The 57,671-nt window shown below is 39.2% G+C and carries 63 protein-coding genes and 1 tRNA gene (1 of these 64 running past the window's edge); 50 read left to right on the top strand and 14 right to left on the bottom strand.

All coding sequences use genetic code 11. The annotated features are described in order from the left end of the window. Positions 1-322 carry the end of an STAS domain-containing protein gene (locus LGO15_RS14000; RefSeq protein WP_167832567.1) on the top strand. The gene continues 506 nt to the left of window position 1, outside the view, so only the last 322 of its 828 coding nucleotides appear in the window; the start codon falls outside the window, past its left edge; the stop codon is at positions 320-322. Positions 323-350: 28 nt separating this feature from the next. Here LGO15_RS14000 and LGO15_RS13995 read toward each other — a convergent pair whose 3' ends face one another. After that, positions 351-2,093, bottom strand: a complete 1,743-nt coding sequence (locus LGO15_RS13995) for an AAA family ATPase (protein ID WP_226085094.1) — start codon at positions 2,091-2,093, stop codon at positions 351-353. A 322-nt stretch (positions 2,094-2,415) separates the two neighbouring features. Here LGO15_RS13995 and LGO15_RS13990 point away from each other — a divergent pair, with 322 nt between their 5' ends. The 6 genes from LGO15_RS13990 to LGO15_RS13965 all read left to right on the top strand — a co-directional run bounded on the left by LGO15_RS13990 (position 2,416) and on the right by LGO15_RS13965 (position 8,578). Next, entirely contained in the window at positions 2,416-3,660 is a 1,245-nt protein-coding gene (locus LGO15_RS13990) for an MFS transporter (RefSeq protein ID WP_226085093.1), read from the top strand. Positions 3,661-3,827: 167 nt separating this feature from the next. Further along, on the top strand, positions 3,828-4,331 hold the full coding sequence (locus LGO15_RS13985) for a CBO0543 family protein (protein ID WP_167832570.1): 504 nt from the start codon (positions 3,828-3,830) through the stop codon (positions 4,329-4,331). Between the two features lie 109 nt (positions 4,332-4,440). Next, a complete protein-coding gene (locus LGO15_RS13980; RefSeq protein WP_226085092.1) occupies positions 4,441-6,111 on the top strand; it encodes a DUF6044 family protein in 1,671 nt (556 codons plus the stop codon). Positions 6,112-6,128: 17 nt separating this feature from the next. Then, a complete protein-coding gene (locus tag LGO15_RS13975) occupies positions 6,129-7,163 on the top strand; it encodes a glycosyltransferase family 2 protein (protein WP_226085091.1) in 1,035 nt (344 codons plus the stop codon). Then, positions 7,120-7,611, top strand: coding sequence for a GtrA family protein (locus LGO15_RS13970; RefSeq protein ID WP_226085090.1), 492 nt, complete (start codon positions 7,120-7,122; stop codon positions 7,609-7,611). The genes LGO15_RS13975 and LGO15_RS13970 overlap by 44 nt, the downstream gene beginning before the upstream one ends. Positions 7,612-7,750: 139 nt before the next feature. Continuing rightward, positions 7,751-8,578: an undecaprenyl-diphosphate phosphatase gene (locus tag LGO15_RS13965; protein ID WP_167832574.1), complete on the top strand. Its 828-nt coding sequence runs from the start codon at positions 7,751-7,753 to the stop codon at positions 8,576-8,578. A 66-nt stretch (positions 8,579-8,644) separates the two neighbouring features. On the opposite strand, the gene LGO15_RS13960 is transcribed toward LGO15_RS13965, so the two are convergent. Continuing rightward, positions 8,645-8,800 carry a YpzG family protein gene (locus LGO15_RS13960; protein WP_102263026.1) on the bottom strand — a complete coding sequence of 52 codons (156 nt, stop codon included), beginning with the start codon at positions 8,798-8,800 and terminating at the stop codon, positions 8,645-8,647. 212 nt (positions 8,801-9,012) lie between these two features. Between LGO15_RS13960 and LGO15_RS13955 the strand changes: the two genes are divergently transcribed. The 3 genes from LGO15_RS13955 (at position 9,013) to LGO15_RS13945 (ending at position 11,524) form a co-directional block, all read left to right on the top strand. Further along, positions 9,013-9,954 (top strand): ABC transporter ATP-binding protein, encoded by a 942-nt coding sequence (locus tag LGO15_RS13955; RefSeq protein ID WP_226085089.1) that lies wholly within the window; start codon positions 9,013-9,015, stop codon positions 9,952-9,954. Beyond that, positions 9,951-10,895: an ABC transporter permease gene (locus LGO15_RS13950; protein ID WP_226085088.1), complete on the top strand. Its 945-nt coding sequence runs from the start codon at positions 9,951-9,953 to the stop codon at positions 10,893-10,895. Before LGO15_RS13955 ends, LGO15_RS13950 begins: the two co-directional genes overlap by 4 nt. 68 nt (positions 10,896-10,963) lie before the next feature. Beyond that, positions 10,964-11,524: a GNAT family N-acetyltransferase gene (locus LGO15_RS13945; protein ID WP_167832577.1), complete on the top strand. Its 561-nt coding sequence runs from the start codon at positions 10,964-10,966 to the stop codon at positions 11,522-11,524. A 1,102-nt stretch (positions 11,525-12,626) separates the two neighbouring features. Here LGO15_RS13945 and LGO15_RS13940 read toward each other — a convergent pair. After that, positions 12,627-14,744 (bottom strand): transglycosylase domain-containing protein, encoded by a 2,118-nt coding sequence (locus LGO15_RS13940; RefSeq protein ID WP_226085087.1) that lies wholly within the window; start codon positions 14,742-14,744, stop codon positions 12,627-12,629. Positions 14,745-15,001: 257 nt separating this feature from the next. On the opposite strand from LGO15_RS13940, the gene LGO15_RS13935 reads away from it, so the two are divergent. Beyond that, positions 15,002-15,724, top strand: a complete 723-nt coding sequence (locus tag LGO15_RS13935) for a DUF421 domain-containing protein (protein ID WP_226085086.1) — start codon at positions 15,002-15,004, stop codon at positions 15,722-15,724. A 76-nt stretch (positions 15,725-15,800) separates the two neighbouring features. On the opposite strand, the gene LGO15_RS13930 is transcribed toward LGO15_RS13935, so the two are convergent. Beyond that, positions 15,801-16,196, bottom strand: coding sequence for a hypothetical protein (locus LGO15_RS13930; protein ID WP_226085085.1), 396 nt, complete (start codon positions 16,194-16,196; stop codon positions 15,801-15,803). 308 nt (positions 16,197-16,504) lie between these two features. Here LGO15_RS13930 and LGO15_RS13925 point away from each other — a divergent pair, with 308 nt between their 5' ends. The 3 genes from LGO15_RS13925 (at position 16,505) to LGO15_RS13915 (ending at position 18,871) form a co-directional block, all read left to right on the top strand. Continuing rightward, a complete protein-coding gene (locus LGO15_RS13925) occupies positions 16,505-17,443 on the top strand; it encodes a magnesium transporter CorA family protein (RefSeq protein ID WP_226085084.1) in 939 nt (312 codons plus the stop codon). Between the two features lie 275 nt (positions 17,444-17,718). Beyond that, complete coding sequence (gene spoIIP, locus LGO15_RS13920) at positions 17,719-18,690, top strand: stage II sporulation protein P (protein WP_167832582.1); 972 nt, start codon at positions 17,719-17,721, stop codon at positions 18,688-18,690. Then, positions 18,683-18,871, top strand: a complete 189-nt coding sequence (locus LGO15_RS13915) for a hypothetical protein (protein WP_226085083.1) — start codon at positions 18,683-18,685, stop codon at positions 18,869-18,871. The genes spoIIP and LGO15_RS13915 overlap by 8 nt, the downstream gene beginning before the upstream one ends. Before the next feature lie 43 nt (positions 18,872-18,914). On the opposite strand, the gene corA is transcribed toward LGO15_RS13915, so the two are convergent. After that, the gene (gene corA / locus LGO15_RS13910; protein WP_167832584.1) at positions 18,915-19,865 is read right to left on the bottom strand and encodes a magnesium/cobalt transporter CorA; all 951 of its coding nucleotides are present in this window, start codon (positions 19,863-19,865) and stop codon (positions 18,915-18,917) included. Between the two features lie 340 nt (positions 19,866-20,205). Here corA and LGO15_RS13905 point away from each other — a divergent pair, with 340 nt between their 5' ends. From LGO15_RS13905 to LGO15_RS13870, 8 genes are all read left to right on the top strand, one after another. Next, positions 20,206-20,589 (top strand): VOC family protein, encoded by a 384-nt coding sequence (locus LGO15_RS13905; RefSeq protein WP_226085082.1) that lies wholly within the window; start codon positions 20,206-20,208, stop codon positions 20,587-20,589. Positions 20,590-20,668: 79 nt separating this feature from the next. Beyond that, positions 20,669-21,400 (top strand): ZIP family metal transporter, encoded by a 732-nt coding sequence (locus LGO15_RS13900; protein ID WP_226085081.1) that lies wholly within the window; start codon positions 20,669-20,671, stop codon positions 21,398-21,400. Positions 21,401-21,534: 134 nt separating this feature from the next. After that, on the top strand, positions 21,535-21,768 hold the full coding sequence (locus tag LGO15_RS13895; RefSeq protein WP_226085080.1) for a group-specific protein: 234 nt from the start codon (positions 21,535-21,537) through the stop codon (positions 21,766-21,768). A gap of 479 nt (positions 21,769-22,247) precedes the next feature. Next, complete coding sequence (locus LGO15_RS13890) at positions 22,248-23,498, top strand: MFS transporter (RefSeq protein ID WP_226085079.1); 1,251 nt, start codon at positions 22,248-22,250, stop codon at positions 23,496-23,498. Positions 23,499-23,666: 168 nt separating this feature from the next. Continuing rightward, on the top strand, positions 23,667-24,242 hold the full coding sequence (locus tag LGO15_RS13885; protein WP_226085078.1) for a glycerol-3-phosphate acyltransferase: 576 nt from the start codon (positions 23,667-23,669) through the stop codon (positions 24,240-24,242). Positions 24,243-24,380: 138 nt separating this feature from the next. Continuing rightward, positions 24,381-24,566, top strand: coding sequence for a hypothetical protein (locus LGO15_RS13880; RefSeq protein WP_167832590.1), 186 nt, complete (start codon positions 24,381-24,383; stop codon positions 24,564-24,566). 115 nt (positions 24,567-24,681) lie between these two features. Further along, positions 24,682-25,680 (top strand): NAD(P)H-dependent flavin oxidoreductase, encoded by a 999-nt coding sequence (locus LGO15_RS13875; protein ID WP_167832591.1) that lies wholly within the window; start codon positions 24,682-24,684, stop codon positions 25,678-25,680. Positions 25,681-25,870: 190 nt separating this feature from the next. Then, entirely contained in the window at positions 25,871-26,431 is a 561-nt protein-coding gene (locus LGO15_RS13870) for an MEDS domain-containing protein (RefSeq protein WP_226085077.1), read from the top strand. 43 nt (positions 26,432-26,474) lie between these two features. On the opposite strand, the gene LGO15_RS13865 is transcribed toward LGO15_RS13870, so the two are convergent. Beyond that, positions 26,475-27,449 (bottom strand): LacI family DNA-binding transcriptional regulator, encoded by a 975-nt coding sequence (locus LGO15_RS13865; protein WP_226085076.1) that lies wholly within the window; start codon positions 27,447-27,449, stop codon positions 26,475-26,477. Between the two features lie 88 nt (positions 27,450-27,537). On the opposite strand from LGO15_RS13865, the gene LGO15_RS24190 reads away from it, so the two are divergent. The 7 genes from LGO15_RS24190 (at position 27,538) to LGO15_RS13835 (ending at position 31,781) form a co-directional block, all read left to right on the top strand. Beyond that, positions 27,538-27,663: a hypothetical protein gene (locus LGO15_RS24190; RefSeq protein ID WP_264163701.1), complete on the top strand. Its 126-nt coding sequence runs from the start codon at positions 27,538-27,540 to the stop codon at positions 27,661-27,663. 185 nt (positions 27,664-27,848) lie between these two features. Then, on the top strand, positions 27,849-28,292 hold the full coding sequence (locus LGO15_RS13860) for an aminotransferase yhxA (protein WP_209437964.1): 444 nt from the start codon (positions 27,849-27,851) through the stop codon (positions 28,290-28,292). Between the two features lie 12 nt (positions 28,293-28,304). After that, positions 28,305-28,706: a DUF350 domain-containing protein gene (locus tag LGO15_RS13855; RefSeq protein ID WP_167832594.1), complete on the top strand. Its 402-nt coding sequence runs from the start codon at positions 28,305-28,307 to the stop codon at positions 28,704-28,706. A 14-nt stretch (positions 28,707-28,720) separates the two neighbouring features. After that, positions 28,721-29,185, top strand: a complete 465-nt coding sequence (locus LGO15_RS13850; RefSeq protein WP_226085075.1) for an RNA helicase — start codon at positions 28,721-28,723, stop codon at positions 29,183-29,185. Positions 29,186-29,195: 10 nt separating this feature from the next. Next, positions 29,196-30,425 (top strand): glutathionylspermidine synthase family protein, encoded by a 1,230-nt coding sequence (locus LGO15_RS13845; protein ID WP_226085074.1) that lies wholly within the window; start codon positions 29,196-29,198, stop codon positions 30,423-30,425. 17 nt (positions 30,426-30,442) lie between these two features. Further along, positions 30,443-31,474, top strand: coding sequence for an ion channel (locus LGO15_RS13840; RefSeq protein ID WP_226085073.1), 1,032 nt, complete (start codon positions 30,443-30,445; stop codon positions 31,472-31,474). A gap of 106 nt (positions 31,475-31,580) precedes the next feature. Further along, on the top strand, positions 31,581-31,781 hold the full coding sequence (locus LGO15_RS13835) for a cold-shock protein (RefSeq protein WP_101641882.1): 201 nt from the start codon (positions 31,581-31,583) through the stop codon (positions 31,779-31,781). A 137-nt stretch (positions 31,782-31,918) separates the two neighbouring features. Here LGO15_RS13835 and LGO15_RS13830 read toward each other — a convergent pair whose 3' ends face one another. Then, positions 31,919-32,440 (bottom strand): MerR family transcriptional regulator, encoded by a 522-nt coding sequence (locus LGO15_RS13830; protein WP_167832598.1) that lies wholly within the window; start codon positions 32,438-32,440, stop codon positions 31,919-31,921. 252 nt (positions 32,441-32,692) lie between these two features. On the opposite strand from LGO15_RS13830, the gene LGO15_RS13825 reads away from it, so the two are divergent. The 5 genes from LGO15_RS13825 (at position 32,693) to LGO15_RS13805 (ending at position 36,435) form a co-directional block, all read left to right on the top strand. Next, positions 32,693-33,277, top strand: coding sequence for a YdcF family protein (locus LGO15_RS13825; protein ID WP_226085072.1), 585 nt, complete (start codon positions 32,693-32,695; stop codon positions 33,275-33,277). Positions 33,278-33,308: 31 nt separating this feature from the next. Then, complete coding sequence (locus tag LGO15_RS13820) at positions 33,309-34,013, top strand: hypothetical protein (protein WP_167832599.1); 705 nt, start codon at positions 33,309-33,311, stop codon at positions 34,011-34,013. Positions 34,014-34,017: 4 nt separating this feature from the next. After that, the gene (locus tag LGO15_RS13815) at positions 34,018-34,755 is read left to right on the top strand and encodes a hypothetical protein (protein WP_226085071.1); all 738 of its coding nucleotides are present in this window, start codon (positions 34,018-34,020) and stop codon (positions 34,753-34,755) included. Between the two features lie 204 nt (positions 34,756-34,959). Further along, a complete protein-coding gene (locus LGO15_RS13810) occupies positions 34,960-35,880 on the top strand; it encodes a DUF1002 domain-containing protein (RefSeq protein WP_226085070.1) in 921 nt (306 codons plus the stop codon). 57 nt (positions 35,881-35,937) lie between these two features. After that, positions 35,938-36,435 (top strand): GNAT family N-acetyltransferase, encoded by a 498-nt coding sequence (locus tag LGO15_RS13805; RefSeq protein WP_226085069.1) that lies wholly within the window; start codon positions 35,938-35,940, stop codon positions 36,433-36,435. An 87-nt stretch (positions 36,436-36,522) separates the two neighbouring features. Here the strand turns inward: LGO15_RS13805 and LGO15_RS13800 are convergent, their stop codons facing one another. Continuing rightward, a complete protein-coding gene (locus LGO15_RS13800; protein ID WP_226085068.1) occupies positions 36,523-37,083 on the bottom strand; it encodes a GNAT family N-acetyltransferase in 561 nt (186 codons plus the stop codon). Between the two features lie 390 nt (positions 37,084-37,473). Here LGO15_RS13800 and LGO15_RS13795 point away from each other — a divergent pair, with 390 nt between their 5' ends. Together LGO15_RS13795 and LGO15_RS13790 are read left to right on the top strand one after the other, a co-directional pair. After that, positions 37,474-37,944: a GNAT family N-acetyltransferase gene (locus tag LGO15_RS13795; RefSeq protein ID WP_167832603.1), complete on the top strand. Its 471-nt coding sequence runs from the start codon at positions 37,474-37,476 to the stop codon at positions 37,942-37,944. A 156-nt stretch (positions 37,945-38,100) separates the two neighbouring features. Further along, positions 38,101-38,610, top strand: a complete 510-nt coding sequence (locus LGO15_RS13790) for a hypothetical protein (RefSeq protein ID WP_167832604.1) — start codon at positions 38,101-38,103, stop codon at positions 38,608-38,610. Between the two features lie 65 nt (positions 38,611-38,675). Here the strand turns inward: LGO15_RS13790 and LGO15_RS13785 are convergent, their stop codons facing one another. Both LGO15_RS13785 and LGO15_RS13780 read right to left on the bottom strand, forming a co-directional pair. Continuing rightward, positions 38,676-40,760 (bottom strand): peptidoglycan D,D-transpeptidase FtsI family protein, encoded by a 2,085-nt coding sequence (locus LGO15_RS13785; RefSeq protein ID WP_226085067.1) that lies wholly within the window; start codon positions 40,758-40,760, stop codon positions 38,676-38,678. 127 nt (positions 40,761-40,887) lie between these two features. Beyond that, a complete protein-coding gene (locus LGO15_RS13780; protein ID WP_226085066.1) occupies positions 40,888-41,796 on the bottom strand; it encodes a VanW family protein in 909 nt (302 codons plus the stop codon). A gap of 152 nt (positions 41,797-41,948) precedes the next feature. Here LGO15_RS13780 and LGO15_RS13775 point away from each other — a divergent pair, with 152 nt between their 5' ends. The 11 genes from LGO15_RS13775 (at position 41,949) to LGO15_RS13725 (ending at position 52,500) form a co-directional block, all read left to right on the top strand. Beyond that, positions 41,949-42,431, top strand: coding sequence for a GNAT family N-acetyltransferase (locus LGO15_RS13775; RefSeq protein WP_226085065.1), 483 nt, complete (start codon positions 41,949-41,951; stop codon positions 42,429-42,431). A 263-nt stretch (positions 42,432-42,694) separates the two neighbouring features. After that, positions 42,695-43,102, top strand: a complete 408-nt coding sequence (locus tag LGO15_RS13770; RefSeq protein WP_226085064.1) for a GntR family transcriptional regulator — start codon at positions 42,695-42,697, stop codon at positions 43,100-43,102. Continuing rightward, positions 43,077-43,976, top strand: coding sequence for an ABC transporter ATP-binding protein (locus LGO15_RS13765; RefSeq protein WP_167832608.1), 900 nt, complete (start codon positions 43,077-43,079; stop codon positions 43,974-43,976). Before LGO15_RS13770 ends, LGO15_RS13765 begins: the two co-directional genes overlap by 26 nt. Then, positions 43,951-45,918, top strand: coding sequence for a DUF6449 domain-containing protein (locus LGO15_RS13760; protein WP_226085063.1), 1,968 nt, complete (start codon positions 43,951-43,953; stop codon positions 45,916-45,918). Before LGO15_RS13765 ends, LGO15_RS13760 begins: the two co-directional genes overlap by 26 nt. A 48-nt stretch (positions 45,919-45,966) precedes the next feature. After that, positions 45,967-46,488 carry an RNA polymerase sigma factor gene (locus tag LGO15_RS13755; RefSeq protein ID WP_167832610.1) on the top strand — a complete coding sequence of 174 codons (522 nt, stop codon included), beginning with the start codon at positions 45,967-45,969 and terminating at the stop codon, positions 46,486-46,488. Between the two features lie 100 nt (positions 46,489-46,588). Then, a complete protein-coding gene (locus tag LGO15_RS13750) occupies positions 46,589-47,287 on the top strand; it encodes an ABC transporter ATP-binding protein (RefSeq protein WP_226085062.1) in 699 nt (232 codons plus the stop codon). Then, the gene (locus tag LGO15_RS13745) at positions 47,277-48,623 is read left to right on the top strand and encodes an ABC transporter permease (protein WP_226085061.1); all 1,347 of its coding nucleotides are present in this window, start codon (positions 47,277-47,279) and stop codon (positions 48,621-48,623) included. The genes LGO15_RS13750 and LGO15_RS13745 overlap by 11 nt, the downstream gene beginning before the upstream one ends. 183 nt (positions 48,624-48,806) lie before the next feature. Continuing rightward, on the top strand, positions 48,807-49,718 hold the full coding sequence (locus tag LGO15_RS13740) for an ABC transporter ATP-binding protein (RefSeq protein WP_226085060.1): 912 nt from the start codon (positions 48,807-48,809) through the stop codon (positions 49,716-49,718). Then, positions 49,711-50,541, top strand: a complete 831-nt coding sequence (locus tag LGO15_RS13735) for an ABC transporter permease subunit (RefSeq protein ID WP_226085059.1) — start codon at positions 49,711-49,713, stop codon at positions 50,539-50,541. Before LGO15_RS13740 ends, LGO15_RS13735 begins: the two co-directional genes overlap by 8 nt. A gap of 136 nt (positions 50,542-50,677) precedes the next feature. Continuing rightward, the gene (locus LGO15_RS13730) at positions 50,678-51,025 is read left to right on the top strand and encodes a hypothetical protein (RefSeq protein WP_226085058.1); all 348 of its coding nucleotides are present in this window, start codon (positions 50,678-50,680) and stop codon (positions 51,023-51,025) included. 113 nt (positions 51,026-51,138) lie between these two features. Next, complete coding sequence (locus LGO15_RS13725) at positions 51,139-52,500, top strand: amino acid permease (RefSeq protein ID WP_226085057.1); 1,362 nt, start codon at positions 51,139-51,141, stop codon at positions 52,498-52,500. A gap of 141 nt (positions 52,501-52,641) precedes the next feature. Here the strand turns inward: LGO15_RS13725 and LGO15_RS13720 are convergent, their stop codons facing one another. Next, positions 52,642-53,286, bottom strand: a complete 645-nt coding sequence (locus LGO15_RS13720; RefSeq protein ID WP_226085056.1) for a phosphatase PAP2 family protein — start codon at positions 53,284-53,286, stop codon at positions 52,642-52,644. Positions 53,287-53,610: 324 nt separating this feature from the next. On the opposite strand from LGO15_RS13720, the gene LGO15_RS13715 reads away from it, so the two are divergent. Continuing rightward, on the top strand, positions 53,611-54,111 hold the full coding sequence (locus LGO15_RS13715; RefSeq protein ID WP_226085055.1) for an ABC transporter permease family protein: 501 nt from the start codon (positions 53,611-53,613) through the stop codon (positions 54,109-54,111). 348 nt (positions 54,112-54,459) lie between these two features. Here LGO15_RS13715 and LGO15_RS13710 read toward each other — a convergent pair. Continuing rightward, positions 54,460-54,533, bottom strand: a tRNA-Arg gene (locus LGO15_RS13710). Between the two features lie 132 nt (positions 54,534-54,665). After that, a complete protein-coding gene (locus LGO15_RS13705) occupies positions 54,666-55,478 on the bottom strand; it encodes a YitT family protein (protein WP_167832619.1) in 813 nt (270 codons plus the stop codon). Between the two features lie 179 nt (positions 55,479-55,657). On the opposite strand from LGO15_RS13705, the gene LGO15_RS13700 reads away from it, so the two are divergent. After that, complete coding sequence (locus LGO15_RS13700; protein WP_226085054.1) at positions 55,658-55,915, top strand: DUF1292 domain-containing protein; 258 nt, start codon at positions 55,658-55,660, stop codon at positions 55,913-55,915. Between the two features lie 90 nt (positions 55,916-56,005). Continuing rightward, positions 56,006-56,539, top strand: coding sequence for a GNAT family N-acetyltransferase (locus LGO15_RS13695; RefSeq protein WP_226085053.1), 534 nt, complete (start codon positions 56,006-56,008; stop codon positions 56,537-56,539). Between the two features lie 100 nt (positions 56,540-56,639). Here LGO15_RS13695 and LGO15_RS13690 read toward each other — a convergent pair whose 3' ends face one another. After that, positions 56,640-57,524, bottom strand: coding sequence for a YitT family protein (locus LGO15_RS13690; RefSeq protein ID WP_167832673.1), 885 nt, complete (start codon positions 57,522-57,524; stop codon positions 56,640-56,642). Between the last annotated feature and the right edge of the window lie 147 nt (positions 57,525-57,671).

Genomic DNA, 57,671 nt, shown 5'->3' with positions numbered 1-57,671 from the left:
ATTAAGCAACCATCAAGGTCTGCTGCCCCTTATTGGGGATATTGATACTTCAAGAGCAAAAATGATTCTTGAAAATACACTTAAGCAATGCGCTAAGAGGGATATTCATCACCTATTTGTTGATTTATCAGGGGTGGCGATGATTGACACTATGGTTGCCCATCAAATATTCCAGTTATTGAACGCATTAGAAATAATAGGCGTAAAGACCACGCTTTCTGGCATCAGACCAGAAATTGCCCAGACAGCTGTTCAACTTGGGCTCTCTTTCAAAGATAAAGAGATAAGAACAAACCTGGCCCAGGCTCTAGTCCAAAAATAAAAAGGCTTTCCGCAGAAAGCCTTTTTTGTTATGCCATTAAATACTGATCTTCACGAAAACGAGTCTTATCCTGGACAATTTCATCAACTTCTGAACCTTCAAGTGTTTCTTTCTTTAGCAATTCTTCTACTAGCATATCAAATTGTTGTCTGTGAGCATTAATGATCATTTCGGATTTTTCTAAAGCGTCATCGAAAAGCTCCTGCATCTTTGTTTCTTTCAAGCCTTTACTGAATGTTAGTGAGAAACCTTCCTGCAGCAAACCCGTGTCAACCATTTGCTCTATAATCTGTTTAGCTTGCTGGACATCACCGCTTACTCCGATACTATGTTCACCGAGAATCATCCTTTCGGCTACACCACCAGCAAGAATCATCGCTATACGGTCAATTAAATCGCTATGAGTCGACAATTGAAGTTCTTTTGGAATCGGAGCCACATATCCAAGTGCCTGCCCTCTGGGGATGATCGTTGCTTTTCGGACAGAACCAGGTTTAGTGACTGCTGACACAAGTGCATGTCCTGCCTCGTGGATGGCAACCCTGCGCTTTGTATCTGCATCCTGAAGAGTACGGGAAGTACTTCCAAGGATGGTCCGATCAAGAGAGTAATCAATATCACTCTTTGAAATGAAATCCTGTCCACTCCTTAATGCACGTCTGCTTGCTGTTTCAAACAACGAGTGCAGTTCGGCACCTGAGAATCCAGAAGTGCTTTCAGCCAGGTCATCAAGTGATGCTGCAACGTCATCTGCCAGGTTTTTTCCTTTGATATGAATGTTGATGATCTCTCTTCTGCCTTTTGTATCCGGAAGTGGGACATTAAATGAGAAATCGATACGACCGGGACGTAGGAATGCATCATCCAGCATGTCTTTCCTGTTCGTAGCTGCAATGAAAAGAATTCCATCATTAGCGTGGCCTCCGTCAAGCTGGACAAGCAATTCTGTAAGTGTCTTTTCACCTTCTTCACCGCCATGTGGCTTACGTTTACCGGCAAGAGCATCAACTTCATCAATGAAAATAACGGCTGGCCCTTGCTTCCGTGCACTTTGGAATAAGCTTCGGACACGAGAGGCACCTACACCGATGAACATTTCATTAAATGCAGATCCGCTGGCAGAAAAAAAGTTGGCGTTCAATTCACGAGCAATAGCTTGAGCAAGCAAGGTTTTGCCTGTGCCTGGAGGTCCATACAAAAGAATGCCCTTTGGCGGCTTAATGCCCATCTTTGCTGACTTTTCAGGATTTTTCAAGATTGAGAGTGTCTGAAAAATTTCCTCTTTCATTTCTTCCTGCAATCCACCAACATCTTCTAAAGTAATTGAAGGGAGAGGGTTAGGTTTTGAAAGACTATTCTTCATTCTATTTCCTGTACCGATACCACCAGTTTTCTTTTGAATAACAAACGCAGTACCTAGCAAAAGCAATAATACTCCGCCGAGGATCCAGGCACCATATTTGCTGTTATTCATATATTCATATTTTATATTATTTTTTTCTACTAATTTATCGACCATTTGGCTTCCGGGAGGAACTTGGGAAACTAATGTTGCTTCTTTCGTTTCAAGTACTAGAGTTCCATCTATTTTTTCAGTAAGGGTTGCTTCGCTGCCATTAAGGCCTTCTATACTCTTGACAAGAGAAGAAAAAGGGACAGATACTTTATCATCAGTATTTTGAACGACAAATGTCGCTGCAATCGTAATTATAACCATAAACGCCGCAAAAAGCGGAAGAATCTTAGAAACAAACTTCGGATTTGAATTCATGGTTTCAGCTCCTTATCTATTCTATCTACCATTATAAGTAATATACCTATGTAAGGAATAGGTAAATCGTATGACTCCCGCTGGTAAATAAATGAAAAGAATAGACTAAATGTTTAATATGCTCATAAATACGGGTATAGAGCCTGTTTCAGATAAATTGTTGGGAAAATTAATATGGACAAATTGTGACAATTAATGAATTCAGTAAAAAAATGGAATGTATATAAATAGCTTCTTGAAACTTTTGGAAGTTGAAGATAGGATGGAAAGAGAATAGATAATTGAATTTTGCATTCATATTCAGCACACGGGAGGGGTCTGTTTGAAAGGCTGGAAGAATCCCATACTTTTAGTTCTGGGGATAGGGGTTTCAAACATTGGTAATTGGATTTATTTTGTAGCTATAAATTTATTGGTTCTAAAATTAACAGGTTCTGCCGCTGCAATCGCTGGATTATTTATCATTAGGCCATTGGCAATCCTTTTTACGAACACTTGGGCAGGCAGCGTCATTGATCGTGTCAATAAGCGAAGATTAATGGTTTACATTGACATACTTCGTGGAATTCTCATTGCAATCATCCCATTTTTTAATTCAATTGTTCCGATATACATAATTATGTTCTTAACAAATATAGCGGGAGCATTTTTTGGTCCCACATCAGAAACTTATATAACAAAGCTTGTTCCACCCGAAAAAAGAAAACGTTTCAATTCCATCTTTTCGTTTGCAACGTCTGGTGCGATGCTTGTAGGACCTAGTGTATCAGGAGTTCTGATTATGTATGGAAGCATAAATACAAGTATTTACATTAATGCAGTAACTTTTTTCTTTTGTGCATTGGCCATTTTCTTCCTGCCAGATGTGGATGAAAAGCTAAGCAGTGAAAAAGTTAGAGAACGGATTACGATGAAAACGATCGCTGAGGATTGGAAGGCTGTCATCAGTTTTGGAAAAACAGCAACTGGTTTTATGATCATTTTCCTTATGTTTCAATTCATCACTTTAATATCATTTTCCCTCGACTCACAGGAGGTTACCTTCATACAACAGGTTATAGGCTTATCCGAAAAGAATTACGGATTATTGGTAAGCCTAACTGGAGCTGGGTATGTGGCTGGTTCTTTAGCTGTGTCAGCGCTGGCGAATCGTCTTTCAATAAGGATGCTGTTGGGTATGGGGTCTTTTCTGTCGGTGACCGGTTACTTGATGTTTTATCTTGCTTCACCACAAACGATCCCTTTGGCTGTGGTCGGTTTTATCATTATTGGGTTCTTTTCACCATTTTCTTTTACTGGTTACGCAACTTTTTTCCAAAACAATGTACCAGTCGACTTAATGGGCAGGTTTAGCAGTTCGTTTGCCTTCTTTCAGGCAATGGTTCAAATCCTGTTAACTTTGTTATTGGGTTATATAGCAGAGGTAGTTACACTGCAAACAGTTACTGTCGCATTCTCTGCAATAGGACTGTTACTCGCTGCAGCTTTGATGTCGCTGATATTTCTTCAGTCCAAAAAAGACCTTTTCATTCTTGAGGCAGAGAACAATTTAACAGAAGAGGGGTAAAAAAGCTGTACTGGTTTAAATCACACCAGTACAGCTTTTTTGTGATGTGACTGCAGTACAGGTATCCCTTCATACATAAAACCTTTTGAATAGTAGAAAATACATTTGATTGAAGAAAAGGAAATCAATTGAAGTTATAAGTGTTGGGATAAAAGGGAGGGAAGAAATTGTTCCATGCTTTTGTTATTTTAGGTGGATTTGCTTTGTCGGTTGGAATGGGAAAGTGGGAACGATGGAAGGAATTTCTGCCTACTTTTTATTATTGGGCTCTGTTTAGTTGCTTCTATGAGTACATATCTTATATCGGCAACAAGCACTTATGGGAATTTGACAGGAATTTTATCAGTCTATTTGTCACTGAAACATTATATACATTCATTTTTTACCCAAGTATGATCATTCTGTTTCTGGGGAACTATCCACAGGGCAAATACCAAAGAATATTGCACTATATTAAATGGATATCGTTGTCTATCTTAGTCGAGACCATTGCCTTCAAAATAGGAGCCATTAAATTTGCACACGGCTGGTCTATGGGCTGGGAAGTTTTTTTCTATAGTACGATGTATCCCATGCTCATGCTGCACCACAAGAAGCCATTAGTTGCGTTAATTCTCTCGGTGTTCTTTGTCCTCTTTTATTTACTGATTTTTAATTACCAGCTTATATGAGGGTGAAGGTGCAATTGTTGTTCACTGGACAATTGAGGGAATAGTTTCAAAAAATGTGCAAACCTTAATAATAATCGAAGCAAATATGAAATTTGAGGTGTAATGTGATTTGTCTTACTTATTGGGTAAAGAGCGGAAACTCATTATATTTTCACTCATTGTGATTTCACTCTACCTATCCCCTTATTTTATTTTAGGAGACGATGCCCATATTAGGGTCCATGACAATCTTGACTCAAATTTGGCTTGGTACAAGGTGCTTGCTGAGAGTGGCCAGCTTACCGGTTCTTTGGATTCCCGGATTCCTCAAATCATCAATGGGCTGCCGAGGAATGCGCTTGGAACCGAGCTTAGCCTAATTGTATGGCTGTATGTATTATTCCCGACAATGGGTGCTTATGGAGTAAGTCAGGGAATCACCAGGTTCATAGCTTTCCTTGGTATGTATTTAGTTTTGAAGGACCACTTTATTAAAGCGGAAGAAAAAAGCATTATTCGTGTCGGGACAGCTCTTGCATTTTCCCTTACTCCATTTTGGCCGTCTGGGATGCTTAGTACCTTGGGTATGCCTCTCGCACTCTGGGCTTTTTTGCATATCAGAAAGGGCAGGGTTTCCTGGCCGTATTTTCTTACGCTTACACTCCTGCCATTTTATTCAAGTATCGTTTTGGGTTTTTTCTTTTTCCTCAGTGCAATGGGAATAATTTGGCTTTATGATCTCATCCGCAGAAAAGGATGGAATTGGAGGTTCTTTTTAGCGATAGCATATATGACAGCTATGTATTTAGTCACTGATTACAGACTGGTATACTCCTTCTTATTTGATGGGGAACCGAATAGCAGAGATGAATACTTTCACGCACGACTATCGTTCTGGCACTCTGTCAGGCTTACCTTCAAAAACTTCTTCCTCGGACACACACATGTTATGACGGTACATACTCTTGTAATACTGCCAGTCATTGTAGCAGCGATGCTTCTTATTTGGAAGCATAAAAAGTGGAAGAAAGAACGCATTTTTGTGGTCTTTTTTGTTCTTAACTTTGTCTTATCTGCCTGGTATGCATTTTGGTTTTATAAAGGATGGCTTCCATTAACTGAGAAATTCCACTTCCTGGATACATTTAATTTTGCCAGGTTTCACTTTTTGCGTCCATTACTCTTGTATATTCTGTTTGCCATCGGCCTCAAGATTCTATGGAATGAAATAAAATTGCAGAAAATAGTGCCCTGGTTAATAGCTGCCCAAATTATCATTCTTTTGTTCTCAAACGAAGAGATCATACACCGCAAAAAGCCCAGTGTCAGGGAATTTTACGCAGTAGAACAATTTGAAGCGATCAAAAATCACATAGGGAAACCTCAACATCACTATCGTGTAGCCAGTATAGGCTTGCATCCAGCAATCGCTCAATATAATGGATTTTACACACTGGATACCTACAATAATTTTTATCCCCTGAGTTATAAAGAGCAGTTCAGGAAGGTTATTGAAAATGAACTCAAAAAGAATAAGAAAATCCGTATCTACTTTGATGAGTGGGGCGGACGATGTTATCTTTTTACCGATGAATTGGGAAAGCATTATATGTTTAAAAAAACATCAAAGAGAAGAATTGAAAATATAGACGTGAACATAAAGCAGTTTAAAGAGCTGGGCGGAGAATTTATCTTTTCTTCAATTCCAATTGATAACGCATCAGAAAATGACCTGAAGCTTGATAAAGTCTTTGACTCAAAGGAAAGTGCCTGGAAAATTTACCTCTATGAAGCTTTATGACACCAAGGAGGCTAATAATGAATACGCCGATCTTCACAATTATCGTACCTTGTTATAATGAAGAAGCAGTACTGGAAGTGACAATCGATCAGTTGACTGCCAAGCTCAGTGAACTGATTGAGCAAAATCTAGTATCAGATAAAAGTAAAGTACTATTTGTTGATGATGGAAGCAAAGATAGGACCTGGCACTTGATTTATAAAGCCAGCTTAAATAATGAAATAGTAAAAGGCCTTAAGCTCTCAAGGAATGTCGGACATCAAAACGCTTTGCTCGCCGGACTCTTTTCTGCAAAGGAAGCGTCCGATTGCATGGTAACCATTGACGCTGACCTCCAAGATGACATTCATGCTATTAACGAAATGGTTAAAAAATACAATGAGGGTTACGAAGTTGTATACGGTGTGAGAAGCAGCAGGGAGAGTGATACATTCTTCAAACGGTTGACTGCAGAAGGATTTTATAAGCTGATGGACAAGCTGGGAGTCAAACTAGTCTTCAACCATGCAGATTTTCGTTTGATGAGCAAGAGGGCTGTAGAAGAATTGGAACAATTTGCTGAAAGCAATATGTTTCTGCGTGGAATTGTCCCTTTAATCGGTTTTAACTCTACTTCAGTATGTTACGAAAGGAGAGAACGCCTCGCAGGGGAAACAAAGTACCCACTGAAGAAAATGCTGGCATTCGCCTTTGATGGCATCACTTCATTTTCAGTGACACCGATCAGATTTGTGATGCTTATAGGATGTCTTTCTTTTCTCATAAGCCTTGTATTCGGCCTTTATTTTCTCACATTGAAGTTTTTTGGGAACACTCAGCTTGGATGGACTTCCTTAATAACATCTATATGGCTTATTGGGGGCCTGCAACTGATTGCCCTTGGGTTGGTTGGAGAGTATATAGGGAAAATTTACAAAGAAACGAAGCGGCGTCCAAAATATATTATTGATGTCGATCTCTTTAATCTGCCTTTGTCGAGAAAATTGATCAACATGGAAGGAGCAGATTATGAGCCAATCAGTGAAACTCGGAAGCTATCTGAGAATAACTAACCAGCTGGCGCAGAGGATACTCGGGAATGTAAGCTTCCTGGAATTAATAAAATTTCTGCTGGTCGGGTTATTGAATACCCTGGTTGGAATGGGTTTGATGCTTATTTTGAAAAATGGGCTGGAATGGCCATTTTGGTATGCCACATTCACTGGAAATACGGTTGGCGCGATAGTCAGCTATTTAATGAACAGAACTTTTACATTTAATAGTAAGGTTCCTATCCAGGTTGGAATACCGAGATTTTCTGCAGTTGTTCTAGCGTGTTATATATTTTCTTATTCAATCAGCAGGCTGATAACCGTTTCTATGGACTCCTTCACAATTGGTCAATTTTATATCGATTCAGACAATTTCGCGATACTGTTAGGGGCTATCATCTACACTCTCGCTAACTATATTGGCCAAAAATCTTTTGTTTTTAATGATTACTCTCAAAGCAGCTCTTGATGCTGCTTTTTTTTATTGACTAAATGTCCAATTATAGATAAAAATGAATAAGTGCATTTGCTGTTTGTTTTTTAGGACTTCAAAACATCGCAAAGTACAGCACCTAAAAATTTACCCCTTAAAGGAGCAAGACCACTTCATGAACATTTGGGAACTATTTGTGGCATTTATACTCGGTCTAGTAGAAGGATTAACTGAATTTGCGCCTGTATCGTCAACCGGTCATATGATTATTGTCGATGACCTGCTATTGCACTCTAAACAACTATTTACAGAACCAGTTGCCAATACGTTTAAAGTAGTTATTCAATTAGGGTCGATCTTGGCAGTGGTCATTGTGTTCAAAGATCGATTCATTAATCTATTAGGATTGGAAAAGGGTGTTTCGATAGGTGAATCAAAAGGGAGGCTGAGTTTGCCTAAGGTGATTGTAGGGTTGATCCCTGCTGGGCTGACGGGCGTTTTATTTGAGGACTATATTGATGAACATCTATTTTCGGTTGAAACTGTCATTATCGGATTAGTAGTTGGGGCGTTCTTGTTAATAATTGCAGACCGCTTACAGCCAAAGACACTTAAGACCGAGGATGTTGATCAAATCAGTTATAAACAAGCCTTCGGAGTAGGTTTGTTCCAGTGTCTCGGTTTATGGCCAGGATTCTCCAGGTCTGGTTCTACAATCGCCGGTGGTGTTCTTCTTGGGATGAGCCACCGCGCAGCTTCCGATTTTACTTTCATCATGGCGGTTCCGATCATGCTTGGTGCCAGCGGCATTTCCCTTTTGAAAAACTGGGAGTATTTCACAATGGATGCTTTGCCGTTTTTTACTGTAGGATTTATCAGCGCGTTCGTATTTGCATTGATATTCATTCGCTTCTTTTTGAAGCTGATTAATAGGATAAAGTTAATGCCATTTGCGATTTATCGGATTGTTTTGGCTGGTTTGATTTATTTTATTTTTCTATAAAGCTCTTACACCATATTAAAAAGGAAAAGACGCCAATGCGCCTTTTCCTTTTTTGGTTTCAAAAAATCAAAACATGCGGTGCGCTTTTGCATTACTCCTCGCAATAAGGACATTTTGTGCCACCTGGGTTTCCCCATTGATCTGCGAGTTTGTATGCTTGCGCCTTGACCTGCTGTGGTGAAAAAGTTGTGAGTGGGGATCCAAATGATCTTTGTAACTCATACAATCACCTCATGAATGGATTTTTGAAACTCCCGATATTCGTACGAATATCATTAATATCGTTTGTAATATGAAGGACCAATATACAGAATAAAAATAAATGCTTTTTAAAAATAATCTTTTTTTGCTTTTTTTGTAACTTTTTACAATTTTCATCGTATTAATCTTTGTGAAGCAATTTTATATAATTTTTTGGGGAAAGAGGAGATTCTATGTCGCAATTTGCCCTCGAGGTAAAAGAACTGACCAAGACGATTGGTAAAAAAACAATCGTTGATGACGTGAGTTTTCAAGTGGAACGGGGAGAAATTTTCGGTCTGCTCGGTCCAAATGGTGCCGGCAAAACAACCATTATTCGAATGATTGTTAGCCTGATTAATCGTAGTGGAGGAACTGTGCTCGTAAATGGACATGATCTGGATGATTCCTTTACAGCAGCAATGAATGAATTAGGAGCCATCGTTGAAAATCCTGAATTCTACAAATACCTTAGTGGATATAAGAATCTCAGGCATTATGCTCGCATGGCATTAAGTGAAATTACGGAAGAACGGATAAATGAAGTGACAAAGCTGGTAGGGCTTGAAAATGCCATTCATGATAAGGTACGCACGTATTCATTGGGAATGCGACAGCGCCTGGGAGTGGCACAAGCGATTCTACATAAGCCGTCAATTCTCATTCTGGATGAACCTACAAATGGATTAGACCCACAAGGTATTCGCGAGTTCAGGGATTATTTGCGCTTGCTCGCCGGCCAGGGGACCTCTGTATTAGTTTCTTCTCATTTATTGTCTGAAATGCAGCTAATGTGCGATCGATTTGCCATCATTGAAAAAGGGAAATTAATACATATTTCTTCTATGTATGAGCATGAAACATCAGAAACCATTGATGTCAAAACGATAGAAGTTGAACTATCGAATCCTGCGCTTGCTTCCAAGCTTTTGGCAGAACAGATGATTGATGTAAAAGTAACGGCAAGTAAAGACAATCGCATAACCTTAGCAGCCCGCAAAGAACAAATTCCAACAATCAACAAACTGTTTGTTCAAAATGATATCGATGTTTATGAAATATTAAATGTAAAAGCAACACTCGAAGACAGATTCCTGGAAATAACCAATAAAGATAAAAAGGAGCAGACGGTATGATTCCTTTAATTCAAAATGAACTGATGAAGATATTCGGCAAAATGGCCAGCTGGATCTATATGGTTATAATCGTGTTGGCTGTTTTAATTGCTGGAATCATTTATATGAAGTTCAGCGCAGACCCAAATCCGAACTGGAGACAGGATACCCAGAATGAGATTGCGATGCTTGAAAATCAGATGGCATCTGCCTCTGATGATGAAAAGAAAATGATCCAAAACCAAATTGAACAGACCCAGCAGTATCTTGATCAAGACATTAACCCAAATGAAAAAACAAACTGGCATTTCATGAATGATGTAGTCGTCGGTGTCAGTTCTCTTGTCACCTTGTTCGTGGTGGTTGTCGGCAGTGCCAATGTCGCTTCAGAATTCTCTGATGGAACAATCAAACAGCTATTGATTCGGCCGCATCAAAGATGGCGAATTTTATTGTCAAAGTATATAGCCGTCATCATTTATGCATTATTATTGGTCCTGACATTGATTGTTTCAGGATATTTAATTGGATTGATCTTATTTGGCAGTGGCGATTTCAATATGAAGATATTTGAAATTACCCTGGAAGGAAGAAAGGTAGCAATTGTCGGTACACAATTCATGTTAAAAATGCTTTACTTCATTCCGAGCTTGCTGATCATCATGACAATCGCATTTATGCTGTCTACCTTATTTAAAAGCCAGGCTCTTGCGGTTGGTATCGGGATTTTCGTTCTGTTCTTTTCCTCTACAATCGGAGGAATCATCCTGATGCTTGCGGATAAATACACATGGGCAAAATTTTTGATTTTCCCCCATCTGGATTTGACTGTCTATGCACTTCAGGATCGAATCCTTGAAAATATAACATTGCCGGTTTCGCTATCCATTCTTGCGGTATATTACGCTATCTTTATGATGCTCACCTTTTTCTTTTTCCAAAAGAGGGATATCAGTATTTAAGCAGAATAATTTAAAGAGCGGTCATGTGCCGCTCTTTTTATATGGAAGATGAAAGGGGAGAGGTGAAGGTGAATCCTGTTTTGTTGGATTTTCCATCCGAATTTGAAACAGAACGTCTTTTAATCAGGATGCCGATGCCTGGGGACGGAGCTGTAACCTGCGAATCAATCAACGCATCTTTAGAGGAGCTTAAGCCATGGATGCCATTTGCTCAAAAAGAACAAAGTGTTGAAGAAACAGAAATCGTGATCAGGCAGGGCTACATTAACTTTTTGAACCGGTCAGACATGCGTCTCCTTGTATTCAAGAAGGATACTGGGGAGTTTGTCGCGTCATCCGGTTTGCATAGAATAAACTGGGACGTCCCTAAATTCGAAATCGGTTATTGGATTGACACCCGTTTTAGTGGAAAAGGGTATATGACAGAGGCTGTCCAGGGTATCACTGATTTTGCCGTCCGGGAGCTTAAAGCACGCAGAATCGAAATCAGATGTGATTCATTGAATACCAAAAGCAAAGCGATACCCGAAAGGCTAGGGTTTGCTCTCGATGGAATATTAAAGAATGATTCACTTTCCGTCGACGGTGAATTAAGAGATACCTGTATTTATTCGAAGGTGTTTAACTAATTGGGTTAAGGTAAACGTTTTTACGATTGGAACTTTGTCAGAAATGGTAGACGTTCGAACAAAACCGAGGCGAAATTCGGAATCTTGTCTGAAGAGATACTAGGTTTCGTCAAAACCGAGATGAAGGTTCCTGATTTTGTCTGAGGCAAAGCCGGGTTCGAACAAACCTGAGTTGAATGCCCAAGATTTTGTCCGAAGTAGAGCCGAGTTCGGACAAAACCGAGTTGAATGCCTGTAATCTTGTCCGAAGTAGAGCCGAGTTCAGACAAAACCGAGTTGAATGCCCGTAACTTTGTCCGAAGTAAAGCCAGGTTCAGACAAAACCGAGTTGGATGCCCGTAACTTTGTCCGAAGTAAAGCCAGGTTCAGAAAAACCGAGTTGGATGCCCGAGATTTTGTCTGAAGTAAAGCCAGGTTCAGACAAAACCGAGTTGAATGCCCGTAATTTTGTCCGAAATAAAGCCGAGTTCAGACAAAACCGAGTTGAATGCCCGAGATTTTGTCCGAAGTAGAGCCAGGTTCAGACAAAACAGAGGAGAATGCCTGTAACTTTGTCCGAAGTAAAGCCAGGTTCAGACAAAACCGAGTTGAATGCCCAAGATTTTGTCCGAAGTAGAGCCGAGTTCAGACAAAACAGAGGAGAATGCCCGTAATTTTGTCCGAAGTAAAGCTAGGTTCAGACAAAACAGAAGTGAATGCCCGAGATTTTGTCCGAAGTAGAGCCGAGTTCGGACAAAACAGAGGAGAACGCCCGTAACTTTGTCCGAAGCATAGCCGAGTTCGGACAAAACAGAGCAGAATGCCCGAGATTTTGTCCGAAGTAGAGCCGAGTTCAGACAAAACCGAGTTGAATGCCCGAGGTTTTGTCCGAAGTAAAGCAGAGTTCGGACAAAACAGAGGAGAATGCCCGAAACCTTGTCCGAAGCATAGCCGAGTTCGGACAAAATAAAGGTGAGTGCTCATATCTTTATCCAAAGTAGTGCCGATTTCGGACAAAATTGTAGCGAATAGCTCTGAAGGCTAATCAGGCTTGCAAGATATGATTTGATTACATAAAATACATTAAAAAACGAGCAGCCAATTCCGACTGCTCGTTCTTCCTTTATTGACCCTGCCACTCTCTAAGCTTGTCCATCACTTTGTCGCCGACCTTTCCGGCATCTTCCTGCATCTGATCAAATACTCTTTTCCACTTTGGCGCTTCCTCTTTCAGTTTTTCTTCAACTTTGCCAGCACGCTCTTTTAATTCTTGCTCCAATTCATTTGCTTTCTCCCTGATTGCTTTTTCTGTTTCTTCATAATCAACTACTGCACCAGACTTCCGTTCGTTGATTGATTGTACCTTGAAATCCTCCTGCTCAATATGGGGAACTGTTTCTTCCATGATCGCCCTGAACAGGGGGACTACATCTCTTGAGCTGCTGCTGGATAAATAATGGTCGCGGTCCGTTTTATCATATCCCAGCCATACTGCTCCGACGATGTTCGGTGTATAACCAACAAACCATTGGTCTTTTGTTCCATTGATATCTGAATAAGGCAGCTGCGTAGAACCTGTCTTACCGGCAATTTCAACACCCTCTATATTGGTCCCTTTACCAGTCCCGGTTTCTACAACATTCAATAGCATGGACGTCATTTCATTGGCCACTGATTTTGAGGTAACACGGGTTGTCGATCCATCATGCTCTGCAATCATCTTGCCTGTTGGCCCGACAATTTTTGTGATCAAATGGGCATCGTGCTTCTTTCCTCCATTAGGGAAGACAGAGTATGCTTCAGCCATCTGCAGCGGAGAAACCCCATTATGCATACCTCCCAGGGCGAGTGCAAGGTTCTGGTCCTCTTTTTCAACTTTGATGCCGAATCTTTTTACAGCATCAATACCTTTATTCAAGCCGATCTCATTTAAAAGCCATACAGCAGGTATGTTAATGGACTTTTCCACGGCTTCATACATAGGAACTTCTCCTTGGTAAGTGTCTGAGAAGTTTTTTGGGCTGTAATTTTTAAAAGACATCTTCTCGTCGACAAGCATGGAATCATATTCATAACCTTCTTCAAGCGCAGGTGTATAAACGGCCAGAGGTTTCATTGTCGAACCTGGCTGAGCCCTTAGGTGTGTAGCACGGTTAAATCCCCGGAAGACTTTTTCACCCCGGCCTCCAACCAACGCACGGACACCACCATTATCCGGATTAAGCAACACAGAGCCACTTTGCACCAACACGTCTCTTGATCGATCAGGGAATAGGCGGTCCTGTTTAAATACATTTTCCAGGCCCGCTTGTATATCCTGATCAAGTTCAGTATAGATGCGATAGCCTCTGGTCATGATTTCATCCTGGGTAAGTCCATATTTACTTGTTGCTTCATCTAAAACAGCATCGACATAAGAAGGGTATTTTCGGTCTGCGAGAGATCCGCCGCCGTCCTCTAATACAATCTTTTCGTCCTTTGCTTTTTTAAATTCAGAATCGGATATCATCCCTAACTCGTTCATTTTTGCTAGAACAACATTCCTGCGTTTAATCGCAGCATCATAATTGTTATAAGGATCCAGGGCAGAAGGGGCTTTAAGCAGTCCGGCAAGCAATGCAGCCTCACTTATAGTGACATCCTGAATATTCTTTGCGAAATATTTCTTGCTGGCATTGTTGATGCCAAATGCACCACTCCCGAAATACACCTGGTTCAGGTACATTTCTATAATTTCATCCTTTTCATACTCTTTTTCAAGCTCTACTGCCAAAAATAACTCTTCCACTTTACGTTTATATGTCCGCTCTGATGATAACAAAGCGTTTTTTGTCAACTGCTGGGTAAGGGTACTGCCACCGCCGGTTATGCCTCCTGCTAAAAGGTTTCCGAAGAAAGCGCGGGCGATGCCTTTAATATCGAATCCATTATGTTCATAAAATCGTTCATCCTCAATTGCAATTACGGCATTAGGGACATGCTCTGGCATATCCTTTATCGAAACTCCACCGGTCCGGTTCGTAGCAAGTTTGCTTGCTTCATCACCATTGCGGTCATAAATCGTGGTTGCCTGGCTCAAACCATCCTTCAGGGTCTGAACATTTGCCCTGCTGGCTATAAAAGCAAACCATAGAATCGATAACAATATGAAAACCAATAAGATTAATAACAAGATTTGAGTCAGGTGGCGACGTTTCCAGAATCGGACAATAGCCTCCCAAAATCGTTGCAGTAAATGCATATCATTTCTCCTTTTATGAATGAAGCTTTTGGTGACTTATATAGGTTTTTTACCTAATTTAAATTCCATTATATATGATTTGCTGTATTTCAGGAAAGTTGAAGCCATTTAAACAGACTAAAGGACCTGAAGTAGTTTAATAAAAACGGTGTGATTGAAAAGGAATGGGATACAAGTTAGGAAATATGACGATCTAGGTATAAATGGTCATCATACATCAAAACTAACTAATGTATTCTTTCAATTGGAGGCGAAAGATGAAGCTATTAGAAGAAATGCTCATTCTCTTAGGAAGGGTAGTCACAATTCTACCGCTGATGCTGTTTGCGGCGCTGTTTATGGGCAGGCGTTCAATTGGGGAGTTGCCAGTATTTGATTTTTTAATCTTATTAGCGTTTGGTGCTGTAGTAGGAGCAGACATTGCCGACCCCAAAATTCCACATATACATACTGCAGTTGCGATCATTTTAATCGCTTTACTTCAAAAGGTGGTAGCCTTTTTGAAAATAAAGAGCAGGAAAGTTGGAAGTTTACTTACGTTTGAACCAGTTACAGTCATTCATCAAGGGCAATTCATAGTGGAGAACTTACGAAAAACACAATACTCAATCGATAATATCCTGTTGATGTTACGAGAAAAGGATATATTTAATGTTCAGGATGTAAATTTAGGGATACTTGAAGCAAACGGAAATTTAACGGTCAAAAAAAAGCCAGGGAAAGAAACTGTTACCCTTGAAGATATGCAGCTAACCAGGAGCAATGAAGATCTGGCAATGCCTCTTATTCTCGACGGGAAGTTGTATAAGAAAGTTTTATTCCAGCTTAACTTGGATGAGGAGTGGCTGATGGATAGATTGGCACAAGAATCAATTCATAATTTGAAGGATATCTTTTTCGCTTCCATTACGGAAAGTAAGTCACTGCAAATCACGTTAAAGAAACAAACTGATTTAAATATTCCACCAATATATCATTGAATGTACAGTCATTGTTTAGGAGTTTTTTAAGATAAACAAAAAGGCGAACCCTATGTTCGCCTTTTTACTTTGCTATTTACCATCCAGCTGGGAGCATAGCAACCGGCATAAGCGATACCTTATAAGTGTAGCCGCCATCCTTCGTGCCGGTTGGCCATAAAGCTGTTGCCATGTAGATTACTTTAACAGTGTTGTCTTGGGAAAACTCTGTTACGTATACGATCCTGTCAGCCATAAAACCGATTTGTTCTTGTGTCCAAAGAATTCTGTCAGCCATGAAGCCAATCTGGTCAACTGTATAAAGAACTCCATTTAATGTTTGAGAATAAGAATCCGCACCCATTTGGCCAACTGTTACCAGAACATCAGCGGATGTAGTAGTAGCTTGAGCTTTTTGCTGTGGACCGCCAACAACGACTAGAGATAAAATCATCGCAATAGCAATGATGGAATTTATGATCATTTTTGACATACAAAATGTCCTCCTTGTTTATACCTAGAAGGGTAATTTCTATTACAAGTATAACTATATACCCCAATGGGTAATTAGTCAACAGAATTATTTAAAGTTCTCATTGTGGTTTTAGCCAGTCAGGAGTAAGATGTAATAGGTGAAAACAGAAAGGAGTTGGTATCTTTGGGTTATTCAAAGGAACCTGATCCCGATAGGTGCGGGGAAGTCGATGATCTATTAGATTTGATACAATTGAATGCTGCAAGACTATCAACTCTGAGTAAAGGTAGTTGGCTTCCTCGATAAAAGAAGAGGAGGTTGATCAAATGCTGGAAATCTATAAAAGCAGTGAACAAAGACATTTACTATGTGTGGAAGAAATATCAAAAGGCTGCTGGGTTAATATGGTTCATCCTTCTGAGGACGAAATCCTCAGAGTAGCAAATGAAACTGGGGTCGCAGTTGATTTTATTAAGGATGCCCTTGATGATGAAGAACGTCCAAGAATAGAAAAGGAAGATGGAATGGTCTATATAATTGTCGACTATCCCTACATCACGCATGATGAGTCCGGCTTCCCAATCTATGAAACTATTCCTGTCGGAATCATCCAAACGCCAAATTGTATCATAACTGTTTCTCTGAAAGAGACACCTGTATTGAATGAATTCAAGTCAAACAGAGTCAAGGAATTTTATACTTTTAAGAAAACAAGGTTTGCCCTGCAAATCCTATATGTGATTTCAATCTATTATTTGCGGTACCTGAAACAAATCAATAAAAAGACGAATGAGATTGAGCGTGAGCTCCATCAGTCAATGAAAAACAAGGAATTGTATGCATTCCTCGCATTAGAGAAAAGCTTGGTTTATTTTACGACGTCACTTAAATCCAATAAAGTCGTGCTTGCCAAAATCATGCGCTTTAATTATTTGAAGATGTATGAAGAGGATAAGGATTTATTGGAGGATGTCATCATTGAAAATACACAGGCTATTGAAATGGCTGAGACATACAGTTCCATTTTAAGCGGCATGATGGATGCATTTGCCTCAATCATTTCAAATAACCTCAATATGGTGATGAAATTTCTTACTTCCATTACCATCATTCTATCTTTTCCGACCATGGTAGCAAGTTTTTACGGTATGAACGTTGATCTTCCATTCCAGCATAACGCCTATGCATTTATCCTGGCTATCAGTATGGCTGTTTTATTGGCGGGATTAACAGCATTCATTTTCTGGAAAAAGAAATATTTCTAACTAACCGTCTGGACATCTGTCCGGGCGTTTTTTAGTCTAAAATCGCCTTTAATACATATTTATGAATTAACAGTGATGGTGCTTTATATGGATATCACAGGTAAAAGGGTGATGGAATGGCTGGAATATTGGTCAGTTTTTATAGGAAAGTGTTGTCCGTTTTCATTATATTAGTTTGCACTTTTAGTTTTTTTCTAGTGGCCGGCCTCATTTCGTCTTCTAATATCAGCATCTTTAAATTTAAGGTGAATGGAGATATTGGAGCAGAGGTTTTCTTGAGGATCATAAGTTATGAAAACCCATTGATCGGACATGCCTTGACAGGTTCAAATACTGAGTTACCTATATTTTCCACAGGATTCAAATTGCTCACAAATATTGAAATGAATGATCTAAGGAGCTTGGTCAGGACTGAAATTCCTGGTTTTCGTGTATTTGATTCTAATTTTCTTATTGCGGATGAAGGTGTTGATTTTACGGATATCCCGATGGAGTCTGCCCCTCCAATGGAGGTTCTGCTGCAGGAAAGGAATATGGCGGCGGATGAATTAAAGGAGTTGAACAGCGGGAAGATTTATTCCGGTTCTTCTCCTGAAGAAAAATCGGTATTCATTTATCACACGCACAGTTGGGAATCCTATCTGCCATTACTTGGACTTGAGGGTGCAGAGAATGAAAATGAAGCTGTTGATGGCAAGACGAATATTACCATTGTGGGTGATTTACTAGGGAAGGAATTGGAGAAGAGAGGTATTGGGGCTAGCGTGGATAAGACCAATATTGGCCAGGAGCTGGACAGGAAAGGCTGGCTGACATATAAGTCTTATGAGGTTTCACGTTCATTGGTTCAAGAGGCGATGGCTGACAACAAGAAATTGGAATACTTCTTAGATCTGCATCGAGACTCTGTGAGAAAAGATTCGACTACAACTACGATCAACAATGAACCTTATGCAAGATTAGTTTTTGTAATAGGCGAGGAAAATAAAAGCTTTCAAAAGAACCTGAAGTTTGCAAACGAACTTCATAAAATCCTCAATAAAAATTATCCGGGCATTAGCAAAGGTGTCTTGCCTAAAAAGGGAATCGGAGTGGATGGAATATACAATCAAGATTTGCATGCAAACACGTTAGTAGTTGAGGTTGGCGGTGTTGATAATAATATGAAGGAATTAAAGAATACAATAGAAGCGTTAGCAGATGCAATCAGTCAACTCTACTGGAAGGCGGAAGAGGTTAATGGCTGATTATGAAAAATACTACTGGCTGGTATGGACGATTGCCACATCGCTGTTCGCGTATTTTTATTTTCCTCTCACGGTCACCGTTGCATTTTTTTTCTCAGGGATGATGATAAGCAGTAAATGCCTTGTCGAGGACTTCTTAATCTTGCAGGAAGAAGAAAAGCAAAATGAAAAAAAACATTGAGGCATGCAGCTTCAATGTTTTTTTCTTCCTTAGATGCGCTTCTTTACTTAAACCAGCCTTTTTTCCTGAACCAGAAGAACATAATCACCCCGATGACAAGCATGGCAAATAAAGCTCCGAAGTAACCATATTGCCAGGAGAGTTCGGGCATATTCTCAAAATTCATCCCATAAACTCCAGCGATGAATGTCAGAGGCATGAAAATGGTTGTTATCACCGTCAATACTTTCATCACTCGATTGGTTTCATGGGAATTCATTGATAAGTAGGCGTCGCGGATGTCAGTTGTCAATTCACGACTGGCTTCTACCTTCTCAGCCAACCTCAATAAATGGTCATGAATATCCGCAAAATATTCTTTTTGTTCAAGGACTCCGGATAGGCGATGGGAATTAATCATCCTGTACACTAAATCTCTCATTGGGGTGATGGTATGCCTCAATGAGAGCAACTCATGTCTTGTATCGAATAAATCTTCAAGCAGATCCTCCATTGAGCGATCGGCTGAATTCTCATCTATTTCATTCAATAAATCTTCGATACGGTAGACATGTGGGAAATAATTATCAACAATCTTATCTAAAATATGGTAAAGAACGATTGAAGGATTCCACTCATTTGTCACCTTTGAGAGTTCTAATCTCTTCCAGACTTCATCAACTTCATGGGTATTGGCACTATGGTAGGTCACAATATAGTTACGTCCAAGGAATAAATCAACCTCTTCCTTTTGCATGGACTCTCCATTCAATGCCTGAAAAACAAAGAAATGGAAATCATCATAATAGTCGAGCTTTGGTCTTTGAAGGGTGTGAATACAATCTTCAATGGATAATGGGTGGAATTGTAACGGTTTGTCCAATAATTGAATCTCTTCATCAGTAGGGTCATTAAAATCAATCCAATACCAATGATCGGGGTTTGATAGCAATGTATCTAGGTTTTGACCAGTTTGAATATGACCTGAAGGACTAACAGAAATTGTACGTATCATAAAATCTCCCGGAAAATTTTAATCTAGGCCAGCTTGTTAATGATTAATAAATAGTCAGAGTATGCAATCATTAATGATGCTGAAACCCCTTTCTATTATATTAGCAATACATGTTCGGAATCAAAGCAGAAGCAACTTACTTAAGGCAGATTGGAGTCACCGCATGAAAGATGATGGAAGAAAAGAAGAATTGCTATAATAGGAATAGCTATTAAGGTCTTTTAAAGTGGAGACCGAGGACAGAACATGGTCCCCATCCCTTTTTTAAAAGACATTATTCTTGTGCCGCTTTTTTAAGGTTCATTATACAAAGCAGATTTGATTAGGAGGCTGTGATAGAGTGCTGCATCATATTGAAATCAATGTAAGCGATTTAAATAAAGCGATTGAGTTTTTGGATTGGTTTTTAAGTGAATTGAACTATGAAGTCTATCAAAAATGGGATAGCGGTATAAGCTGGAAGTTCGAGAACACTTATTTAGTTTTTGTACAAACTCATGAGAAGTTCTTAAAAGCAGGGTATCACCGGTCCCAGGTTGGATTGAATCATCTTGCATTTTATGCAGAATCTCGTGAACAGGTGGACAAAATGACGGAAAAACTAAAAGAAAGAAACCTGACCATCCTTTATCAAGATCGACACCCATTTGCAGGTGGCCCAGACTACTATGCGGTATTCTTTGAAGGTCCTGACCGTATGAAAATTGAATTGGCAGCACCGTGAATGATTATTTCCATGTGTTGATTCCTCTTATAAAGGGAAAAGTATTTTACTTTTATAATTAGGAGGCAAAGGGAAAATTATGGCAGAAGCTTTTTTGGGGATTGTCATTTCTGCGATGGCAACAGGGCTTGGAGCGATTCCAGTATTATTTCTAAATAATGTCTCATCAAGGTTAAAGTCGTTGCTTCTCGGCTACGCTTCTGGGATCATGATGGCAGCGACGACCTTCAGTTTGATACCAGAAGCTATGAAAGCATCAAATATTTGGGTCTTATCCCTGGGTATGCTATTTGGAACATTCATTTTGAATTTTATCAATTCCAAGACAGAGAAATTGAATACTAGTAACTTAAAATTTTTACCAGGTGTTGATCGGAAGACATTAGTCATCATCACAGCAATCACACTTCATAATTTGCCTGAAGGACTTTCAGTCGGTGTAAGTTATGGAACAGGGGAAGAGAATCTTGGTGCAATCATTGCTTTTGCAATTGGCTTGCAAAATGCACCGGAGGGATTCCTTGTTGGGCTTTATTTAATTCATCTTAAAATGTCCAGAATGAAGGCACTTTTGATCGCTACGTTGACTGGAGCTGTGGAAATAGTAACCGCAGCAATTGGATACTTCCTTGCCTCTGAAGTGGATGGCCTTGTGCCCTTTGGTTTGAGTTTTGCGGCAGGGGCAATGTTATTCGTTATCTATAAAGAATTGATTCCAGAAAGCCAGGAGGACCATCATGTTAAATTCCCTACATATTCATTTATCTTGGGCTTGATTTCCATGCTCTATCTCACATTGCATTTTGGGTAAAGGTTGAAGAGGCATAGGTTCATGCACTTTCTTGGGGATGAGAACTTAGCATTAAAAAGGATAATAACAAAAGTATTGGGTAAAGACAAAGAGAGTCTGGTATTCTAATGGTATACATATTAGGAGGGATCATTATGGGAGAATGTAAGATCGACCACAGTAGAGAAGACGTCCAGAAGAAATACGAGTCGCAAAAAGAATTTCTGCCGGAAGAATTTCACCCAATGTTCAATCAGTTTTTTGAAAAAGACCATACTCAGGACATTCTAAATGAAGTATTCCATTTGCTGAAAAAGTATGACTTGGCAACAGAAGAAGAAAGAAGCGAACGTAACTACAGAATGAAATTGGTTTTAATGAATGTGTAATGAAGAGAAACGGAGCAAGTTGCTCCTATTTGCTTTTTTTAACTGATGTTGATTTCACAAGTTGAAAAATAAACGGAATAATTCCGGTAAAAATTGAAACGGCTCTTATTTTCTTGAAAATAAGGGTCGTTTTTCCGTTTATTTAATAAAAGTCACTGGATTTTGGCTTATTTATAGGAGTTAACCGGAATATATCCGCTTATATCTGCTAAATAAGCTTCCTTTATAGACGGTAGCCGGAAATTCTCCGCTTATGAATTCCTTTACTTTATGAAAAATCACCAAGAAATGCTTTTTTAGAAATATATGAGTCATTGCCTCAGGAAAATAACCTTTCAAATAAGTGGAATTGACAGAAGATTTTTGTTTTAATACTCCAATAAAAAACTTATTGCCAGCAAAAACCAGAAGGAGTAAAATTAGGTGGATATTTCGGTATCCAAAATAATAAATGAATCATTTGAAAGAAGAGGGAATGCATGGATAGTCCTTCACAAATAACAATGAGGAATGAAAAGAATAGCATCATAAATGGTGTTGCCTCTACGATTGTTATGAGTATGAGCAATAACTATTTTGCCTTGTTTGCCATTGGTGTCCTTGGTGCTACGAATTATCAAATTGGATTAATCAGTTCTCTGCCTCAAATAGTCGGCATGTTAGCTATGATTCTTGGTACAGTGATCATGAGCAGGCTGCAGGAAAAAAAGATGTTCACTGGTCTCTCTATTTTTTTCACGCGTATATTTTTACTGGCAATGTTCTTCGTCATATATCTTCCGGAAGAGTACAGGGCATGGACGTTTGTATTGCTCATTGGTTTTATGAATCTTCCCGGATCATTCGCAATGCTTAGCTGGCAGTCATTTATCGGGGACCTTATATCAGATAGCCGCAGAAGTGGATTCTTCAGCGAGAGAAACAGGATTCTGACTATTGCCGGCATGGTTACGACATTGCTAATTGGAATAGGACTGCAATGGTTTGATAAAGCCAATCCCCTGCCATATCAAATACTCTTCATTCTCGCATTTCTTTTTGGAATGATGGAAATCTTTTATTTAAATAGACATGTAGAACCGAAGAAAGATCATGTAACTGACAAGAAACGGGTTAGTTTTGGCTGGGATGCATACCAACATAAACCGTTCATTTATTTTTTGATCTGTGGGTTGTTTTTCAACTTCGCCTGGCAGTTAGCCTGGCCATTATTCAATATTTATAATATTAAAGTTGCGCATATGACGGGCTTCTGGATCAGTATCATTACAGTGGCAAATCAGGTAGGTCAAATCATCAGCTTCAAGTGGTGGGGAAGGATGGCTGACAAGCACAGCAATGCGAAGATGCTGGCGATAACAGCTGTAGGGATGGCATCAGCACCATTCCTTACGATACTCTCAACCAATATGTATTATCTGACCTTCGTGAATTTTACTTCTGGCCTCTTTGTTTCGGGTACTGTGCTTTTGTTATTCAATCAGCTTCTCGAAGTAACGAGGGAGCAGAATCGCGGAAGCTTCATAGCCCAATACAATATTCTTTTAGCGATTATAGGCTTTATCGCGCCGCAAGTTGGAGTATACCTGCTTCAGTTAAGTTCCATCAATACAGCTATGAATTTTGCAGCTGTTTTAAGGTTGGTCTCTGGCGCGGTATTTTTACTATTCTATATTTATATGAAAAAGCGATACTTCAACAGTAACAAAATGGCGGTCCAAAAAGCATAGGAATTTTACAGTGAGTATGTGCTTAATACCCCGGTCAATCAAATAGGAAAAAAGAGTATAAAAATCCGGTCTTTTAAGGCTGGATTTTTTATAAGGGATTTATAAAGGAATTTATCGGACTAACACCGAATAAACTCTATTAATATTGTAAGGACAGGTTGTGTAGCCATGACTATTTTTAGCTATTTTCTCATTTCATATCTTCTTGGCAGCTTGATGGCCGGTTATTTCGTTGTGAAGATACTCGGGAAAAAAGATATAAGAGTTGAGGGAAGCGGCAATGTCGGGGCGAGGAATGCAGGCCGGGTACATGGAAAAGTATCATTCATTTTTACTTTTCTTGGTGATGCATTAAAAGGGGTGCTTGTCGTCTTTATTGGTGAATATTTTAATTTGGCACCCGAATTACTCTTAGTAGGATTAGGATTTGCCATTCTCAGCCATGTTAAGCCGATTACCTTAAAATTCAAAGGAGGCATGGGGATCTCTACATTTCTTGGCGGAATGATCGCCTTTGAACCCATGTCAGCTCTGATCCTCATTATTGGGTTTATCCTTCTTTATCCGTTTCTAAAAAGTTTCACATTTGCTGGACTGGGTTCCTTTATTTTGCTTCCAATTTGCTTCTATTTTCTTGGCATCCAGCTCAAGGTCATTTTCATTGCCTGCTTCCTCGTGCTAGCGATCATCTACATCCACCGTGAGGATATATTCGAGAGATTAGATAAGAGAGCAAAAAAATAAAGCAACTGGTAAATAGCAGATAATCACCTATTCCTACTATATGGGACCAAAATAAAGAGCAGTTAATGTTTATCATTCGCACATTTCGAGGTAATGAAATGAATAGGATAATGTATCCGTTCGAAAGGAGCCTGAAATATGTGGAACTGGGTTTGGCTCTTGCTGCTGCCGATCATTATTTTGCTGCTGATTGAAGAAGTTAGTCAGTTTATTTGGCGCAGTTATTTAAAGGAACCACAAGATAGAAAAGAAAGATTTTTCAGCCGTACACTTGAAAGCTTTAAAAAAATTATGGAGAAATATCGTAAAGATCCTTCACATTGATGTGAGGGATTCTTTTTTAGCATAATAAAATTCCCATCCTGATTGAAATATCCACTCTGTTAAACTATGATATAATTATATTCAGAAAATTTAGAAATGAAGAAGGGATGATAGTATGAGTAAAAAAATTCCGGAAAGCTGGTGGGAGCAGTTATCCGTTCCTGCTATTGCTGCACCAATGTTCCTTGTTTCAGGTCCAGATTTGGTTAGTTCTTGCTGTAAAAACGGAGTGATTGGATCATTTCCGGCTCCTAATGCCCGACCAATAGAAGTTCTTGATGAATGGATGGGCAGGTTGAATGATGAATTAGCAGAAGCAAAGAAACAAGATCCAGAACGCAAAGTAGCACCTTGGGCGATGAATATGGTAGTACATAGTACGTACAGCAGGCTTGAAGAAGAGCTTGAGTTATTAAAAAAGCATAAACCTCAGCTTGTTATCACATCACTGGGCAGTCCAAAGAAAGTGGTAGACATTGTACATGAATATGGCGGCCTTGTATTCTCAGATGTCAGTGATGTGAAATTCGCTAAGAAGGCAGCAGAGACAGGAGTAGATGGCCTGATTTTAGTCGCTAATGGAGCAGGCGGCCATGCAGGGGAATTGAATAGCTTTGCTTTTGTTGATTCTGTACGGACTTTCTGGGATGGAATCATCGTGCTGGCAGGATCAATCACAACTGGAAAAGCTGTGCTTGCTGCCCAGGCAGCAGGAGCAGATCTAGCTTATATGGGCACAAGATTCATTGTCGCAAAAGAAAGCATGGCCAACGATGAATACAGACAAATGGTGGTGGATGCTACTCAGGAAGACCTTATTCTTACCGATGCATTTTCTGGCGTGAAAGCGAATATGCTGAAGCCAAGCATTGTCAGGGCAGGACTGGATCCAGAAACCCTTCAGAAAAAAGATAATGTGAATTTTGATTCCATGCAAAGGGAGACAAATGCAAAAGCATGGAAAGATATTTGGTCTGCAGGGCAGGGAGTTGGGGCCATAGAGAAAATTCAAACCACATCGGAAATCATTAGCCAATTAGAATCAGAATATAGTGAAGCGTTAAGAAATTTGAATTCAAAATCAAGCAAAATCAAGCCTTTAATTATGGAATAAACCTAAACTCACCGATTGAAGATTCCAATTATCGGTGAGTTTTTTTAGGAGAAAATAGATAGTGTTTTCTCGATTCGGTCATAATTTTGTTTAGTCGATTAATGGGGAGAAGTATGTTAGTATATAGGGTAAATTTGAATATGTGAATTCATTGTTTGTTTCCCTTGAATTCCCTGAGGAGACTGATACAATGCAAAAAAAAATCCAGGACCTGATTTCCAGTGTGAAAGATACGGGAGCCCATATTTTTTATTCATTCAATGATGAAGGTAAATATGTTGATAATCTTATAGTCTATCTTACTGCGGCAATCGGTCTCGGCAATCACGTCATGATTATCGAAAATGACCGTATTTTGCCTTTGGTCCAAAAGAGAATCAAGAGTGAACTAACTGAGGAACAGCAGAAAATGATTCACACAATCAATAATTATGATTTTTACTGCTATCGCGGCAACTTTAATAAGAAAACGATTCTTAGTTATTTAGATAATATGCTCGCGCCCTTTTTGGAAAACAACATTCCTGTACAGACATGGGCACATGTTGAGTGGAGAGACCAAGAAGACATTTTCCAGAATATTGGGAATTACGAAAAAGAGGCTAACCAAATACTTCAGTCAACAACATTAATTACCATTTGTGGCTATGATGCCAATAGGGTTCCTGAGTCTTTGAAAGACATCCTGATGGATTCGCACGATTATTACATGACTGACGATACCATTCAACAGATTGATCGAAATAGTTAAATGAAAGTACCTGCCGATGACCATCGGCAGGTTTTTTATACCTTTAAACAGATTTTCTATTTATCAATTGAAATGGCAGAGAAACTTTTTGTGCGTATTCATTGTTTTCTGAACGCTTGATATATGCTTTAAAAGCATCTGAACCTAATTGGTTAGTGGGGATGTCAATTGTTGTTATCGCCATCATTTCAGAGATGGGATGGTTATCAAAGCTTAATACAGCGATATTTCCGGGTACCGCTATCCCGTTTTTTATTGCTTCGGTAATCAATCCTGCTGCAACTTGGTCATTGCCCACCAGAAAGGCTGTAGGCTTTTCTTTCATATTTAAATATCGGTTCATCACCTTTTTACCATCCTGAATAACTAAACAATCTCCAATAATCCACTCATCGTCTACATCGTGGCCATTCATGTCCATCTTTTTAAGATATGTCTTCTGCCGCTTCTGGCTGTTTGTTCCTTCAAGCCTTCCCAAACATATGGCGATTCGGTCATGCCCCTTAGATATTAAGTATTCCAACCCCATGTTGAAAGCTTCATCGTGTTTGATTGAAATAGATGGAAACTCATCTTGATCACAATCTTCGCATAACACAATAGGACCGTCATTTTTATACTTCAAGAGTAAGTTAAAGGGAATGGCACGTGATGCAAAAATAATTCCATCAATGAGATGGCCACGCAGTTGTTCTAACGCTTCGAATTCCTTTTCTTCTCGATATCCTGTCTGGAAAAGAACCAGCTGGGTATTATGCTTTATCGCCTCTTCAGCAATACCTTCCAGGAGTTCAGAGAAATAAGGGTGATTGATTGTAGGCAATACAACACCAACCATATTTGTCTTGCCCCGGGATAAATGGACAGCATTAATATTTGGACTGTAATCCAGTTCCTTTATAGTTTTTAAAACAGCTTCCCGTTTATCTGGACTTACATATGGATGATTATTCAATACTCTGGAGACAGTTGACACAGAGACTCCCGCCTGTCGGGCAATTTCTCGGATATTAGCCATGTAAAAACCTCGCAAATATTTATTCTTGACCTGAAACGCGTTCCATAAATTATTGTGAATTCAAACATATCACAAAGGAGTGTTCATTATGGTAACAGGATTCTTGATGTTGGCAGGCTTATGCTTGTTTGAAATTATTTTAGCAAAAATTGCATTAGGTAACGCGGAAATAAAGGAATTTAGTTACGAGGAGTTTTTTTATGGGGAATACTAAGTCAATGCTTCTTCATGTATGTTCCTGAGAGAAGATCATTGTAGAGCAAACTAATTAAAGATTAAAACATTTTGACCGACGGAAAGTGTTACAATAAAAGGCAGGTCATATATTAGGAAAGATTTTGAAACTTTTTCCCGTGGATTTCCGTAGATATTTACGTCAATAAGAAAGAGGTGATACGAATGAGCAAAACAAAAAAGGTGATGGCTAGTATTTCAGCGACAGCTTTGGTGATGGGATTGGTAGGATGCAATAACAACCCACAGGCCATTCCTGACCGGGATTGGGATCAGGATCCTTCTGGCAGTGAAGGGGAAGATTGGAGCTCCGAGCAGACTGAAGAAATTCCTCCAGTACCAGAAGGCACCGATTGTTCTGACTGGGAATGGGACAATGAAGATGGGGTTTGGGAATGTGATGATAATAATTCTCCGTATTTTGGACATTACTTTTTCGCAGGAATGTTCTTTGCAAACCGATCTTTACTCTATAAGAGCAATGACTATATGAAATACAAACAGAGCCCGGCATTCAAAGGGGCAAGATTGGACAGCAATTATAAAAATACTTCGCCAAAGGGCAGTTCAGGATTCGGCAGCGGATCAAGAAGCACTACTGGCGGTTAAGGGAGAGAAACAATGACAAATTTATATGTAAGCTTTGCCGCTTACCTAGGGCTTGGATTGGTATTGCTAACCGCAGGTGTCGGTTTATTCGTGCTGGCTACCCCGAAAATCAAGGAATTTGAACTGATTGGCAAAAGAAATATTACTGCCGCTCTTTCGCTTGGCGGAAAAATGTTGGGTCTTGCAATCGTGCTTGGCGCAGCTGCAGAATATTCGATTTCCCTGCTTGATATGGCTATTTGGGGATCTATTGGGATTTTTACGCAAATCATCGTTTTCTTTGTTGCTGAGGTAGTTACGATCAAATATAGCCTGCAAAAAGCAATCGAGGAAGACAACCGATCTGTCGGTGTCATTCTCTTCTCACTTTCCCTAGCTGTAGGCTGGATCGTTGCAAAGAGCCTTTCTTATTAGGAGGAAAAGCTTCTATGAAAAAACTGACTTACTTCATTCATGATAGTAAAGGCAATTATGAACCATTTTATGAATATTCTATCCCAAACGTCGGGTTAGACGAATTTTATGCCCGACAGCTATGCACTTATTTTATTATTAAAGGGACTCAGTACGAACTAGTATCCAATGAGATGGCTGGTGATGAAGAAATACTGGTGCTTGAAGAACGAGGCAAGAACAATTCCGTCCTGGATGAAAAGAACTATCGGGGAAAAGGCATTCATGTGGAATTCCGTCGGTACAGGGAGAGTGAAAATTATAAATTGATTACGGCAGTTCCTTGCCGGACTCATTTAGATGTAATTCGCTACCTATTGAAAGATATCATCGATGTCCCTGGCGGAGGTCAAATGGCTGTCACCTCAACCGAAGTGGATGAAGACAGGGGAGTTTACGTCCTTTATGTAAAAGCCATTGGTGAAAACGACATGGAATAGGAGGCATTCCATGAAATCCTACAGAACAAAAAGAGAACATTTTTATAGTGGAATCAAGAATTTTTGGCCTGATCTATATGGAGAGGAATACGCTTTATACGATATTTCAACCATCAATCATAAGGAAGCAGAGGCCATTAGGATATCCACGGAGCGGATCGGAAAGATATTTTTTAAAGTGACTGATCTCCTGAGGAATGTAGACCTGGATACCTTAAGAGAACTGGGGTATCCGGGTGAAACGCTTGACTTTATACGACTAAAGACAATGAATATGGAAAGTGTCATTGCAAGGCTTGATCTAATTAAAACTGAAAATACATATAAGTGCATCGAGATTAATTCTGATACTCCTACATTCATTAAGGAATTATTCAGTGTAAATGGGGCTGTGGCTAATCAATTTGGTTACGGAAATCCAAATGAAGGATTCGAAGAGCAATTGGCGAGAGCCGTTAGGACTGCCGTTACTGCTTCAGCCAAATGGCTCAATGAGATAGAGCCATATATCGTGTTCACTGCGCATGAAGACAATATTGAAGATAGAAATACGGTTCTATATTTGCAGGAGCTTTATGGTTTACCTTCGAGGTTCATTGCTCTGGATAAACTAAGGATCGTACCAGGGAACGGACTATACGATCAAATGGGGCGCAGGATTGATATCCTTTACCGGCAAACGTTTCCGATTGAAGGGTTGATAATGGATGAAGACGAAACAGGAAATAAAATCGGACTGTGGCTTCTTGAGCTTGTAAAGACAAAGAAATTGGCGATTATCAACCCACCTGCTGCTTTTTTATTGCAGAATAAAGCTGTCCAGGCCGTGATTTGGGGTTTACATGAAAATAATGCCGCTTTTTTTACAAACGAAGAGCATAAATGGATCGAGGACTATTTCCTGCCAACCTACCTGGAAGCAGAGCCCTTTCATGAAAAACAAGTATCATATGTTAAAAAGCCGATTTTCGGAAGAGAAGGAGATACAGTCCAAATATTCAGCTCCACTGGTAAGTTGTTAATGGAAGAAAAACATAAAACCTACATGGATGTGCCATCTATATTCCAGCAATATATTGAACTGCCGACTGTTTCATATCATTCAGAAAAAGGGAAACAAAGTGGCCACATTCTTACGGGGAGTTTTCTGGTGAATGGTAAAGCTTCAGCGCTTGGCTACCGTGTCGGTGGGAAGATCACAAACAACCTGTCTTGCTTTTTACCAGTTGGATTGGCTTAACAGAAAGGAGGTCAACCATGTGGATTTTACAACGGTTGTTTACAAAACTGCTTAAAATCAGCCTTTTAAAGATCACCTTGATTGTTCTTGGAGTAATCCTACTAAGCAGCCTGATTATCAAGACACTGGAACCAGACACTTTTCCCAGGTACCTAGATGCTGTCTGGTGGACAATGACCACGGTTGTGACGGTTGGTTACGGTGATTACTCACCCAGCAGTGATATCGGCAGGCTTTTCACGATGTTCTTGCTGTATACGGTTGGGATTGGTGCGATGGGTATTATCATCGGGAAGATTTTTGATAGTCTGACTTTGTATAAAAGAATGAAGGAGGAAGGGAAGTTGGCTTATAAAGGTAAGGATCATTATATACTGATCGGTTCCTCCAAAGATAAACTAAAGAATGTTGTCGAGGAAATCCTGAACTCCAATAGTAAATGTGATATTGTCATTGTCGATCATAGCAATGAATCGCCAGTCCAGCATGATCGTGTACATTTTGTCAGTGGAAACCCTGCCGAGGAAGAAATATTGATGCAAGCAAATATCCTTGAATCAAGATCTGTCGCAGTCTTCACTGATGACAAGATTGATCTTCCAGAATATGCGGATGGAAAAACTTTGCTCATTGCTTCAAGGGTAGAGCATATCTCTAAACAATTCAATAGAAATATTTATACCATTGCAGAAATTATGAAGGAAAAACATATCGCCCTTTTCGAACATGCAAACATCGATGAATTTATTTTGTCGAATGAATCAGTATCCAAGCTCATGGCTCAAGCAGCGATCTTTCCTGGGTCGAGCAAGCTGTTTAAACAGCTGCTTAGTAATATGGAAGGTGAAAACCTCTATAAAATTGAAAAGAAGCAGCATTGGGCAACCTATAAACAAGCGGCAATGGAGCTTTTTGACCTGGGAGCAACACTCATATCGGATGGTCATGCACTAGACATAGCACGGAAACATGATGAAGGAATCCCAGAAGGTACGAAAATGTTTGTGATTTGCGATGATGAAACCTATAAAAAAATAACCAGTAGTTAAACCTTTCCTAAAAATATTCTTATTTGAGTTTAAAATGTTTTAGGAAGGATATAATAATCACGCAAGGTTAAATTGCAATTTTTTTAATCGCTAGGAGGCAACAATTGTGGAACGTGGTAAGGTAAAGTGGTTTAACAGTGAAAAAGGCTTTGGATTCATTGAACGCGAAGGCGGGGAAGATGTATTTGTACACTTCTCAGCGATCCAGGGCGAAGGGTATAAATCTTTAGATGAAGGACAGGAAGTTACATTTGATGTTGAACAAGGCCAGCGTGGCCCTCAAGCGACAAACGTACAGAAAGTCTAACTAAGGATCTCTAAAACAGACTCAGGTTTACTGGGTCTGTTTTTTTTGTTCTTTTCTAACATTGGTGAATTTATATCAGATTGGCTTTGAATAGTGTCCTCAATCCCAAAAAAATAACACATCCCTGATGTGCCAAATTAAAATCCAAAAAAGGAGCTTATTATATTTCGCTTTTTGAATTTCTTTAAAGTGTGACCAGGCGTTAATGAGAGTTTGTTTGCCTCCTGTGTCACTGTTTCTCGTTGAGCAGCAGCTTCCTCCATGCTTGTGATCACTTCGGTCAGCCGCGCTACTTCTTTTTGCAGTTCCTCAATTTCTCTGCGGTGCTGGAGGAGTTGATAAGAAACTACTTCATCAGCCTTTCTGTCCAGCCTTTTTTCGATTTCCTCCATGCGTTTCATCAGCTTTCCCATTGGCAAATCTGGTTTCACAGCTGGTATAGTCGCTTTTCTGTGCTTTCTTCCCTTTACTTTTAAGTCTTGTAACAATACCCCACTATTAAGCTGGTCTTTAATGTCCTTTAAAACCTCGATGCTCTCCTCAGAAAACTGATAATGACCCAACTCTGTTCGCTCCATTTGAAGGTTTGCCTGTTTCACCCACCGCTGAATCGTGCTGGGAGAAACTCCGAGCAGCTTTGCGACTGCGCTAGTATTCATCAAAATCCCTCCTTGTTATAGTGAAAAATTCGCTTTATCTTGTCCTTTTCCTTTCCTTATGACAAAACTAGTTGGCTTTCGGCAAAGAAAGTGTTCAATCACCACCAAGTATTTTTTAAGGATAGAGACCTTGAAATTATTGTGATAAACAGTCGAATTTTGATAATTCTTATCTTTTTTTAAGAAAATTGCAAACTATCCATGGTAAACGATGGTAATATTAGATTAGTGATTTGAAGGGTTGGGAAATTTGTGAAAAATAAATCTTTATTAAAAAAGCTTGTGGCAGCATGCCTTCTCATATCAATGTGTTATGTAGGTTTCCTTCATTACAAAATTGTTGAAAACTCTAAACTGGATGTGCCAAAGAATGCTGATTATCTAATCATTCTTGGAGCGCGTGTAAAAGGTACAGTTCCTTCGCTCGCTTTGCAATACAGAATTGACCACGCAGCAAGGTACTTAAAAGAGAACCCCAACACGGTTGCGATTGCCTCTGGCGGCAAGGGACCAGGAGAGGATATATCTGAAGCAGAATCAATAAAAAGGGAACTGATGGGATACGGAATTGACGAATCAAGGATTCGGCTCGAAGATCAATCGACTGATACATATGAAAATATTCGTTTTTCAAAGAAATTTATACCTGAAGAAGCAGAAAGCGGGTTATTAGTGACAAATGACTTTCATATTTACCGAGCAAAGATGATCGCAGATGATGAAGAATTAAAAATTGGGGGGTTACCCGCAAGGACGCCGATTCAGGCATTATTGAAGTCCTATACAAGAGAATACTTAGCACTAACGAAATATTTTATCATCAGTCTATTCAGCTAGTAAAAGCACTAAAATGAAATGAGGTGTACATATGAACATTCTGGGGGCTTTTTTAAATTTATTGGCTTGGAGTGCAATTCTTATTCTGGCAAGGCGGATATATAGTAAGCAGGATGTAAAACCGATCATATGGAAGCTGGTAATCGTTATATTTGTCGGCTTATTCTCTTTTTCTATTAATTTGCCATATATGGACCAACAGATTAAACTAGCCATCCTGCCTCTTGGTGTATGGATTTTATATGGAATCTATTCACGGAAAAATGAAGGCATAAGCTGGGATCAGTATCGGAAATATGCCTGGTTAGGATTCTTTGCGAATTTCATCTTTTTAGCAGTTTCACTAATCAGTCCACTAATTCATTCGGCTATATTTCCAGCAAATGAGATGTCAACCTATCTATCGGATATCAATAAAGGGAAGATCATTCAGACGCATCCTTCAGCGGACAGTAAGATATTAGACAAGGATTCTCTCCGTATTCAAATGGACAGGTTCAAGGAAGAACCTGTATATAGTGAAAAATGGTACTACGAAGCCTTTGAGTCTGCCGGTGAACTTTCAAAAGCTGAAGAAAGGTTCCCATATCAGCTTACAGGAACGGAAGCAAAATGGGGGAGCGGTATCGATCCTATGATTTTTATTGAACAAGATGGAAAAGGGATATTAGTCTCAACTGGCCAAAAGCAAGTATACTTCCGTGCCGAAAAATCTTTGCTGAAGAAGGAGGATTAGCTTCATGCGCAAAAAGGTGTTTGTGCCTCTCTTACTTATACTGTTTCTGATAACTGTCGGACTTTTATATTGGTATTATCTATCTCCTCCAGCAGCCTTTCCTGAGCAGGAGGAAATAAAGGCTACCTTGAATGATCCGTATAACAGAGTTGGAATTGCGGAAATACAGGACACGATTTTTCTTGATGATAAGCATGTGTATATCCCTTTCATTACAGAAGAGGAAGGCCATGGTATAAGTTTTTGGGAGTGGGAGAAGCATGAGTGGCAGTTATCAAGCTATTCTACAGGGAGCACACCGCAAATCTGGAAGATAGATGCTGATGATCCGTCATCACATTATATTATGTGGAATTTCCATCCGGAGAATAATCTGGATTATTTGACGTTATATTTGATTAAAGAACGTGGTTTTTCCGTCAGTGAAGGGAAGCACCATTATGGTCCAGGAATACAAATGGATTTCAGGACAGAGGTTGGGGAGAGGTCCTATGGCTATACTGCAATTCCTTCGGAGTGGCAAGAGTATATGGAAGCTGAAAATAATATGATGGCAGCAATGGTCCCTGATTCTTTTTTTGCTGACTTTTTTCCACCGCCTCAACATTATTTTGGCTGGCAATCAACAGGAACTGACGGGTCCACTGAGTATCCTTCTTACCCAAACAATAATGGTTTTGGCCGTGGTGGTTCATCAACTGAACAGCTTCGGTTTTTAGGAGAAAATGATATATTTCAATGATTTATTAAGCTCCAGTGGTTACACGAAGCTCCTGATACCTTTTCAGGAGGTTTCTTCTTTAAATGAAACCATTTTGCGAAAATCTTCGTATTAATAGGGGAACCTTTGAAAAAGAAACCGAATAGATAGGGAAATCATATTAAGGTTCTAAACGATGTAAAAAGGGTAAGTATGTAAAATATTGTGATAAAGGAGAAACAATTAATGAATGTTAAGCACTTGATGAAAATCTCGGTTGTACTAAGCCTGTTTGTTTTCGCTCTCGGTATCTATACTATTCCTGCATTGGCTTCGAATGATAATGACGAAGATGTCATTAATGAGAAGTACGGTCCACCCATTGTAGTTTATGGTGAAGCACTTTCTGATAAGCAAAAAGATGAAGTCAGGAGCTTGCTTGGAGTCAAAGACTCTTCAAAAGTTAAGGAGATTGTTGTTACTGGGAAAGACCTAGTAACTTATATAGACGGCGATGAACATTCGAATATGTATTCATCTGCCAAGATTACCAGGAAAGATACCGGAGAGGGGCTTGTAATTAATCAGGTCACTCCAGAAAATATCACGGAAGTAACGGACGAAATGTACGCAAACGCCCTTTTGACAGCGGGAATCGAGGATGCCATTGTAGATGTCGCTTCACCAGTCAAGGTAACCGGACACTCCGCTCTTGTGGGAATCTACAAGGCATATGATGAAGGCGAAGGAACAGCCCTTGATAAGGATCGCACGGAAGTTGCCAATCAAGAATTGAACCTGGCAACAAAACTAGCAAAAAAAGAGGGACTCGATCAGGATAAAGTTAGTGAACTGCTGACAGAAATCAAAAAAGAAATTGCTGCTCAAAATCCAGCGTCAAAAGAAGAAATCGAAAAGATTATCGATGAAAAGCTGAAATCGCTCAAAATTCAGCTCAGCCCTGAAGACAGACAGCTTCTCGTTGACTTATTCAATAAAATGCGCGATTTGAACATCAATTTTGACAATGTTAAGACTCAGTTAGAAAATCTCTCTACTGATATTCAAAAAAGAATAGAAGAAGCAGTTGGAGACAAAGGGTTTTTGGAATCAGTCTCAAATTTCTTTAAAGAGCTCATCGAGAGCATCAAGAATATATTTTCTTAGAACAGAGGATCTTCCTCTGTTTTTTTGAAATCGTATATGATAGCGAGGGGACTTAATATGAATATCCGGCAAGCTGAAGAACGAGATACAGAGAAATTTGCACAACTTATTCAATATGTTGAAAGTACAACGAAATTCATGCTGTTTGGTCCAGGTGAAAGAAAATACAATCCTGAAGCACAAAGGAAAATGATACAGGCTTTTACATCTGAAGGGAATTCAACTATTTTCCTGGCTGAAGTAGATAGCGAATTGGCAGGCTATATCATTGCGAAAGGCGGAAGTGCAGTCCGAAATAAGCACTCAGCTTATCTTGTTATTGGAATAAAAGAAGAGCATCGAGGCAAAGGGATTGGTACAAAACTCTTTGAAGAACTTTTTAGATGGGGAAAAAAAATTCAGCTTCACAGACTTGAATTAACGGTTATGACAGATAATAGGGCAGGTATCGCGTTATACAAGAAGATGGGATTTGAAATAGAAGGAACTAAGAAAGACTCATTGGTAGTGGATGGCCAGTATAAAGATGAATACTATATGGGGAAAATTCTCTAGGTCATAAATAAATACAAGCTGGACAAGCATGAAAACCGTCTGGGTCCACAGGGAGGGCCAGACGGTTTTATAAGAATAGAACATTGTTTATTGTTGCAGCGCTTCCCATTCTTCCCTCAACAATCCCATTTTTATTGAATCATAGTATTTCCCATTATAAAGTCGGCATTTCCTGATCCGTGCTTCTTCCACCATTCCCAGTTTTTTGCCGACGGTAAGCATCCTGGAATTTCCGGACCAGGTTGTAAAACCGATTCTTGGTATAGGGAAGGTGTCAAAAAGGTGTTCAATCCATAATTTCAATGCATCTGTTCCATAGCCGCCATTCCAATATTCTGGAAGGTAAATGACAATTCCGATTTCTAGCCATTGTGAAGATTCGTGTTCCCAGTAATATGTCACCATTCCGATAATTTCATCTTCTACTTTAATAAGGTACTTTCTGTCATATCCCTGGTCGATGAGGTTCGACATTTGTTCCTTGAACTTGTCAAGGGGTACTCGTCTAAGAGGGTAGTAGGGTGCATCCCATTTTTTCCATTCAGGATGTTCGTCATTGTGGATCAACTCCCACCATGTGTCCAAATCCTGTTCCTTAATCTTGCACAAAATGACCTGTTCACCTGATAATAAATCCGGTGTTTGCATTTTCCGTACCTCCTTAATAGATATGAGGCTAGACATTTATTATTTCTAATTCTCTTTTATTCTAGTATTTCCTGCGATATATCAAAAATACAAAAAATGTTCAAATTCCCATATAAAAAAGAGACGCTGATTACAGCGTCCCTTTAGTTAGTTGCTTCATCATCTATAAAGGCATTTTCATCAACTGCGAAGAAATTTAGTCCAGCGGCGATTGCGAAAGCTCCTCCAAGTAATGCGAATGTAGTAATCATTATGTAATCGCTCCTGTCATTAATTGTTTTTGTTTTGTTACTACATATATTCCCGAAGTAAAAGCTATTAAACATATTATTACGAAAAAATGACAATTAAATTAAATTAAATAAATTTAATTCTATTGGAGGATGCTGTATGAAGTTATCAAGTAGAAAAATGACGAAAGAGTCTGCAATTGACGTTTTAACCTGGTATTATGATCCGCCTTATGATTTGTATAATAATGTGGTTACTGATGAAGCGATTTGTGAATTACTTAATGAGGGATATACAGCGGTAGTGGATGAGAGAGAGGAATTGATTGGGTTTTATTGCAGCGGGCAAGCTGCCCAGGTTCCTGCTTTAAAAGAGTCAGGTGCGTATTCTAAGCCAGCTGTTGACGTAGGAGTAGGATTGCATCCTAAGCTTACTGGGCAGGGGTACGGTACTGTATTCTTATCATTCATTCTTAATGAACTGGAAGGTTTAAATCCAGATTCGACCTTTAGGCTGACTGTAGCTAAATTTAATAAAAGGGCAATTAGACTTTATGAAAACATGGGTTTTAAAATGGAATGTGAATTCAAAACTGAAAACAATGAATTCTTTACAATGGTAAAGTGGTGAAAAAGTAATTCGTCAATGCGTTTGGGCAAATTGGGACTTTTTAATAAAGTTAACTATAAATAATTTGAAATTGTTAAATAATCCCTATATAATGAAAAAGCTGTGTGAAATTATGGTTCACATATAGCGATATATAGATTGAAGGGGAGAATAAAAATGAAGAAGTTTTTGATTTTACTTTCAGCAATCACATTCGCAATCGGGTTGACTGCATGTTCAGCAGAAAAGGAAGAAGCACAACCTGAGAAGAAAGAAGCAGAAAAGGCTGCAGAGCCTGCTGCTAACCCAAAGAGTGTTATGTACAAATTCTACATGAGTCTTGTAAGATCTATCAACGAGGCTGATGCTGATCTTAATGCATACGAAGGTGAAGAAGATCCAGAAGCACAGGCAGAACTAAAAGCCGCAGCCAGTGAATCTGCTGCTGCAGTTGCTACTAAGGTTGAAGGACTTGAAGTCCCAGCTGAATTGAAGGATCAAAAAGCGGACCTTGAAGCTGCACTTTCCGATATTGCAGAGTCATACAAGCTTAAATCAGAAGAGCTTAAGAAGGATGCTCCAGCTTTTGAAGCTGCTGATGAAAAGTTCACTCAAGGGGAAGAAAAGATTGGCGCGGCATTTGAGAGCGTTGACTTGAAAAAACCTTCTCTTGCCAAGGAACTGTAAACCGAAACAAGAAAAGCTGGGCCATATCATATGGGCCCAGCTTTTCTTTGTCTAAAGGATCTATATCATTCACCAGTTTCATCAGCAGGTTCTTTAACTCCATTTTTCATGTTGAAGTACGCATCCATGACAGCACGGCCGATCTTTTTATTCGCTCCGTGGTCAACACTGCCTTGATAAGCCCAGGGAACAACGACTGCCATGGCGATTTCGGGTTGATCGGATGGCGCATAGCCAACAAGGCTAAGGTTCATCGTTGAAATTAGTTTTTCACCTGGTACCCGGTACTGTCCGTCATAGAACGCCTCTGCTGTTCCAGTCTTGCCAGCAGGGGAGTAGGTTGCTGTGCTGAAGTATCGATAGGCAGTTCCACCGGACTCTTGCATAACTTTTTTGAAGCCGATATGGACTCTATCAAGCCATTGTTTCTTTATGCCAGCATCGTTGAGGACATTTGGTGAAAAGGCCTTATATATTGGTCCCAGCTCTTCACCATCTGCAGAAGGTTCACGGATTTCCTTTACAATCCTTGGCTGGATGCGATAACCTCCATTGGCGATTGTAGAGATATACTGGGCAAGCTGCATATTTGAATACGTATCATATTGACCAATGACCAAATCGAGTACTTTACCAACTGGACTATTTGGTCCCTTTGCACCAGTTTGTTCATTTGGCAGGTCAATTCCTGTCCTGATGCCAAGGCCGAATGATGCGAAGGAATTTCGAATCGTATCCCATACCTTCGGATCAAGATTCAAAGGTTGTTGATAACGATAAACACCCTTTCCAATTCGGATAGCAGTGTGGAACATATAGACATTGGATGACAACTTCAAGGCCTCGATATCATTGGGTGTTCCTAAATAAGCATATGATTTTTTGATAGGAGTCCCTTTTATATCAAGAGCACGGTCATCAAACCTAGTAGATGAATTGATTACGCCTGTTTTATAGCCAGTCAAAACTGTCGCACCTTTGACGACAGAACCCACGTTAAAGGTTTTACTGATGTTGCCAAGTGCGTCATCTTCCATGGTCATTTCTTTCGTTTTTTTATCTTTTACGATTTTTTTTCCTGCCATTGTCAATATTTCACCAGTGTTCGGATCCATCAAGACAACATAAGCACTATCAAGGAGAGTTGTTCCCGGTGACCTTTTGGCAGCCCATAGTTCTTTTTCGATAATTTCCTCTACTGCAAGCTGAAGGTCCATATCAATACTTAGAATTAAATCTTTTCCTCGCTGGCCTTCTGAAACTAATTCTTTTTCCAATAGCTCACCTGATTTATCTGTCACATTCACTACTCTTTCTTTCTTGCCCTGGAGTACATCCTCATACTCCATTTCAAGATTGCTTTTTCCGACGCGGTCATTGAGTGTATAGCCCCGCGACAGGAAATAATCTAGTCTTTCAGCAGGAAGCCCTTCACTGCTAGTTGTGATTTTTCCTAGCACAGGTTTGAAGGCCTCTTCAAAATTATATTGGCGATCCCAGTCCATAGTAGCATTAACACCAGGGAGCAGTGATAGATTTTCATTTACCACCGCAAATTCTTCTATTGTAACACCCTTGTTTTTAATAATTTGCGGTACAAATTTATAACCGCTGTTCATGATTCTGAAAATGGCGAGCTCTTCTATTTCCTGCTTAGATAGCTGATTCAGGTGATTTTTCGTAATTCTGTCAATTTGCAATTTATATAGATCTTTATCCTCAAGTTTTTTATTTCTAAAAAGTTCCATTTCTTTATCTTTTATTAGCTTTTGTGCTTCTTCAGGATGCTTAATCATCCAGAAATCCTTCATGTCTCTTTCTCGGACCTTATCGGTTTCTTTGTCAATGAGTTTGGCCAGTTTTGCGGCAACCTTGAGCATTTCCTTTTGGGAGACTCCATTATTCGTATATGTAATGGCATTCAGCGGTTTGTTATCGACAATCAGCTTGTGATCTCTGTCCAGCATTCTTCCTCGCGGGACGGGGTTATTGACTGTCACATCTTCCTTCCTGTTAATTTCGCGTTTATAATCTTCTCCATGGACAATTTGCACGATGCCAAGACGCAGTACCAGCAATGAAAAGAGAAGAAAGACTGAAAAGAACAAAATATTAACCCTTATAGGTGTTGTATTCTTTTTTTTAGGCAATTTATCTCACATCCTATGAAAATATAAAAACCAGCTATTACCATAAGTTTACGTAAAGATTTACTTCATTGTAAAGGTTTTCCTGCAAAATAAAAGGAATCCTTATTAATAAGGATTCCTTGATGAATCATAAAGGTTCTTCCGGAATGATTATATTGCTGTTTGCATTCGGTATCTTTCGCTTTTCTATATTGATTTCGTCAGAGGAGTAGATTAGCACAATCATTTTTCCCGGATATGATTTAGCCCTGATTAGGATCGGTTGATTGTATTTGTTTTTGAATGTGAAATCTGGACCATACCAACTTACTGTTGCATCTCTGCCCGGAGGAACGTAGGGCACTTGTTTGCTATGGGAATATCGCTCCAGTATTTTCAAACCTGAGCGGTCAGCAGCGTTAAAGAGCGTTGATGACACCTGGCAGATGCCTCCGCCAATACCCTCAGTCAGTTCACCTCTGACAATGATGGGAGCAGGCTGGTAGCCTTTCTGGGCAGTCCGTTTGCCGACAACCTTATTGAAGGAAAAGGTTTCCCCGGGAAAAACGACATGGTTATTGATCGCTTCTGCAGCAAGGTTAATGTTATGCGTCCGTTCCTTGTTTCTGCTATTGAAATAGGTTATATAATGGCCAATTAAATTTGTCCTGATGTTGGCGATAATTTCGCTGTCGACCTTTGGGTAGACAGGTAAAGTAGGGATTTCTATTCGTGAGTGGTGTTGTTCGAAAAAACTCTTGGTGAAGCGCTTCTTGAACTTTTTTTCATCGAGTATGTATCCTACATCTTCTGGAATGATCTTCCCGTAATCATCCAGACCGGCATTGGCCGGATCCTTCCTGATCTGGAGAGACAGCTGTTTATTTAAAGTTTCCAGCATCGTGTGATTAAGGATTGGATACCCAAACCATGGAATTGTAAAATCAGAGCGCTGTACTTCTGCAACAGGTTCATCATCCCATATCATATCGATTTCATCATGGTTATTAGCAGTGCTGCTAGAAAGAATAAATCCAATTGTCAGTAACCATTTCATTAATTCCACCTCCCGTTATATTATGGATAAGGAGATTGAGTTTAATGTATTTTGGGATTGATGGTGTTTAATGGAAAGCAAAAAAGGAGTTCTTCCTTTTTTAACGAATAAAAATAGGATCATGATTATGCATTTGCAGGAAGGGATAAAGTATGAAGATTAATTTATCATTATTATCAATGGCTGATGCCAAAGCATTATTCGAATTTGAAACAGAAAATAAGGAATTTTTTGAGGAGTTTGTACCTCCCAGGCCTGATTCTTATTTCATTTATGCAAAATTCATCCATTTCCTGGAGATACTGTTAGAGGAACAAAAGGATAAGAAGTCTCTGTTCTTTTTAATCAAAGGCGAAAATGGAGGAATTATTGGTCGGATTAACCTAATAGATATTGACTGGCCCACCAAAACAGCTGAAGTGGGATATCGAGTTGGAAAGAATGATATTGGCAAGGGATCAGCTGTCCAAGCTCTTGAAATGCTTAAATCAGAGGCTATACTTTTAGGAATCGAAAGGATAAATGCGAAAACAACCGTTGATAATATACCTTCTCAGAAGGTTTTGGAAAGGTGTTCTTTTCAGAAAGATACAGTAGAAAAGGATGAATTTATACACTATACGGTAGCACTCTAGTTCACTTCTAGAGTGTTTTTTTTATGAAAAAGACTGATGTCCAAAATTTTCTAAATAACCATTGAGTTTTATGTTATATTTTGTGTAAAATTACACTATACATAAAATTAAAAACAGTGAGTTCTATTTACTGTTTTCTTACCATTTCTTAATTTTTCTTAAGAAATTATTAAGAAAATATCCCCTATCTTTTTGGAAGGTGCTGGCATATAATTAAACTGTATTAATAATAATAGTACACTTAGTACAGATAGGGGGTCATTATGTTTGAGCTTGACCTTAGGAGCCGAAAGCCTATATACGAACAGCTGGTAGATAAGATGAAAGAGCTGATCATTAATGAAGTGCTCAAACCTGATGAACAATTGCCATCCGTGCGGCAAATGGCACAGCAATTGACAATTAACCCAAATACAATTCAAAAGGCATATAGGGAGCTTGAAGCTCAAGGTTTCATTTATTCATTAAAGGGCAAGGGAAGCTTTGTCAATCCTATGGATCCTGGCAAAGATGCTGATAAAATCCTGCAGGTGAAGCAGGAAGTGGAGAAACTCCTGCTGGAAGCACTATATCTGGGCATTCCTGCGGAAGAATTACATGAGATGATAAGAAACATTGATGCGTTGAAAGGGGGAAGCAGGCAGGATGATTCAAATGATAGAGATAAATAAAACATTTGAAAAACAAGAGGCTGTCAGAAACGTCAATATGACGATCAATAAAGGCTCGATATATGGGTTGATTGGATCCAATGGAGCTGGTAAAACAACCATCATTAAATTGATTGCTGGTATTTATAGACAAGATGCAGGACAGGTGCTATTGGACGGGTCACCAATTTTTGAAAATCAGGCTTTAAAAGAGAAAATATTTTACATATCCGATCAGCCATATTTCTTTCCTCAGTACACCGTCAAACAGATGGCGAACTTCTACAAAAGCATATATCCTGCATGGAATGAAGATAGATTCTTGAAATTAGCACAAGTCTTTGATTTCAGCATGAACAAAAAACTGCATTCTTTTTCAAAAGGAATTCAAAGACAAGCTGCCTTCTGGCTCGCTTTATCCACGATGCCGGAAATTTTGATCCTTGATGAGCCTATGGATGGACTGGATCCGGTTGCTAGGAAAAAGGTTAAGAACCTTCTCATACAGGATGTGGCAGACCGAGAAATGACGATTTTGATTTCCTCGCATAACCTGCGGGAAATTGAGGATATCTGTGACCACATCGGAATATTGCATCATGGCTCCCTGCTCATGGAAAAAGACCTTGATGATCTTAAATCTGATATCCATAAGGTCCAGGTAGCGTACCGGGGGGAGACTCCAAATCATTTGGAAAATCACCTGTCCTTGCTGCACTGTGAAAGAAGGGGAAGTGTCATGGTATGCATTATCAGGGGAAAAGAAGACGAAATCGAAAAGGTGATCAATCAGACTGAGCCTGTGATCTTTGATATCCTCCCATTGACTTTAGAAGAAATTTTCATATACGAGATGGGGGATATCGGCTATGCGATCAAAAACATCCTTGTTTAACAAAGAGATGGTGCTGCAGGTGGGAAGAAACGTCGGCTGGATCTCCGCCATTTACTTCCTCGCTTTATTTTTCGCGATACCATTGCAAATTATGATGATCAATTCCGGTGAAAATTACCGAAGTTTTATGCCGGTGCAAAGATTATTTGATTTCCAGTTTCCTATTCAGTTCATTATGTTCATTACAGTACCAGTGGTTATGGCAATCTTTCTTTATCGCTTCCTGCACGTCAAGCAAGCAGCGGATTTAATTCATAGTCTGCCATTGAAACGTCAGCAGATTTTCCACTTTTACACTCTGACTGGCTTTGCGTTTCTGATTGTTCCAGTCATCTTAGTTGCGTTGATTACTGTGATTATTCACGGTGTGTATGATTTAAATCTATATTTCCAGCTGGAGGATATTTTCAGATGGACAGGTATTGTCATCCTATTTAACTCTGTGTTTTTCCTTTCAGGTGTATTTATTGCAATGGTTACAGGAATTTCGGTGGTCCAGGGAGTCCTGACATATATCATGCTACTGTTTCCAGCCGGATTCACTTTGCTGATCATCTATAATCTGGGATTAATGCTGTATGGCTTTCCAAGTGATTATTATCAAGTCAGGAATATAGAATATCTTTCACCTATATCGCATCTGGGTTTTCTAGAGGGCCAGATGATTACTGCTAAGTCTTATTTTATATACTCAGCTCTTATATTAGTTTTATATTTCCTTTCTCTATCTCTCTATAAAAAAAGGAAAATAGAAGCAGCCTCAGAAGCAATTGCTTTTAATGGTTTAAGAATCGTTTTTAAATACGGAGTCGCTTTCTGTATGATGCTGCTTGGTGGCATGTATTTTGATGCTATGCAAAATGAATTTGGATGGTTGATATTTGGATACGGTGCCGGAGGGATCATCGGCTATTTTGCTGCCGAAATGGTTCTTCAGAAAACTTGGAGGGTTTTTGGAAGAGTGAAGGGCCTGGGATACTTTGCTGTTGGGATGGTGGTCTTAATTCTGATTACTCAAGCGTTCGCTCCTTACGAGAAAAAGGTGCCTGCGCTTGATGACATCAAAAGTGTCACCTATGCTAATCACATTTATATCCACCAGGATGACCGGCTTGCACCAAAACCACTTTTGAAGAAAGAAAATATTGAAGCTGTCAGGATGCTCCATGAAAGCATTCTTAAGAATGAGAGATTGAATGAACAACGAAGAATGGAATCCCAGGAATTCGCTCTGTTTATCTATGAACTGAACAATGGAAAAAAATTGGTTCGCCAATACACTATTGACCGATTCGACTATGAAAAACAATTGAAGGAGATCTATGAATCATTGGAGTATAAGCGTGCACATGAGCCTGTTTTTAAAATCAGCACCGAAGATATAACCTCCATTAGAATAAACAAGCACTTCACTGGCAGCCCATTGATAATTACTGATAAGAACAAAATCAACGAGGCTTTTGAAATCCTGAAAAAGGAAATTGAACAAGAACCGTTTACTATTGACTCTTATCCGATAGGGAATCAGTCAACGATTGAAATTATGTCGGGTATAAACAATTATGACCATATAGAACTAAAGCAGTCATATAAAAGCTTCATCGCATGGCTTGAGAAAAACGACATGCTTGAGGAAGCCATGGTGACACCAGAAGATATTGACTATATTGTCGTGTCGAACGACTCGATTGAAGAAGAACAATTCAAGGAATATCCAGAAGAAGAAATCACCAATCGAATTATGAACGATAAAAACGCGCTTAAACTGAGTGAACGTGACCAGGTGCTATCAGCGATTGAGAGCGCAGGTTACGGTTGGTTTAATGAAGCGCCTTATACAGCAATTTTTGTATACAAAAACGGGAGCTATAAGGAAATACGTACATTTAGCGATAATAAGGTGCCTGGCTTCATTAGGGAGCATTTTAAGGAAGACCAATAGAAAAAGAGTTGTAAGCAATTGGTGCTTGCAAAAGCAAGGGGGATGGGTATGGCTATTCTTGATTTTGACGAGCTTTATAGAATACATGGAAAGAAGCTGTGTCAAATTGCTTTCAGTATCACAAAAGACAGGCATCTGGCAGAAGATGTTGTCCAGGAGACTTTTATAAAAGCATATAAAAAGGCAGATACAATCGTAGATACGAATAAAATCGGTTCATGGTTAGCAGCCATCGCAGCAAGAACGGCCATTGATTATTTGCGGGCAGAAAAAAGAAGAAAATGGCTTCCATCTGACCAGTCCATCATGGAGCAAATTTTCAGCGATCATGATACCGAGCAATCGCTTGAAAAGGAAGTCGAAATCATTCTTTTCAAAGAAGAAATCCAGCATATGCTGTATTTGTTGACGAATGAGTATCAGCAAGTATTGGTATTAAGATTCCAATACGGTTTAAAAGAAGATGAAATTGCCTGCAAGCTGAATATAAAGTCAGGCACAGTCAAAACTCGGCTTCATAGAGCTCGGAAACAATTGAAAAAAGTTATGTCAGAAAAATACCCAGCCTAATAGTAAAATACGGGCGATTGTTCAATCGCCTATTTTTTTCGGCTTAATGGTTGGGAAAAAATATAATTTATTCAAAAATTTTGAAAAAGAGGTGTGTCATATGATATCAATCAGCAACTTAAGCCACGATTTTAAAATAGGAAAGAAAGGGAAGGAAACGGTCATCCCGGTCTTGAAGAATGTTTCTTTTCAGGTGAACAATGGTGAAATAGTGACGATTGTTGGAAGGAGTGGATCAGGCAAATCAACGCTTCTTAACCTTGTCAGCGGTTTTATTAGACCAAAAGAGGGAGAAATCATCATTAATGGAGTGAAAACATCCTCTTTAAATGAAACGAAATTTGCAGATTTCCGGATTGAGCATCTCGGCTTCATATTTCAAAGCTTTCAGCTAATTCCAAGCATGACTGCCTATCAGAATGTTGAACTGCCTCTAATCCTCAAGGGGATCAAAGAGGAAGAGAGGAAAATTCGCACTAATGAAATCCTTGAAATGGTGGGATTATCAGACTATCAAGATCATTATCCAGGTGAGCTTTCCGGCGGTCAGCAGCAAAGGGTGAGCATTGCCCGCGCACTTATAGTCAATCCGCCAATCATCCTTGCTGATGAACCAACTGGCAGTCTAGACTCGGAAACAGAAGAAGATCTGCTTAAGTTTATCATCAAATTGAACCGAGAGCTTGGCATCACATTTTTAATCATTACCCATGATGATAAGGTTGCCCAAATTGGCCATCGTACCATTGAATTAAGAGATGGAAAAGTTGTTGAGGAGGTATATGCAAATGAGGCTTAAAGACCAATTTAAATTCGTCAGGCAGAATATGAAAAAAAACCGTACTAGGTTGTTTATGACAATACTAGCGACGGCTATGAGTGTAGCATTCCTGATTGTACTAGCTTCTGTGGGGTTTGGACTTCATAAATCAATCGTTAAGGAAACGCTGGAGAGAAGGATCGTCACAGAGATTGAAGTTCCCGGAAAAGAAGAGCCGAATAAAGGATTCAGACAGCTGACGAATGAGGATATTTCATACTTTGAAGAAATAAAGGATGTCAAGGCTGTGACAAGAAGGAAAAACCTGCAGAATTACAGGTTTGAAGTAGACCAACACCAGACAAATGCCCAGGCAGTAGTGGCTCATATGCCTTCTGAAACAAAAGCAGGACTTGAACTTTCTGATGGCAGGCTTCCCAAAGCAGAGAATGAAGTGGTCGTTGGGTTCCACTTCTTCCAGGATCTACGCCCAAATAAAGAGGTAACTGAGGAACTTTACAATGAAAAGGGACAAATAAAAGAAAAGTTCCGTTATAAAGGCGAGTTGGTCGGCAAGAAAATCAGCATGGAAGTTATCAAGTTCGAAGGTGGCAAAGAGGTGAAAAAGCCTTTGGAAGTAACGGTTGTCGGAATTCGCAAGAAACCGACAAAGGAATGGATTTATGATAATGTAGTGTTTGTTTCCGAAGGAGTACTAAAGCAAGTCGAGGAGTTTACAGGTACACCAAGAGGAATGATGAAAGATCCTAACAATCCGGACATGGAGCTGCCAGCTATCCCTGCTGACCAGTATGATCAAGTAAATGTTTACGCAAAAGATATGGAATCAGTAAAAGACATTACGGCACAATTAAAAGAAAAGAATTATCCGTCCTATTCGGTCATTAATGAGCTTAAAGATGTCAATGTCATGTTCACAATCGTTAAAGCAGGGTTGATTTTTATCGGCACTATTGCCATCATTATTGCATCAATCGGTATCTATAACACAATGACCATGGCCGTTACTGAAAGAGCACCTGACATCGGTATCATGAAAGCCATTGGAGCTAACCCTAAGACAATCAAAAAGATCTTCCTGCTCGAAAGCAGTTATATCGGATTGATCGGTGCAGCGATCGGAACACTTGTCGCTTATGCGATTAGTTTCATCGTTAACTTTGGTCTGCCGCTGATCATTAAGCAGGCTTTCGGTGAAGAACCGCCGGAAGGATTGGTATTCAGCTACATTCCATATACTTTGCCACTGATCAGCTTTATCATCTGTTACCTTGTCACCATCCTTTCTGGCCTTCGTCCTGCACAGCGGGCCACTAAAGTAGATGTTCTGCAGGCAATGAGACGGGAAGTATAAGGATCTATAGAATGAAAGGACCAGTCGTGGATACTGGTCCTTTTTACATTATTTAGTGGTGCGTGTTTTGGAAGCAGGCTAAAGTACAACGGTCCACACGTCTTCTACATCTCAAACTTTATTGAACGATTTTTAATCATTGGCCGTCTTATGAAAAACGGTTAGCAAACAGGGGGTAGCAGAATGCCGCAAAATGTAATAGAACTTGACGCAGTTTCAAAACATTTCGGTGATCAAGTGGTACTAAGCAACGTTTCGATGAGTGTAAAAGAAGGAGAGATTGTCGGGCTTCTTGGTCCAAATGGTTCTGGAAAAACAACTATGATCCGCCTCATGAACGGAGTAATCAACCCAACAGATGGAAAGTTATCAATCCTCGGCATGAACCCAGGGTACGAGGGAGAGTCAGTTAGAAAGGCAACAGGAATTTTAACTGAAAATGCTGGCCTGTATCATGAAATGTCGGGGCTGGATAATCTTATTTTTTTTTCCAAACTTTATGGAAACTACGACTTAAAGAAAATCCACCTTTTCTTGGAGGAATTTGAACTGTATGAACATATGCATAAAAAAGTAGGTGCATATAGTACAGGGATGAAACGCAGGCTGGGAATCATCAAGGCGATTTTGCACAATCCTAAACTTCTTTTTCTTGATGAACCTACGAATGGACTGGATCCTGAGGGGATTATATTGGTACTTAAATTTCTAAAGAATTTAAATGAGCGGGAAGGAACCACCATTTTTCTTTGTTCACATATTTTGCATCAGCTAGAACATGTATGTAAAGAGTACTTTTTTCTAAATGACGGTCAAATAACTGACTATGGGACTATAAGTGAACTTCAACAAAGATATGTAAGCCAGATTAAATTGAAAGTTATTACAAATTTACAGCCTGCTGAATCTCAATGGGGAGGGTATCCGGTATTAATAAAGGATACAAATACATTGCAATTCCTTTTGCCTTCAAGTGAACATATAACCCCACTTCTCCAAAAAATCATCCGTGATTTCTGGGTACACCATGTGGAGGTTGAGAATAACGATTTGGAATCACTATATTTTAAAATCAGGAGTGGGGTCAATGAATAAAAAGTTGATATGGCTTATAGCTGCTAAAGATATAAGAGGAATAACGAGCTCCGTTCAGGTATGGCTTGGTCTGATTTTATTGCCGCTGATTTTTTCGGTGATTTTTCCGTTAGCTTTTATTCTTTTGGTGAAGAATGTACCAATAACTTCCCCGGATTTTACTGAGTTAGTTGAAAACATTTTGCAGGGGCTTAGAGGTACAGAGAGCGGGGAATTGATAGCCGCACTGCCAAGCATGAAACATCAAATTATTTTTGTTATAGTGAATTACCTGCTTGGTTCGATCTTCTTGATTATACCAACCATTAACGCAATGATGATTGCCCTTCATAGCTTTGTTGGTGAAAAAGAAAAACGGACCATGGAAACACTATTGTTTTCACCTATTACTGTGAAGGAATTATTCATTGGGAAAGTTCTCGCAGCATTCATTCCTTCTATTATTATCACTTGGGTAAGCTTCTTCCTGTTTGGAGTTATCACTGTAAGCTTGACTTATAATATGTTTGGTTATTTTATTTTCCCGAATGCAAATTGGCTTACACTGATGTTTTGGGTTGTACCGATGATTACAATATTCACAATCCTTGTGAACGTGTTTGTTTCTGCAAGGGCAAAAGGTTTTCAGGAGGCGCAGCAGCTAGGGGGGATCATAATCCTTCCAATCATGGGTCTTTTCATAGGCCAGGCAACGGGTTTTCTTATCATTAATCCCCTCTTTCTTTCATTAATAGGTCTCATTATATTGATTTTGAATTTGATCTTATTAAAATTCATGACCAAATATAATGATCGAAATACTTTATTTGAAAAGCAAATATAGTTTTTACAGTTATGCTCGTGCTTGATTAAAGTTGACTAGTAAATTGGTGAGGCGGAGACAGCGGATTTGAAAATGTATAGATTGCTGACCTTTAGAAAAGCCTAATCTTATCGCTTATTTCACAGGGGGATAGGATATGTCAGTTATAGTCATTCAAACATTTGAGATGAAACAAGATAAATTTCCAGACGGAATCAAGAACTTACGATTAATCCAAAATTTCCGAAACGAACAATATGATCATAGGGTGGAGCTCCTGTCGCCAATTTCAGGTGAAGACCATACTTATGCATTAATTTCAACATATGAAGGGCTGGCAGAAATGGAGCTTCAAAATAAAAAAATGTTCGAGGACGAAGAGTATAAAAAGCTAATCGGTGAGTTCTTTCTGGAAAACATCGTGCAAGGAAGTATGTATACCCAGATGTATCGAACGATGACTGGATTGAGTAAAGATTCAGAATCAGAAAAAAACAAAAAATAATAATGAAAAAGTCGATCCTTTATGGACTCGACTTTTTTCTTGCTTGATTAAAAATTACATAAAATACGGTTGATACTCGAATGATAATATTTGTTGAGGAAGGGGGTAAAGCAATGGATTATTTTCTGCCATCATCAAAGTCTGGATGCGGAAATGGCGGTTCAACTGAAGGAGATTTGAAATGGTGGCAATTGTCCCTGATTGGTGTTGGTTGTACGATTGGGACAGGTTTCTTCCTAGGTTCAGCTATTGGAATCAAAGTCACCGGCCCATCAATCGTTCTATCATTCATGCTTGCAGCTTTTGGCACATACGTCGTTTATAACTTATTAGCGAAAATGACAGCTGAGGATCCGCAAGATGGTTCATTTTGCTATTATGCAAAAAAAGCATATGGCCAGTGGGCTGGATTCAGCTGCGGCTGGAATTATTGGAGCTCCAATATTTTGATTATGGGAAGTCAGCTTACTGCGCTATCAATTTTATCCCAGTTCTGGTTTCCTAGTATCCCATTATGGCTTTTCGCTACTGGCTATGCCATCCTTTCAATCGGTGTGGTATTTACCGGTAACAAGGGATTTGACAAGGTAGAAGATCTATTGGCCATCATTAAAACAGCAGCAATCATCATGTTCATTTTAATAGCTGCCGCGGCTCTTTTTGGACTGTTTAATTTGGAAACAAAACAAGTGATACTGCCAAATAGTCCAAAAAAACTGTTTCCTGAGGGGATTAAAGGCTTTTGGTCATCACTGATTTATGCCTTTTATGCCTATGGAGGAATTGAAGTAATCGGGCTGATGGCAACACGTCTAAAGAAAAAAGAAGATGCACCAAAAGCAGGTGTGATCATGCTGATCTTACTAGTCATCATCTATGTACTTGCTTTGGGTCTCGCAGTGGTCATGGCAGCTCACGGTGCTTTTAACCATAAAGAAAGTCCTTTCGTCACAGCGTTGGAATCTTATAACTTAGCTTTTTTTCCTCATGTTTTCAACGCAGCAATCATTGTCGCGGGTTTCTCGACTATGACAGCATCGTTGTTTGGGGTCACCACCTTGCTCGTAACCCTGGCTGATGATGGAGATGCTCCCAAGGTCTTCTCCAAGAAAATTAAAAAGTTGAAACAAGTGCCCCTTCCATCATTAGGACTGGCAGTTGTCGGATTAATTGCTTCAATCATTACAGCCTTGCTGCTGCCGGGTAAAATTTATGAGTATATCACAACAGCCGCTGGAATCCTGATTTTATTCAATTGGACTTTTATTATCATTTCAGCTTTGAAATTGCTGGAATTGAAAGCATGGGGTAAATTGATTTCTTTTATAGGAATTGCCCTTATTCTAGCGGCTGTAAGCGGAACGATCATGGAAAAGAGCATCCGAATGGGCTTCTTTATTAGCCTTATTGTGGTCATGCTTATCGGGGTGATCTCTGTTGTTTTACAGAAAAAGGTGTGGAATAAAGCAAGTTGAACATGATAACAAAAAGTGATAATACTTCGTACTTTTTCGGTTGAAAAACAAAAAAGTTTACGAATATGGCCAAATAAAAATAACTAAAGATACAAAAAAGAGCTGCAGCCACAGCTCTTTCTTTCTGTTGAAAAAAATAATTCAATCTTTTACATAAGCAGTATCCTGCTTCTTGGAAACTTTGAATTCAAATAACTCAAAAACTATTCCGTAAATGAATGAGGTTAAGAACATAGATGCGAACATATCTAGGATATAATGTTGTTTCACAAACAAGGTGGAGAGGATGATCAATGATCCCATCACGGGTACGAAGATCGAATGAAACAAGTGCTTATTACGGATATTGATACTCCCCAGAATGATTGCGAACGTGGTCAATACATGAATGCTTGGAAAAGCGTTGTATGGTTGGTCATGGCTATATATCATTGCTACAAGGTCTAAAAAGATTCCATCTCCGACAAGTTTTGGACGAGGTACGGTTGTTTGGAAGAAGAAATAAATAAGGAAACAGATTAATTCTCCTACAACAATTAACGTCAACGTCTTCATATAAACTCGGGTATCCTTATACCAAAAATAAACCAGGTAGCCGAAAATAAAAGCGTACCAAATAATATATGGAATGATAAAGACTGGAAGGAAAGGAATCATACCGTCCACTTCAGTAGAAAGGATTACTGCCTCTCTGGGATTATTATTTAAAATTTTATAAATCAAACCTAAAATTGGCATAACCAGTAAAAATAATAAATAGGGCAATTCTCTCTTTTTATTTTTCATATCACTTTCCCCTTCTGCTAAATTGCTTATGGTGTATAAATACCACAAACAATATATTTTAACCCCAGACCAATCGTTACGTTTCCTTCCATCATTAATATAGACGTATTAAAAGCGGCATTAGTTCCCATTTCCTATCCCATAATAATTGCTTTTAAAGAAATTCTCCAAATTCCACCCATAAAGCTCGTTCACATCATTAATAACTGCATTTCAAATATTCATATTGTCTTAATCCAAAAGTCATATATTTACAAAAATACATACATTCTACCTGAGGTTTCTTCATAATCTGAAATATGGAATATAAGGGAGGCGAAGAAGTTGAAAAGGGCAGATATCGGACGAGATTTGCTGACCATCATTTATCTATTAACGCTTTTTATGATCATTAGCTTTTATTTTGGCTCAGGGAATTTGGCTGATTTCGTGGGTAAACTATATGCCCTTTATCCACCAGAAGAGATTGTCATGAAAATGCAGGACTTGATCCTATTGGCTACTTCGGAGGGATCATTAGGGATTACTACAAATGGTGAGCCTTTTGAAGCTGTAGTAGGAACCTATGTTTACAAGAGTATTCCCATCATCATCACGGCATTTGCTTTGGCCATTCCACTCGGAATCGCAAAGGGAATCTTTGATTACCGCAAAAAAAACACAGTGACAGGTATCGGGCAAGGTTTGACGTCTTTCATAACTTCTTTGCCAGATTTCTTCCTCATCCTATCACTTCAATGGATCATACTATTCCATTTCCGTTTCATTGACTGGTTTGAAACAATAACGACTCCTTATCCAGTATTTGAAGATGAGGAAGGGTAAAATTAGTCTGTCAGAATAGTATTGATAAATGCATTAAACCAGTCTTCTATTTGGAAGAACCAGTGAAAACTCCTGCAGAGGCAGAACAAATCCTACTGGGGCACATGCCAGATGATACGATTACAAAAGATGTCGTTGAAGTAAATGGAGAAATGTTTATAACATGGTGAGTGAGACATTTAGCAAAAGTTATCCATTTGAAGAAAAAGGTGGATTCAACATCATTTATAAACGGAACGAAGAAAATAAGATTTTTGCCGCTACAGTAACGCTCGGCCACAAAAGAAATGAAAAATAAATTTTGATTATTAAATAGAAAAACCCTTGATATAAAATCAAGGGTTTAAGCGTCCCAGAAGAGATTCGAACTCCCGACCTACAGTTTAGGAAACTGTTGCTCTATCCTGCTGAGCTACTGGGACATACTAGAATGAAAATATCTAATTACAGCGACTCAATTATTATACGATGGATCAGGTGGAATTTCAAGATGATTTTTCCTGTAAAATTGAAAAAGCATGCAAGAACCTGAATATCAGGCTTCTTGCATACTTTTAATGCTGTTTTTTATGGAAAAGTCCCATTACTTCCAGTGTTTCGGTTATATTCACGAAAGCATCAGGATCGATTTCTTCAATTAGTGTTTTGACCTCTGTGAGCTCGTAACGTGAAATGACAGTAATGATGACGTTGCTTTTCTCGTTTGAGTACCCTCCAACAGAATCCATCACCGTTACACCACGATAGACATTTCCTAGTAGGTGTTGCTTCACCTCTTCTCCTTTTCTGGTAATGATCATCAAAGTAAGCTTGACATGATGTGTATGGACCTTATCAATCACTTTTCCAAGTACGAAAATGGAAACAAGCGTATTTAATGCTGCATCCCAGCTGAACAAAAAGCCCGACAACAAGATCACGATAGAATTCATGGCGAATAATAGAGTGCCCATAGGGAAATCTTTTCGTCTTGCCAGAAGCATCCCGATTATATCGAATCCACCTGATGAACCTGATGAACGGAAGATGATTCCAATCCCGAGTCCGACAATTGCACCGCCAAATATAGAAGAAAGTATTGAATCTTCTGCTAGCTTTATTACCGGGATGGCATAAAGTGCAATAGATATTGTAATAACAGACAGGATTGTATAAAAGATAAATTTTCTTCCCAATTTCATGTAACCTAAAATCAATAGAGGAAAGTTCAAAAGAAAATTGAAAATCCCTGTATTGATGGAAGTTAGCATAGATAAAATGATGGATAGTCCGCTAATGCCGCTGCTCATTATACCGTGAGGAATTAAGAAAAGGTTAAATGCAAATGAAACTATAATTGAGCCTATGATGATTCCTGCTGACTTCAATGGCAACGCCTCCAAAAAACAGTGTGTAAAAAATATTATATAGATGAAAATAAAGAATTGAATTTAAAAGTTTATTTAAAATTCATTAAGTATTTTGATATGAATTCTCTTTTGCGTCTAATCATATTAAGTCCAAGGTAGGGGAAAATAATGTGACTCTATGCTGGAGGTGAGGAGCTTTGAGGGATGACTCAGTCAGGGACTTAGTGACAGTAACCGATGATATGGGGATTGTAAAACAATTTGAAGTAGAAGCATTATTTGAAATGAATGGAGAGTCCTATGCAATGCTTAGGAATGAAGATGGAACAGTCTTAATGAAGGTGGAAGAGCAGGGCAATGACCAATTCCTTGTTGGTTTGGAAAGTGAAAAAGAAAAGTCACAATTGCTTGATGCTTATCAGATTGCTGTTGATGCAGCACCTGCCGAAGATTAGCAAAAACCGCCTGAAAATGGGCGGCTTTCTTGAAGGGATTTATGTCCACAGTGGAGAATTAGAAGATATATCTTTTAAATTGGGGGACATATGGAATTTCCTATATTAGAAACTGAACGGCTCCTTCTAAGGGAGATAAAAGCGGAGGATGCACAAAATTTATTTATCAATTTTTCCAATCCAGAAGTCATGAAATATTATGGTTCCGAACGGATGGATGATATTGAAGAAGCGAGAGGACTAATTCATTCTTTCCATATAGGGTTAAAGGAAGGAAAAGCTATTCGATGGGGCATCCAACTAAAGAATAATAATAGTCTAATTGGTACGGTTGGATTTCATGCCATTTCACCAAAAAATCGGAGAGCAGAAATAGGTTATGAGCTTAACCAAGGTTACTGGGGAAAAGGCTTGGCAAAAGAAGCAATCCTGAAGGTTGTGGAACATGGATTTGAAGAAATGGAGCTAAGAAGGATTGGCGCGGTAGTATTTCTTGAAAATAAGTCTTCCAATGAATTGCTTCTCAAGCTTGGATTCCGCAAGGAGGGTATTCTTAGGGACTATATGATCCAAAATGGCCTTTCCTATGATACAAATGTGTACGCTTTATTAGCACAAAAATGAACAATTGGTGAAAACAATTATGAATCGTTTTTTAGTTAATCAATAAACATGTAACAAGACAAAAAGCTCAGGATCTGAGCTTTTTGTCTTTAGCATGTAATTAATGTATATTTCGTTTCTTGAATCTGCCACCACGTACTTCTGCAATATTTCCGACTGCAAGGAAGGCTGATTCATCCAATTCCTCGACAATGGACTTCAATTTAGCTTCCTCAAGACGCGTGATAACACAAAAAATCACTTTTTTGTCATCTCCTGTATATGCCCCTTCTCCTGTTAAATACGTGACACCGCGCCCGAGACGAGCAAGTATAGCTTCTCCTATTTGCTTGTGCTGGTCGCTAATGATCCACGCGGCTTTAGATTCATCAAGTCCAGCGATGACTATATCGATGGTTTTGAAGGCGATGAAATAGGCCAAAATGGAATACATGGCACGATCCCAGCCAAAGACAAATCCTGCTGTACCAAAGATGAAGATATTGAAGAACATGATCACTTCCCCGACAGAAAAAGGCAGCCTTCTATTCGCCAGGATAGCGAGTATTTCTGTTCCGTCCAAGGATCCTCCGTACCGGATGACTATTCCAACACCTGCACCAAGAACGATTCCGCCAAATACGGTTGCCAAAAGCAAATCCTCTGTGAAAACTGGCCAATCATGGAGGAAACTGGTTGTCAATGACAAAACAGTGATACCCAAGAGAGTGGATAATGCGAATGTTTTACCAATTTGTTTATAACCGATGAAAAAGAAAGGGATGTTCAAAACAAAAATAAAGAGGCCGAGGCGCCAGCCTGTCAAATGTGAGAGGATGATTGAGATACCGACAATACCGCCATCAAGAATTCGGTTCGGGACAAGGAATTCCTCGATTCCAACACCCATGAGAACAGCACCTAATATTATGAAAAATATTCTTTTGGCGAGTTTGGTTTTCGTAATGCCCTTATGTTGTTGTTGAACAAGGGCTTTTTCTGACATGCTGTTCATACCTTCCCCCTTAATAAATCCTTCGATATATATTATATAGTTTATTTTATCACAATTTTTTAACGATACTGAATTATAGAGTTTTGATGATTTTATTTTCCAGTGTTGGAATGAAGGGAATTGGGTAGTAAATAGGGT

This window comes from Mesobacillus sp. S13 (assembly GCF_020422885.1).
GTDB lineage: Bacteria > Bacillota > Bacilli > Bacillales > Cytobacillaceae > Mesobacillus > Mesobacillus selenatarsenatis_A.
The sequence above is the reverse complement of the archived record's forward strand: the minus strand, read 5'-3'. Positions and strand labels throughout refer to the sequence as shown.

Coding starts and splice junctions, on each gene's coding strand:
- LGO15_RS13995 (WP_226085094.1), bottom strand. CDS start 2,093: ATGAATTCAAATCCGAAGTTTGTTTCTAAGATTCTTCCGCTTTTTGCG.
- LGO15_RS13975 (WP_226085091.1), top strand. CDS start 6,129: ATGAATACGCCGATCTTCACAATTATCGTACCTTGTTATAATGAAGAA.
- LGO15_RS13970 (WP_226085090.1), top strand. CDS start 7,120: ATGAGCCAATCAGTGAAACTCGGAAGCTATCTGAGAATAACTAACCAG.
- LGO15_RS13965 (WP_167832574.1), top strand. CDS start 7,751: ATGAACATTTGGGAACTATTTGTGGCATTTATACTCGGTCTAGTAGAA.
- LGO15_RS13960 (WP_102263026.1), bottom strand. CDS start 8,800: ATGAGTTACAAAGATCATTTGGATCCCCACTCACAACTTTTTCACCAC.
- LGO15_RS13955 (WP_226085089.1), top strand. CDS start 9,013: ATGTCGCAATTTGCCCTCGAGGTAAAAGAACTGACCAAGACGATTGGT.
- LGO15_RS13950 (WP_226085088.1), top strand. CDS start 9,951: ATGATTCCTTTAATTCAAAATGAACTGATGAAGATATTCGGCAAAATG.
- LGO15_RS13940 (WP_226085087.1), bottom strand. CDS start 14,744: ATGCATTTACTGCAACGATTTTGGGAGGCTATTGTCCGATTCTGGAAA.
- LGO15_RS13935 (WP_226085086.1), top strand. CDS start 15,002: ATGAAGCTATTAGAAGAAATGCTCATTCTCTTAGGAAGGGTAGTCACA.
- LGO15_RS13930 (WP_226085085.1), bottom strand. CDS start 16,196: ATGTCAAAAATGATCATAAATTCCATCATTGCTATTGCGATGATTTTA.
- LGO15_RS13925 (WP_226085084.1), top strand. CDS start 16,505: ATGCTGGAAATCTATAAAAGCAGTGAACAAAGACATTTACTATGTGTG.
- LGO15_RS13915 (WP_226085083.1), top strand. CDS start 18,683: ATGGCTGATTATGAAAAATACTACTGGCTGGTATGGACGATTGCCACA.
- corA (WP_167832584.1), bottom strand. CDS start 19,865: ATGATACGTACAATTTCTGTTAGTCCTTCAGGTCATATTCAAACTGGT.
- LGO15_RS13900 (WP_226085081.1), top strand. CDS start 20,669: ATGGCAGAAGCTTTTTTGGGGATTGTCATTTCTGCGATGGCAACAGGG.
- LGO15_RS13895 (WP_226085080.1), top strand. CDS start 21,535: ATGGGAGAATGTAAGATCGACCACAGTAGAGAAGACGTCCAGAAGAAA.
- LGO15_RS13890 (WP_226085079.1), top strand. CDS start 22,248: ATGGATAGTCCTTCACAAATAACAATGAGGAATGAAAAGAATAGCATC.
- LGO15_RS13885 (WP_226085078.1), top strand. CDS start 23,667: ATGACTATTTTTAGCTATTTTCTCATTTCATATCTTCTTGGCAGCTTG.
- LGO15_RS13880 (WP_167832590.1), top strand. CDS start 24,381: ATGTGGAACTGGGTTTGGCTCTTGCTGCTGCCGATCATTATTTTGCTG.
- LGO15_RS13875 (WP_167832591.1), top strand. CDS start 24,682: ATGAGTAAAAAAATTCCGGAAAGCTGGTGGGAGCAGTTATCCGTTCCT.
- LGO15_RS13870 (WP_226085077.1), top strand. CDS start 25,871: ATGCAAAAAAAAATCCAGGACCTGATTTCCAGTGTGAAAGATACGGGA.
- LGO15_RS13865 (WP_226085076.1), bottom strand. CDS start 27,449: ATGGCTAATATCCGAGAAATTGCCCGACAGGCGGGAGTCTCTGTGTCA.
- LGO15_RS24190 (WP_264163701.1), top strand. CDS start 27,538: ATGGTAACAGGATTCTTGATGTTGGCAGGCTTATGCTTGTTTGAAATT.
- LGO15_RS13860 (WP_209437964.1), top strand. CDS start 27,849: ATGAGCAAAACAAAAAAGGTGATGGCTAGTATTTCAGCGACAGCTTTG.
- LGO15_RS13855 (WP_167832594.1), top strand. CDS start 28,305: ATGACAAATTTATATGTAAGCTTTGCCGCTTACCTAGGGCTTGGATTG.
- LGO15_RS13850 (WP_226085075.1), top strand. CDS start 28,721: ATGAAAAAACTGACTTACTTCATTCATGATAGTAAAGGCAATTATGAA.
- LGO15_RS13845 (WP_226085074.1), top strand. CDS start 29,196: ATGAAATCCTACAGAACAAAAAGAGAACATTTTTATAGTGGAATCAAG.
- LGO15_RS13840 (WP_226085073.1), top strand. CDS start 30,443: ATGTGGATTTTACAACGGTTGTTTACAAAACTGCTTAAAATCAGCCTT.
- LGO15_RS13830 (WP_167832598.1), bottom strand. CDS start 32,440: ATGAATACTAGCGCAGTCGCAAAGCTGCTCGGAGTTTCTCCCAGCACG.
- LGO15_RS13820 (WP_167832599.1), top strand. CDS start 33,309: ATGAACATTCTGGGGGCTTTTTTAAATTTATTGGCTTGGAGTGCAATT.
- LGO15_RS13815 (WP_226085071.1), top strand. CDS start 34,018: ATGCGCAAAAAGGTGTTTGTGCCTCTCTTACTTATACTGTTTCTGATA.
- LGO15_RS13810 (WP_226085070.1), top strand. CDS start 34,960: ATGAATGTTAAGCACTTGATGAAAATCTCGGTTGTACTAAGCCTGTTT.
- LGO15_RS13805 (WP_226085069.1), top strand. CDS start 35,938: ATGAATATCCGGCAAGCTGAAGAACGAGATACAGAGAAATTTGCACAA.
- LGO15_RS13800 (WP_226085068.1), bottom strand. CDS start 37,083: ATGCAAACACCGGATTTATTATCAGGTGAACAGGTCATTTTGTGCAAG.
- LGO15_RS13795 (WP_167832603.1), top strand. CDS start 37,474: ATGAAGTTATCAAGTAGAAAAATGACGAAAGAGTCTGCAATTGACGTT.
- LGO15_RS13790 (WP_167832604.1), top strand. CDS start 38,101: ATGAAGAAGTTTTTGATTTTACTTTCAGCAATCACATTCGCAATCGGG.
- LGO15_RS13780 (WP_226085066.1), bottom strand. CDS start 41,796: ATGAAATGGTTACTGACAATTGGATTTATTCTTTCTAGCAGCACTGCT.
- LGO15_RS13775 (WP_226085065.1), top strand. CDS start 41,949: ATGAAGATTAATTTATCATTATTATCAATGGCTGATGCCAAAGCATTA.
- LGO15_RS13770 (WP_226085064.1), top strand. CDS start 42,695: ATGTTTGAGCTTGACCTTAGGAGCCGAAAGCCTATATACGAACAGCTG.
- LGO15_RS13765 (WP_167832608.1), top strand. CDS start 43,077: ATGATTCAAATGATAGAGATAAATAAAACATTTGAAAAACAAGAGGCT.
- LGO15_RS13760 (WP_226085063.1), top strand. CDS start 43,951: ATGCGATCAAAAACATCCTTGTTTAACAAAGAGATGGTGCTGCAGGTG.
- LGO15_RS13755 (WP_167832610.1), top strand. CDS start 45,967: ATGGCTATTCTTGATTTTGACGAGCTTTATAGAATACATGGAAAGAAG.
- LGO15_RS13750 (WP_226085062.1), top strand. CDS start 46,589: ATGATATCAATCAGCAACTTAAGCCACGATTTTAAAATAGGAAAGAAA.
- LGO15_RS13745 (WP_226085061.1), top strand. CDS start 47,277: ATGAGGCTTAAAGACCAATTTAAATTCGTCAGGCAGAATATGAAAAAA.
- LGO15_RS13740 (WP_226085060.1), top strand. CDS start 48,807: ATGCCGCAAAATGTAATAGAACTTGACGCAGTTTCAAAACATTTCGGT.
- LGO15_RS13735 (WP_226085059.1), top strand. CDS start 49,711: ATGAATAAAAAGTTGATATGGCTTATAGCTGCTAAAGATATAAGAGGA.
- LGO15_RS13730 (WP_226085058.1), top strand. CDS start 50,678: ATGTCAGTTATAGTCATTCAAACATTTGAGATGAAACAAGATAAATTT.
- LGO15_RS13725 (WP_226085057.1), top strand. CDS start 51,139: ATGGATTATTTTCTGCCATCATCAAAGTCTGGATGCGGAAATGGCGGT.
- LGO15_RS13720 (WP_226085056.1), bottom strand. CDS start 53,286: ATGAAAAATAAAAAGAGAGAATTGCCCTATTTATTATTTTTACTGGTT.
- LGO15_RS13695 (WP_226085053.1), top strand. CDS start 56,006: ATGGAATTTCCTATATTAGAAACTGAACGGCTCCTTCTAAGGGAGATA.
- LGO15_RS13690 (WP_167832673.1), bottom strand. CDS start 57,524: ATGTCAGAAAAAGCCCTTGTTCAACAACAACATAAGGGCATTACGAAA.